At 40.8% G+C, this 57,671-nt stretch carries 52 protein-coding genes, 2 tRNA genes and 2 rRNA genes (2 of these 56 cut by a window edge); 31 read left to right on the top strand and 25 right to left on the bottom strand.

Annotated features, from left to right (window positions below; translation table 11 throughout):
• From HWV01_RS20615 to HWV01_RS20605, 3 genes are all read left to right on the top strand, one after another.
• Window positions 1–375 (top strand): 23S ribosomal RNA (locus HWV01_RS20615) (it extends 2,519 nt beyond the left edge of the window).
• A gap of 138 nt (window positions 376–513) precedes the next feature.
• Window positions 514–629, top strand: a 5S ribosomal RNA gene (gene rrf / locus HWV01_RS20610).
• Window positions 630–689: 60 nt separating this feature from the next.
• Window positions 690–766: transfer RNA gene (locus tag HWV01_RS20605), tRNA-Asp, on the top strand.
• A gap of 473 nt (window positions 767–1,239) precedes the next feature.
• Here the strand turns inward: HWV01_RS20605 and HWV01_RS20600 are convergent.
• A complete protein-coding gene (locus HWV01_RS20600; RefSeq protein WP_211673281.1) occupies window positions 1,240–2,361 on the bottom strand; it encodes a PKD domain-containing protein in 1,122 nt (373 codons plus the stop codon).
• 511 nt (window positions 2,362–2,872) lie between these two features.
• Here HWV01_RS20600 and glnK point away from each other — a divergent pair.
• The 4 genes from glnK to HWV01_RS20580 all read left to right on the top strand — a co-directional run bounded on the left by glnK (window position 2,873) and on the right by HWV01_RS20580 (window position 6,603).
• The gene (glnK, locus tag HWV01_RS20595) at window positions 2,873–3,211 is read left to right on the top strand and encodes a P-II family nitrogen regulator (RefSeq protein ID WP_211673280.1); all 339 of its coding nucleotides are present in this window, start codon (window positions 2,873–2,875) and stop codon (window positions 3,209–3,211) included.
• Between the two features lie 12 nt (window positions 3,212–3,223).
• The gene (locus HWV01_RS20590) at window positions 3,224–4,456 is read left to right on the top strand and encodes an ammonium transporter (protein WP_211673279.1); all 1,233 of its coding nucleotides are present in this window, start codon (window positions 3,224–3,226) and stop codon (window positions 4,454–4,456) included.
• Window positions 4,457–4,634: 178 nt separating this feature from the next.
• Entirely contained in the window at window positions 4,635–5,234 is a 600-nt protein-coding gene (locus tag HWV01_RS20585) for an aminodeoxychorismate/anthranilate synthase component II (RefSeq protein ID WP_211673278.1), read from the top strand.
• A gap of 163 nt (window positions 5,235–5,397) precedes the next feature.
• Complete coding sequence (locus HWV01_RS20580) at window positions 5,398–6,603, top strand: aspartate aminotransferase family protein (protein ID WP_211675930.1); 1,206 nt, start codon at window positions 5,398–5,400, stop codon at window positions 6,601–6,603.
• 361 nt (window positions 6,604–6,964) lie between these two features.
• Here HWV01_RS20580 and crp read toward each other — a convergent pair whose 3' ends face one another.
• Window positions 6,965–7,606: a cAMP-activated global transcriptional regulator CRP gene (gene crp, locus HWV01_RS20570; protein WP_006032405.1), complete on the bottom strand. Its 642-nt coding sequence runs from the start codon at window positions 7,604–7,606 to the stop codon at window positions 6,965–6,967.
• 284 nt (window positions 7,607–7,890) lie between these two features.
• Between crp and HWV01_RS20565 the strand changes: the two genes are divergently transcribed.
• The 4 genes from HWV01_RS20565 to panF all read left to right on the top strand — a co-directional run bounded on the left by HWV01_RS20565 (window position 7,891) and on the right by panF (window position 10,917).
• A complete protein-coding gene (locus tag HWV01_RS20565) occupies window positions 7,891–8,295 on the top strand; it encodes an OsmC family protein (RefSeq protein WP_067041997.1) in 405 nt (134 codons plus the stop codon).
• Window positions 8,296–8,540: 245 nt separating this feature from the next.
• The gene (locus HWV01_RS20560; protein ID WP_211673277.1) at window positions 8,541–9,125 is read left to right on the top strand and encodes a cache domain-containing protein; all 585 of its coding nucleotides are present in this window, start codon (window positions 8,541–8,543) and stop codon (window positions 9,123–9,125) included.
• A gap of 168 nt (window positions 9,126–9,293) precedes the next feature.
• On the top strand, window positions 9,294–9,488 hold the full coding sequence (locus HWV01_RS20555) for a DUF997 family protein (RefSeq protein ID WP_211673276.1): 195 nt from the start codon (window positions 9,294–9,296) through the stop codon (window positions 9,486–9,488).
• On the top strand, window positions 9,481–10,917 hold the full coding sequence (gene panF / locus HWV01_RS20550) for a sodium/pantothenate symporter (protein ID WP_211673275.1): 1,437 nt from the start codon (window positions 9,481–9,483) through the stop codon (window positions 10,915–10,917). The genes HWV01_RS20555 and panF overlap by 8 nt, the downstream gene beginning before the upstream one ends.
• An 85-nt stretch (window positions 10,918–11,002) precedes the next feature.
• On the opposite strand, the gene HWV01_RS20545 is transcribed toward panF, so the two are convergent.
• Window positions 11,003–11,959: a pseudouridine synthase gene (locus HWV01_RS20545; RefSeq protein WP_211673274.1), complete on the bottom strand. Its 957-nt coding sequence runs from the start codon at window positions 11,957–11,959 to the stop codon at window positions 11,003–11,005.
• Window positions 11,960–12,448: 489 nt separating this feature from the next.
• Between HWV01_RS20545 and HWV01_RS20540 the strand changes: the two genes are divergently transcribed.
• Window positions 12,449–13,663: a glycerophosphodiester phosphodiesterase family protein gene (locus tag HWV01_RS20540; RefSeq protein ID WP_211673273.1), complete on the top strand. Its 1,215-nt coding sequence runs from the start codon at window positions 12,449–12,451 to the stop codon at window positions 13,661–13,663.
• A 212-nt stretch (window positions 13,664–13,875) separates the two neighbouring features.
• Here HWV01_RS20540 and HWV01_RS20535 read toward each other — a convergent pair whose 3' ends face one another.
• Window positions 13,876–14,448 (bottom strand): pyridoxamine 5'-phosphate oxidase family protein, encoded by a 573-nt coding sequence (locus HWV01_RS20535; RefSeq protein WP_211673272.1) that lies wholly within the window; start codon window positions 14,446–14,448, stop codon window positions 13,876–13,878.
• Between the two features lie 53 nt (window positions 14,449–14,501).
• Window positions 14,502–14,942 carry a hypothetical protein gene (locus tag HWV01_RS20530; RefSeq protein ID WP_249185392.1) on the bottom strand — a complete coding sequence of 147 codons (441 nt, stop codon included), beginning with the start codon at window positions 14,940–14,942 and terminating at the stop codon, window positions 14,502–14,504.
• A 269-nt stretch (window positions 14,943–15,211) separates the two neighbouring features.
• On the opposite strand from HWV01_RS20530, the gene HWV01_RS20525 reads away from it, so the two are divergent.
• Window positions 15,212–15,835: a heme-binding beta-barrel domain-containing protein gene (locus HWV01_RS20525; RefSeq protein ID WP_211673270.1), complete on the top strand. Its 624-nt coding sequence runs from the start codon at window positions 15,212–15,214 to the stop codon at window positions 15,833–15,835.
• A gap of 136 nt (window positions 15,836–15,971) precedes the next feature.
• Here HWV01_RS20525 and HWV01_RS20520 read toward each other — a convergent pair.
• The 4 genes from HWV01_RS20520 to rpsU all read right to left on the bottom strand — a co-directional run bounded on the left by HWV01_RS20520 (window position 15,972) and on the right by rpsU (window position 20,462).
• A tRNA-Ile gene (locus HWV01_RS20520) sits at window positions 15,972–16,048 on the bottom strand.
• A gap of 114 nt (window positions 16,049–16,162) precedes the next feature.
• Window positions 16,163–17,989, bottom strand: coding sequence for an RNA polymerase sigma factor RpoD (gene rpoD, locus HWV01_RS20515; protein WP_211673269.1), 1,827 nt, complete (start codon window positions 17,987–17,989; stop codon window positions 16,163–16,165).
• Between the two features lie 249 nt (window positions 17,990–18,238).
• Complete coding sequence (gene dnaG / locus HWV01_RS20510) at window positions 18,239–19,978, bottom strand: DNA primase (RefSeq protein WP_211673268.1); 1,740 nt, start codon at window positions 19,976–19,978, stop codon at window positions 18,239–18,241.
• 268 nt (window positions 19,979–20,246) lie between these two features.
• Window positions 20,247–20,462 carry a 30S ribosomal protein S21 gene (rpsU, locus tag HWV01_RS20505; RefSeq protein ID WP_006032380.1) on the bottom strand — a complete coding sequence of 72 codons (216 nt, stop codon included), beginning with the start codon at window positions 20,460–20,462 and terminating at the stop codon, window positions 20,247–20,249.
• A gap of 194 nt (window positions 20,463–20,656) precedes the next feature.
• Between rpsU and tsaD the strand changes: the two genes are divergently transcribed.
• The 5 genes from tsaD (at window position 20,657) to HWV01_RS20480 (ending at window position 25,657) form a co-directional block, all read left to right on the top strand.
• The gene (gene tsaD / locus HWV01_RS20500; protein WP_211673267.1) at window positions 20,657–21,700 is read left to right on the top strand and encodes a tRNA (adenosine(37)-N6)-threonylcarbamoyltransferase complex transferase subunit TsaD; all 1,044 of its coding nucleotides are present in this window, start codon (window positions 20,657–20,659) and stop codon (window positions 21,698–21,700) included.
• A gap of 192 nt (window positions 21,701–21,892) precedes the next feature.
• Window positions 21,893–22,384, top strand: a complete 492-nt coding sequence (locus HWV01_RS20495; RefSeq protein WP_211673266.1) for an LPP20 family lipoprotein — start codon at window positions 21,893–21,895, stop codon at window positions 22,382–22,384.
• Window positions 22,385–22,438: 54 nt separating this feature from the next.
• Window positions 22,439–23,041 (top strand): penicillin-binding protein activator LpoB, encoded by a 603-nt coding sequence (locus HWV01_RS20490; RefSeq protein WP_211673265.1) that lies wholly within the window; start codon window positions 22,439–22,441, stop codon window positions 23,039–23,041.
• Between the two features lie 9 nt (window positions 23,042–23,050).
• The gene (locus HWV01_RS20485) at window positions 23,051–24,583 is read left to right on the top strand and encodes a hypothetical protein (RefSeq protein ID WP_211673264.1); all 1,533 of its coding nucleotides are present in this window, start codon (window positions 23,051–23,053) and stop codon (window positions 24,581–24,583) included.
• Between the two features lie 75 nt (window positions 24,584–24,658).
• Complete coding sequence (locus HWV01_RS20480; protein WP_211673263.1) at window positions 24,659–25,657, top strand: LPP20 family lipoprotein; 999 nt, start codon at window positions 24,659–24,661, stop codon at window positions 25,655–25,657.
• A 100-nt stretch (window positions 25,658–25,757) separates the two neighbouring features.
• Here HWV01_RS20480 and fis read toward each other — a convergent pair whose 3' ends face one another.
• The 3 genes from fis to prmA form a co-directional block, all read right to left on the bottom strand.
• Window positions 25,758–26,057, bottom strand: coding sequence for a DNA-binding transcriptional regulator Fis (gene fis, locus HWV01_RS20475; RefSeq protein ID WP_045108812.1), 300 nt, complete (start codon window positions 26,055–26,057; stop codon window positions 25,758–25,760).
• Between the two features lie 15 nt (window positions 26,058–26,072).
• A complete protein-coding gene (dusB, locus tag HWV01_RS20470) occupies window positions 26,073–27,038 on the bottom strand; it encodes a tRNA dihydrouridine synthase DusB (protein ID WP_211673262.1) in 966 nt (321 codons plus the stop codon).
• A 326-nt stretch (window positions 27,039–27,364) separates the two neighbouring features.
• Window positions 27,365–28,246, bottom strand: coding sequence for a 50S ribosomal protein L11 methyltransferase (gene prmA, locus HWV01_RS20465; protein ID WP_211673261.1), 882 nt, complete (start codon window positions 28,244–28,246; stop codon window positions 27,365–27,367).
• A gap of 399 nt (window positions 28,247–28,645) precedes the next feature.
• Here prmA and HWV01_RS20460 point away from each other — a divergent pair, with 399 nt between their 5' ends.
• From HWV01_RS20460 to HWV01_RS20440, 5 genes are all read left to right on the top strand, one after another.
• Window positions 28,646–30,013 (top strand): TolC family protein, encoded by a 1,368-nt coding sequence (locus tag HWV01_RS20460; RefSeq protein WP_211673260.1) that lies wholly within the window; start codon window positions 28,646–28,648, stop codon window positions 30,011–30,013.
• Window positions 30,014–31,012, top strand: coding sequence for an HlyD family secretion protein (locus tag HWV01_RS20455; RefSeq protein WP_211673259.1), 999 nt, complete (start codon window positions 30,014–30,016; stop codon window positions 31,010–31,012).
• 9 nt (window positions 31,013–31,021) lie between these two features.
• A complete protein-coding gene (locus HWV01_RS20450; protein ID WP_249185391.1) occupies window positions 31,022–32,230 on the top strand; it encodes an ABC transporter permease in 1,209 nt (402 codons plus the stop codon).
• Complete coding sequence (locus tag HWV01_RS20445) at window positions 32,223–33,389, top strand: ABC transporter permease (RefSeq protein WP_249185390.1); 1,167 nt, start codon at window positions 32,223–32,225, stop codon at window positions 33,387–33,389. The genes HWV01_RS20450 and HWV01_RS20445 overlap by 8 nt, the downstream gene beginning before the upstream one ends.
• Window positions 33,390–33,481: 92 nt before the next feature.
• Complete coding sequence (locus HWV01_RS20440; RefSeq protein WP_211673257.1) at window positions 33,482–33,991, top strand: aminoacyl-tRNA deacylase; 510 nt, start codon at window positions 33,482–33,484, stop codon at window positions 33,989–33,991.
• 106 nt (window positions 33,992–34,097) lie between these two features.
• On the opposite strand, the gene HWV01_RS20435 is transcribed toward HWV01_RS20440, so the two are convergent.
• The 5 genes from HWV01_RS20435 to HWV01_RS20415 all read right to left on the bottom strand — a co-directional run bounded on the left by HWV01_RS20435 (window position 34,098) and on the right by HWV01_RS20415 (window position 40,010).
• Window positions 34,098–34,931, bottom strand: a complete 834-nt coding sequence (locus HWV01_RS20435) for a mechanosensitive ion channel family protein (RefSeq protein ID WP_211673256.1) — start codon at window positions 34,929–34,931, stop codon at window positions 34,098–34,100.
• Window positions 34,932–35,126: 195 nt separating this feature from the next.
• Window positions 35,127–35,831 carry a phosphonate utilization transcriptional regulator PhnR gene (phnR, locus tag HWV01_RS20430; protein ID WP_211673255.1) on the bottom strand — a complete coding sequence of 235 codons (705 nt, stop codon included), beginning with the start codon at window positions 35,829–35,831 and terminating at the stop codon, window positions 35,127–35,129.
• 103 nt (window positions 35,832–35,934) lie between these two features.
• On the bottom strand, window positions 35,935–37,656 hold the full coding sequence (locus HWV01_RS20425) for a putative 2-aminoethylphosphonate ABC transporter permease subunit (RefSeq protein WP_211673254.1): 1,722 nt from the start codon (window positions 37,654–37,656) through the stop codon (window positions 35,935–35,937).
• Window position 37,657: 1 nt separating this feature from the next.
• Window positions 37,658–38,764 carry a putative 2-aminoethylphosphonate ABC transporter ATP-binding protein gene (locus HWV01_RS20420; protein ID WP_211673253.1) on the bottom strand — a complete coding sequence of 369 codons (1,107 nt, stop codon included), beginning with the start codon at window positions 38,762–38,764 and terminating at the stop codon, window positions 37,658–37,660.
• Between the two features lie 238 nt (window positions 38,765–39,002).
• A complete protein-coding gene (locus HWV01_RS20415; protein ID WP_211673252.1) occupies window positions 39,003–40,010 on the bottom strand; it encodes a putative 2-aminoethylphosphonate ABC transporter substrate-binding protein in 1,008 nt (335 codons plus the stop codon).
• A 277-nt stretch (window positions 40,011–40,287) separates the two neighbouring features.
• On the opposite strand from HWV01_RS20415, the gene phnW reads away from it, so the two are divergent.
• The 3 genes from phnW (at window position 40,288) to HWV01_RS20400 (ending at window position 43,969) form a co-directional block, all read left to right on the top strand.
• The gene (gene phnW, locus HWV01_RS20410) at window positions 40,288–41,394 is read left to right on the top strand and encodes a 2-aminoethylphosphonate--pyruvate transaminase (protein WP_211673251.1); all 1,107 of its coding nucleotides are present in this window, start codon (window positions 40,288–40,290) and stop codon (window positions 41,392–41,394) included.
• Between the two features lie 150 nt (window positions 41,395–41,544).
• A complete protein-coding gene (phnX, locus tag HWV01_RS20405) occupies window positions 41,545–42,387 on the top strand; it encodes a phosphonoacetaldehyde hydrolase (protein ID WP_211673250.1) in 843 nt (280 codons plus the stop codon).
• Between the two features lie 127 nt (window positions 42,388–42,514).
• Window positions 42,515–43,969: an FAD-dependent oxidoreductase gene (locus HWV01_RS20400; RefSeq protein ID WP_211673249.1), complete on the top strand. Its 1,455-nt coding sequence runs from the start codon at window positions 42,515–42,517 to the stop codon at window positions 43,967–43,969.
• Between the two features lie 103 nt (window positions 43,970–44,072).
• Here the strand turns inward: HWV01_RS20400 and HWV01_RS20395 are convergent, their stop codons facing one another.
• The 5 genes from HWV01_RS20395 to acs all read right to left on the bottom strand — a co-directional run bounded on the left by HWV01_RS20395 (window position 44,073) and on the right by acs (window position 50,911).
• A complete protein-coding gene (locus HWV01_RS20395) occupies window positions 44,073–45,728 on the bottom strand; it encodes an immunoglobulin-like domain-containing protein (protein WP_211673248.1) in 1,656 nt (551 codons plus the stop codon).
• 477 nt (window positions 45,729–46,205) lie between these two features.
• A complete protein-coding gene (accC, locus tag HWV01_RS20390; RefSeq protein WP_211673247.1) occupies window positions 46,206–47,564 on the bottom strand; it encodes an acetyl-CoA carboxylase biotin carboxylase subunit in 1,359 nt (452 codons plus the stop codon).
• Window positions 47,565–47,578: 14 nt separating this feature from the next.
• Window positions 47,579–48,034, bottom strand: a complete 456-nt coding sequence (accB, locus tag HWV01_RS20385; protein WP_211673246.1) for an acetyl-CoA carboxylase biotin carboxyl carrier protein — start codon at window positions 48,032–48,034, stop codon at window positions 47,579–47,581.
• Between the two features lie 13 nt (window positions 48,035–48,047).
• Window positions 48,048–48,506: a type II 3-dehydroquinate dehydratase gene (gene aroQ / locus HWV01_RS20380; RefSeq protein ID WP_211673245.1), complete on the bottom strand. Its 459-nt coding sequence runs from the start codon at window positions 48,504–48,506 to the stop codon at window positions 48,048–48,050.
• Between the two features lie 458 nt (window positions 48,507–48,964).
• Window positions 48,965–50,911, bottom strand: coding sequence for an acetate--CoA ligase (acs, locus tag HWV01_RS20375; RefSeq protein WP_211673244.1), 1,947 nt, complete (start codon window positions 50,909–50,911; stop codon window positions 48,965–48,967).
• A gap of 297 nt (window positions 50,912–51,208) precedes the next feature.
• On the opposite strand from acs, the gene HWV01_RS20370 reads away from it, so the two are divergent.
• Complete coding sequence (locus HWV01_RS20370) at window positions 51,209–52,351, top strand: 3-phenylpropionate MFS transporter (protein ID WP_211673243.1); 1,143 nt, start codon at window positions 51,209–51,211, stop codon at window positions 52,349–52,351.
• Window positions 52,352–52,468: 117 nt separating this feature from the next.
• On the opposite strand, the gene HWV01_RS20365 is transcribed toward HWV01_RS20370, so the two are convergent.
• Together HWV01_RS20365 and HWV01_RS20360 are read right to left on the bottom strand one after the other, a co-directional pair.
• On the bottom strand, window positions 52,469–53,260 hold the full coding sequence (locus tag HWV01_RS20365; protein WP_211673242.1) for an HAD-IIB family hydrolase: 792 nt from the start codon (window positions 53,258–53,260) through the stop codon (window positions 52,469–52,471).
• A 105-nt stretch (window positions 53,261–53,365) separates the two neighbouring features.
• On the bottom strand, window positions 53,366–53,815 hold the full coding sequence (locus HWV01_RS20360; protein WP_211673241.1) for a protein-disulfide reductase DsbD domain-containing protein: 450 nt from the start codon (window positions 53,813–53,815) through the stop codon (window positions 53,366–53,368).
• Between the two features lie 211 nt (window positions 53,816–54,026).
• Between HWV01_RS20360 and HWV01_RS20355 the strand changes: the two genes are divergently transcribed.
• Window positions 54,027–54,560 carry an FxsA family protein gene (locus tag HWV01_RS20355; RefSeq protein WP_211673240.1) on the top strand — a complete coding sequence of 178 codons (534 nt, stop codon included), beginning with the start codon at window positions 54,027–54,029 and terminating at the stop codon, window positions 54,558–54,560.
• 206 nt (window positions 54,561–54,766) lie between these two features.
• A complete protein-coding gene (gene cobA / locus HWV01_RS20350; RefSeq protein WP_211673239.1) occupies window positions 54,767–55,570 on the top strand; it encodes a uroporphyrinogen-III C-methyltransferase in 804 nt (267 codons plus the stop codon).
• 56 nt (window positions 55,571–55,626) lie between these two features.
• Here cobA and HWV01_RS20345 read toward each other — a convergent pair whose 3' ends face one another.
• Window positions 55,627–56,241 carry a TetR/AcrR family transcriptional regulator gene (locus HWV01_RS20345; protein ID WP_211673238.1) on the bottom strand — a complete coding sequence of 205 codons (615 nt, stop codon included), beginning with the start codon at window positions 56,239–56,241 and terminating at the stop codon, window positions 55,627–55,629.
• A gap of 190 nt (window positions 56,242–56,431) precedes the next feature.
• On the opposite strand from HWV01_RS20345, the gene HWV01_RS20340 reads away from it, so the two are divergent.
• Both HWV01_RS20340 and HWV01_RS20335 read left to right on the top strand, forming a co-directional pair.
• Entirely contained in the window at window positions 56,432–57,628 is a 1,197-nt protein-coding gene (locus HWV01_RS20340; RefSeq protein WP_211673237.1) for an efflux RND transporter periplasmic adaptor subunit, read from the top strand.
• Window positions 57,625–57,671, top strand: the 5' portion of a protein-coding gene (locus tag HWV01_RS20335; protein WP_211673236.1) for an efflux RND transporter permease subunit. 3,046 nt of this gene lie beyond the right edge of the window; the window shows 47 of its 3,093 coding nt (coding positions 1–47); its start codon is at window positions 57,625–57,627; its stop codon lies off the right edge, out of view. Before HWV01_RS20340 ends, HWV01_RS20335 begins: the two co-directional genes overlap by 4 nt.

Here is a 57,671-nt window from a genome sequence, read left to right as displayed (position 1 = left end):
AAGTTGGTCCCAAGGGTATGGCTGTTCGCCATTTAAAGTGGTACGCGAGCTGGGTTTAGAACGTCGTGAGACAGTTCGGTCCCTATCTGCCGTGGGCGTTTGAGAATTGAGAGGAGCTGCTCCTAGTACGAGAGGACCGGAGTGGACGAACCACTGGTGTTCGGGTTGTTATGCCAATAGCATTGCCCGGTAGCTAAGTTCGGAACTGATAACCGCTGAAAGCATCTAAGCGGGAAGCAGGCCTCGAGATGAGTTCTCACTGGAGCTTTAAGCTCCCTGAAGGGCCGTTGGAGACTACAACGTTGATAGGCAAGGTGTGTAAGTGCTGTGAGGCATTGAGCTAACTTGTACTAATTACCCGTGAGGCTTAACCATACAAATTAAAGTATGATTAATTGAAATATCGACTTAAGAATAGACAGAACACTTTATGTTTTAAAGACTTCTTTATTTATAGCTTTTCAGATTTAAAAATGAAACGTAAGTTTCTATATAGAAAGCAAACCAAATTTGCTTGGTGACCATAGTGTTGCGGTACCACCTGATCCCATTCCGAACTCAGTAGTGAAACGTAATAACGCCGATGGTAGTGTGGGGCTTCCCCATGTGAGAGTAGGGCATCGCCAAGCGCCAAACAACGTCGAGAGACTATAAATTAAGACTGATGGAAACATTAGCACAGATTGTGCGGAGTGGTAGTTCAGTTGGTTAGAATACCGGCCTGTCACGCCGGGGGTCGCGGGTTCGAGTCCCGTCCACTCCGCCAACAAACAACGAAAGCCTGAATCGAAAGATTCAGGCTTTTTTTGTGCCTGAAATTCAGTGATAAGTATCGAGCAGATTGTGCGGAGCGCTCGTTCGTATGAGTCGTATTCAGTTGATTAGACTCTTTATAAAAAGATAAGCGGCCTATCACGCCGGAGTGCGGGTTGTGGTTTATAGAAAACCGTCCGCTTTCTCTTTGCCAACAAACAACGAAAGCCTGAATCGAAAACTTTTTGTTAGAAATAGAGGCTTTTTTTGTGCCTGAAATTCAGGATACAAAAAATACAGATTGTTCGGAGTTGTCGTTCAGTTGGTTAGACTGTTTACCTAAAAAAGGCGGCCTGTCACGCTGCCGAAGGCTTCGCGGGTTCGAGTCCCGGCACTCCGCCAACAACAACGAAAGCCTGAATCGAAAGATTCAGGCTTTCGGATAAACACTAACCATTTAATTTTAGGTTGGGACTGCTCGCTAACTTAGCACTCATTATTACCTTGCTGTCTTACCTGCCAAGTTAACGTTGGTTTTATACGGGGAAATGATAAATCATCGATGTATTGTTGAATTCTCGCACCACACCAAGCTTCTGCCGCTGCACGACTTGTAATTGGTGAAGTACTAAAGCACTGACGTTCATCTGTTTTTTTATACAACCAGCTAGAGGATGTTAATACATCACAAGTTACGTAAGAGCCTTCTTCGTAAACATTAATTGTTTCTGTTTTTGTATTTGTTACACCTTCTTTACTCGCGACAGTTAAAACCACGTTGTAAGGGCCTTCTGATGGGTAAGTTGCGGAGGCCGTAATCCCCGTTGCTGATTCTCCATTACCAAAATCCCAGTTATAAGACGAGATATCGCTGCTTTGGTTGGAACTTTCGCTCGCATCGAAGCTTACAACTAACTTATCCTTTGTATAGTTTAACTTTGCAGTTGGAGTTGTTATTTCATCAACAACGTAAACAGTCGTTGCTGTTGTTGCTTGGGTGTTATCTTCGGCTGTGACTTTTAAATGAACAATATGTTGCCCTGTTTTGCTAAAACTATGGGTGACTTGAGGTCCTGACAACTCTTGACCTTCAATCACCCAATCAATTTGAGATAAAGAGCCTTCACTATAGCTAGAGGAATCGCTATTAAACGTATATACCGTTGTTGCTCTATCCGTAATGCCTATTATTGCGCGTGGGGATAGGGGCTGTGTAGCTATATCTTCTGCACTGATTGTTAAATTTTTTGAAAACTGAGCTAAAGCTTCTCCAGTATGATTCTCTACTGTTAACTTTACTTTGTAGGTGGCAGCTTCTTTAAACTCATATTGAGGTGCTTGTTCTGGATATAATGAGGTTACTTGTCCTTCACCTTCTAAGCTTACTGACCAGTTAAAAGTCATGTCGTCAGTGGATTGCTCAACATCATTTACGGTATAAACGGAACTGAAATTATAAATGGGTGAGTTTATATCACTAGGTGTAGCTGAAAAACTCACGGATGATATCGTTTTTAATTTGTCATCCTTATCGTCATTATCAAATACATCCTCAGAACCGCAAGCTGTAAGCGTTGATAATAGTGCTACCAGTAGTAATTTCTTCATCGTATTTCTTCCATGAGTTTAGATTTTGAGTAACAGATCCATCTTGGCTACTCGGGTTGGAAGCACATTATCATTATAACGGATTATAAGAAGTACCAATTTGATTGTGGTACAAAACGTTGTGTCACCTTTTGTCTGGTGCTCTTATTGAAATGATTTAATTTATTTTAAATGAATTATATCAAATTTAATTATTTAGACTTAAATGAGCCTAATTAGTAGTAATGATTAACAATTAAAATTAATTAATTTATTACGTAATTTTAAGGTATAAGAAGTTATTAAAAGTGGGATTACGATCTCACATTTTATAGTTGTTAACATTTGAACAACAATTGCACTGAATTGGGGTTAACAACTTCGCTGCTGCACCAAGTTAGTGCTTTATAGATGCGTAAATGTGGGGGCATTATATTAAGCTGTTGAATTTACTTTGTTTTAATTGTTGGCACGGACGTTGAATTAAGTTTAATCATATAGATACTCAATATACTCAGGCAAGGAGCTCTTTATGAAGCTAATAAGCGCAATCATTAAACCATTTAAACTCGATGATGTTCGTGAAGCAGTAGCAGATATCGGTGTTGAAGGATTAACAGTAACTGAAGTGAAAGGCTTTGGTCGTCAAAAAGGTCATACCGAATTGTATCGTGGTGCAGAATATCAAGTTGATTTTTTACCTAAAGTTAAGTTAGAAATCGCAACACAGAGTGAAAATGTTGATCGCGTAATTGAAGCTATTAATAGTGCTGCTTATACGGGAAAAATTGGTGATGGTAAGATTTTTGTTTACGATTTAACACAAGTTGTGCGTATCCGTACGGGCGAAATGGACTCAGAAGCAATTTAAAGGAAATAAATTATGCAAGAGCTAACAACTACAGTTACTGAGCTGCGTTTTGCACTCGATACTTTTTACTTTTTAATGTCAGGTGTACTTGTGATGTGGATGGCGGCAGGTTTTGCTATGCTCGAAGCTGGCCTCGTTAGATCTAAGAATACAACTGAAATTCTGACAAAGAACATCGTGCTTTATTCTATCGCATGTATCATGTTTTTATTAGTCGGTTATAACATCATGTATGTTGGTAATACTGAAGGCGGCATTATCCCATCATTTGGTTCTTTAATTGGCTCACAATCTGAGGGCGCTGATCACTCATTAGAATCAGACTTCTTCTTCCAAGTTGTATTTGTTGCAACAGCAATGTCGATTGTATCAGGTGCGGTTGCTGAACGTATGAAACTATGGGCTTTCCTCGCCTTCACTGTTGTTTTAACTGGTGTTATTTACCCGATGGAAGGTTACTGGACTTGGGGTGGTGGTTTCTTAGCTGAAGCTGGTTTCTCTGATTTTGCGGGTTCAGGTATTGTACACATGGCTGGTGCGACGGCTGCATTTGCTGCCGTACTTCTACTGGGCGCTCGTAAGGGTAAATATGGTAAGAACGGTGAAGTGTATCCAATCCCAGGTTCAAATATGCCACTAGCAACATTAGGTGCATTTATCTTATGGATGGGTTGGTTTGGTTTTAACGGTGGCTCACAACTACTACTTTCAGATGCTGAAAATGCAACGGCTGTTGGTCAAATCTTTCTGAACACGAACGCGGCGGCGGCTGCCGGTGCTGTAGCTGCATTGCTTATTACTAAAATAATGTGGGGTAAAGCTGATTTAACAATGATTCTTAATGGTGCATTAGCTGGTTTGGTTACTATCACGGCAGACCCTCTGAGTCCTGCACCCGCATTTGCTACATTATTGGGTGCTTTAGGTGGTGCGTTAGTCGTATTTAGTATCGTAGCATTAGATAAAGCGAAGATTGATGATCCAGTTGGTGCTATCTCAGTGCATGGTGTTTGTGGTCTATTTGGTTTAATGGTTGTTCCATTTAGCAATTCAGATGCAACATTTAGTGCTCAAATATACGGCGCAGCGATTATCTTTGCTTGGGTATTCGCAGCAAGTATCTTAGTGTGGGCTGTACTGAAAGCGACAATGGGTATTCGTGTTACTGAAGAAGAAGAAGTTACAGGTATGGATATGGCTGACTGTGGTATCGATGCTTACCCTGAGTTTGTATCAGTTAAATAAATTGAGTTCATAGCAGGTTATAAATAACAAAAGCTCAGCAACTGCTGAGCTTTTTCTTTGTTTCTTTAAACATAAAGATGACTCAGTCGTGTCGATTTATTCGAAGGCACATTATTAGAATCCAATTTCTACCTATGATATTATTCACTTAGTTTCCTCATTAGAATTTTAATTCCGCATGTTACTTATTATCGATAACTACGATAGTTTTACGTTTAATTTATTTCAATACTTCTCAGAGCTTGGGCAAGAAGTTGTCGTTAAGCGTAATGACGAAATTTCACTGGAGCAAATATCTATCCTGTCTCCTGATTATTTGGTTATTTCTCCAGGACCGTGTACACCCAACGATGCTGGTATTTCATTATCTGTTATCGAACAGTTTGCAGGGAAAATACCAATTTTAGGCGTTTGCCTTGGTCATCAATCTATTGCCCAAGTATTTGGCGCAAATGTAATTAAAGCTAAAAAAGTGATGCATGGTAAAACATCGAAAATACAGCATAAAGGTAAAGGCGTTTTTGCGGGGTTAAATAACCCTTTAACAGTTACGCGTTATCATTCTTTGATTGTTGAGACCTTGACGTTGGGTGACGAATTTGAGATCACTGCATGGACTGAAGATGATAAAGGTGAATTTGATGAGATTATGGCATTTAAGCATAAATACTTCGCTTTAGAAGGTGTGCAGTTTCATCCAGAAAGCATTTTAACCGAGCAAGGCAAAGAGTTGTTAAATAATTTCCTTCTCAAAAATCAACTTATTTCAAGAGATTAACCTTAGCTAAAGAATTAATAAATTTTCTGCCGTGTTATTACATATTAAACTTGACGTGTGACTAATTATTTATAACTATTGAATATGTATGCATTTATTGATGCCGCTAAAGGATTTAGACATAGACGTTCACTGAGAGGAAAGGGATATGAGCAATAATGTAATGAATGTTACTCGGGTAGATTTTGATAATGTAATGGTTCCTAACTATGCCCCGGCAGCTATGATCCCAGTTCGAGGTCAAGGGTCACGTGTTTGGGATCAAAATGATAATGAATACATTGATTTTGCTGCTGGCATTGCCGTTAGCTGTTTAGGCCATTGCAATCCCCTTTTAGTTAAAACGCTACAAGCACAAAGCCAGAAATTATGGCATGTGAGTAATTTACTCACTAATGAGCCAGCATTAAGGCTAGCCAACAAACTGACAAATGCGACGTTTGCGGATAAAGTATTCTTTGCTAACTCCGGTGCGGAAGCAAATGAAGCAGCGTTAAAGTTAGCGCGCCGTTATGCACACGATAAATTTGGTGAAGGCAAAGATCAGATCATCGCCTTTAATCAGGGATTCCACGGCAGAACTTTTTTTACTGTCACTGTGGGGGGGCAATCGACTTACTCGGACGGATTTGGTCCTAAGCCTGGAGCTATAGAGCATGTTAACTTCAATGATCTTAATGCATTCGAAGCATTAATCAGCGACAAAACCTGTGCTGTAATAGTGGAACCTTTACAAGGTGAAGGGGGCATACATGCGTCTAATCAACAGTTTTTGATTGGTGTGCGTGCGCTTTGTGATAAATATAATGCGCTGCTGATATTTGATGAAGTACAAACAGGTGTTGGTCGTACAGGGCATTTTTATGCTTATCAACATACCGATATCAAACCTGATATTTTAACATCAGCAAAAGGCCTCGGTGCCGGTTTCCCTATTGCGGCAATGTTAACAACAGCGACTATTGCTGATAGTTTTACTGTGGGTACGCATGGCAGTACTTATGGGGGTAATCCGCTTGCTTGTAGTGTTGCCGAGGTTGTTGTTGATACGGTTAATGATGAGGTTTTTTTAGCGCAAGTTAAAGCAAAGTCTACGATTTTCCAAGACGCATTAACCGAGATAAATAATCAATATGCTATTTTTTCTGACATTCGTGGTGAAGGCTTGTTATTGGGTGCCGAATTAACTGAGCAATATCAAGGTCAGGCAATTGCGATTATGAGGCAAGCGGCTCAAGAAGGGTTATTACTATTGGTCGCTGGTGCGAATGTTTTACGTTTTACACCCGCTCTGAATATTCCAGAAGAAGATATTCATGCAGGTATGAAAAAGCTTCGTCTTGCTATTGAAAAATGGCTATCCGCTTAACATATACTAATATGTGAGTCAGGTAGTACCTATAGCACCCCTTGCAGCGTTTAATACTGACTTACCATTATGGGTGTTGGTTATGATCATGATGTCCGTAGCGTTGTCTATGGCGGCACTGGCTATTTATTTTGAAGAAGGAGTGCGTAATGGTTCCTTGGTGTCGATTGCGAAGTGAGTTGATAGTTTTATGCTGAATTACAAGATGAAGGTGAGTCGTGTAGTGATACGTCAGTGTTAATTAAGCGATTGAATAAACTACAAGGTAATTCAAAATAAACCATACATAATTTAAAATGACGCCTGATTTATTATATAACGAATCAGGCGTTGCTTTTATTATTTTAGTAAACGGGTTGGATTAGCGTGTGCCAAATACAACAATCGTTTTACCATGAGCTGAGATCAACTCTTGCTCTTCAAGCATCTTCAAAATACGGCCAACGGTTTCACGTGAACAACCAACGATTTGACCAATTTCTTGACGAGTAATTTTAATTTGCATGCCGTCTGGGTGCGTCATTGCGTCAGGCTGTTTTGCTAAGCTTAATAGCGTTTGTGCAATACGGCCAGTTACGTCTAGGAATGCTAGATCACCAACTTTTTGACTTGTTATCTGTAGACGTTCAGCCATTTGACCTGATAAACGCATTAGGATTTCAGGGTTGACTTGGATTAATTGACGGAATTTCTTGTATGAAATTTCTGCTACTTCACATGGTGATTTAGCACGGATCCATGCACTACGTATAGGTTCTTCAGTATCTTCAAATAGGCCTAGTTCACCCATGAAGTCACCTTGATTTAGATAAGAAAGGATCATTTCTTTGCCTTCTTCATCTTTAATTAGAACTGCCACAGAACCTTTAACGATAAAATACAAAGTTTCAGCTTTTTCTCCAGCATGGATCAGTGTACTTTTTGAAGGGTACTTGTGAATATGGCAGTGAGATAAAAACCATTCTAAAGTAGGGTCAGATTGTGGCTTGCCGATAACAACCATGGGTATTCCTCTGTAAGTTATTATAATCGCAAATTATGTCCGTGTTGCGATATTTTAATTTTATTATTATTACTGACTTGATAGCATAAGAGACAATAACACTAATAAGCAAGAACTGAGTTGATTTCTGTTCAATATCAACGTGAATATATCATTTTTTGAATATTGACTTGCTGTTTATTTGTGACTTTTAACTATATTTGGGATATGAGACAGTATTTGATTACTAATGTGGTGTTAAATATTGTCTAATGCCTTCTAATTAGACATTAACGAGGTGTTTTATGAAAGCAAATGTGAAGTGGATCGACAAAATGCAACTGATGGGTACGTCAGAAACGGGTCACGGTATCCTTATGGATGGTGATCGTAATGGTATCGCAGCAAGCCCGATGGAAGTTGTACTCATGGGAATGGGGGCGTGTAGCTCTATTGATGTCGTCGATATTTTGAAAACAGGCCGTCAAAATATCCTTGGTTGTGAAGTTAATTTAACCAGCGAACGAGCTGCAGAACCGCCACGTGTATTTACTAAAATTAATGCACATTTTGTGGTTTCGGGTAATGACCTAAATGAAAAAAAAGTAAAACGCGCTGTTGAATTGTCGATGGAGAAATATTGCTCAGTCGCCAAAATGCTAGAGAAAGCAGCGGAAGTGACCTCAAGCTATGAGATTGTAGCTAAATAAATTGTCTTGATCGCCAATTATTAATGGTAGGTATACTGCATGCTTATTGTTAATTTGTCTCCCCAGGTTATTGCATCCTTGTAATATAGCTATGATGAAAATATGCACAATAGGGTTATTGATAATATAATGTGTTTCATATTTAACATTAATTGTCATTTTCCTTATTGTTTACAGTCGTTTATGTTTTTTATGTGTTAGCATTATGATAGATTATTTTGTTGTGTTAAGTTGTAGAGGCTGTAATGTGCCGTCGTAATTCTGTTATCTGTAAAATTACCTTATGTGTTGTATTTAGTTTTATCGCGTTGATTTGTATCGCATTGGGTTATTTATCAATATTACGTGAAGAAATGCTGACAGAAAGAAAGTCGCGTCTTGTTAATATTATTAATAAAACGGAAATTATCTTTCAACGTTACGATTTGTATTACCAGTCTGGCGTGTTGTCACTTGAACAGGCACAAAAGCAAGCTTTAAAGCACCTGTCTCTACTCGATAGGAATTATATTTTTGTCTTCGATGATAATTACACCTTGCTTGCTTCTTTAGGTGGTTTGGATAACTCAACCCATAATGTTAAAATGCTTCAAGACGCTAATGGTAATTACACCTATCAAGTCATCTATGAAAAAGCAAAAAGATCAATGGCTGGTACTTTCGTAAGCTATTGTTTTCCATTGCTTATTGGCGGTAAGTCCGTGCGTAAAATTTCTTATAGTAAGCGTTTTGATACCTGGGGCTGGACCTATGGTGCTGGTGTTTATATTGATAATATTGATTCGATTATTAGTCATACGCTTATTTCGTTCGATGAACACGTTGTATAACAAATATGTCATTCTTTATTCGTTAATATAACTATGTTTGGGTGTAAGCTATCCCCCCGATATAATTAAGCGTAAAATACTCGAACTATTGAATAATTCATACGACTAGAATTATTTATCGATAATGGTTATCTATACTCTCCGCGGGTATTTATTTTAGGCTAAGCTATGCACTCTATTTCAAAAAAAACGCTGCTGCTGACATTGGGCTACTTTGCTCTATGGTGTGCAGGACCGTTATTATTACAAACGCAAGGTGACTGGTGGGGACTTCCCGTTTGGTTCTGGTTTTCTTGCCTGTTTGCACCCTTATTACTTATTTTCATCCTTATTTTAATGATTAAATCGACTTATCATGACTAATCTTATCCCTATTCTTATCTATCTTGTTGCCAGTTTGCTCATTACCCGTTGGTGGAGTGCTCGTCAATCAAAACAATCCAGGGACTTATACCAAGATAAAGCCAAACGCTTTTTTATTGGTGGACGTTTTCTTAATGGCCCGTTACTCGCACTGACATTAGTGGCGACCTACACCAGCGCCAGTTCATTTATTGGTGGACCTGGTGCAGCCTATAAAATAGGATTGGGCTGGGTATGGCTTGCGCTGATCCAAGTACCAGTCGCTATGCTTACATTGGGTGTATTAGGGCCTAAGTTATTGGCGCAACGTAAAGCCGAGCACGCGACGTTAATCGAGTGGCTTGATGCGCGATATCAGAATAGTTGGCTAACTAAATTAGCATTAGTGAGTCTGGTTATGGGTTTCATTGCCATGATATCGGTACAGTTTATTGGTGGTGCACGTTTATTCTCTGGGGTTAGTGGTATTAGCTATGAACTAGGGCTCGGGCTATTTGTTATCACTGTACTGGCTTATACACTTACCGGCGGCTTTCGTGCGGTGGTGATTACCGACGCATTTCAAGGTATTTTGATGATCATTGGTGTATTAGTCATCTTCTTGACGTTGTTGTCACAGGGTGGGTTAACAGCACTTATGGCGGATGTTAGCGCGCAATCTCCGACGTTATTAAGTCCACAAGGTAATGATGGTCAGCTTGGGTGGCCAATGATGTTGTCATTTTGGATGCTGATTTGTTTTGGTACGCTAGGTTTACCGCATACTGTCGTGCGATTATTAGCGGTCAAAGATACCAATGCATTAAAACGTGGGATGATTTGGGGAACAATTATTAGCTTTCTAATGACTTTGATTCCGCATTTGAGTGGTGTGTTAGGCCGTGCTTTATATCCTGCTCTAACGATACCTGACGAGATCATGCCTAGATTAATTACCGGCTTGTTTACCCCGTTCTGGGCTGGCGTATTGTTGGCTGCGCCTATTGCAGCAGTGATGTCATCGGTGGATTCGATGCTATTGCAATCAGCGGTTAGCTTGGTACGCGATGGCGCTGTGCGTTGCTATCCAACGATGACAGCAAGTAAGCAAGTATGGCTAACTCGTCTTGCCATGTTGCTGATTACCTTGATTGCAACTTATTGTGCGATTGAACCACCGAAAATGATTGTTTGGCTTAATCTTGCTGCTTTTGGGGCATTGCAGGCTGTGTTTTTATGGCCTGTGTTGGCAGGACTTTATTGGCCAAAAGTTTCGGGGCATGCCGCTTTATCTGCAATGCTGACAGGTCTTGTGAGTTATTTGTTATTACTGTGGTTTAAACCTGCGATGTTTGGTATTCATCCTATTGTACCTGCATTGTTAATTTCGATGTTTGGGATGTTAGTTGTTCATCGTGTTCAGCAAGCCCATACAAGTCAAAATGCATAATTGAATACGCTTTATTAGGGCAGACCTTTACTCCTCGAAGGTCTGCTTAAAGCTATTGCAAGATACAAACGCTACATATGGCTGTTTAAACGGGAGTAATAACATCGATTCTGTTATCCACTATCGCTTCAATATCAAGCCCATCTGTTATTATATCATGTTTAATGCCTGTTACTGGATCGGTAAATTTAAGCTGTTGGGCTAATAGCTGTAATGGCTGATTAAAATTATCATCACATCGGTCTAATAATGTTGGATACAAGCGGTCGTTTACCAATGGCATGCCTAAACTATGCATGTGTAAGCGTAATTGGTGTGTCTTACCGGTAATTGGGGACAGTCTAAATAAACCAAACTCACCTTTAACGTCAATCAGTTCTATCTGAGAGTGACTGTTAGCTTCGCCATCGCTGATCTGCATCGTGAAGCTTGGCTCACTTTTGACAATTCTATTCTTTACTGTCCAATTACGTGGAAGCGTGAGGCTACCTTCATTGTGTTGTCGTTGTAAGTCCGGTGTTAACCGAGCAATGGCTTGGTAATGTTTGGTGATATTGCCATGTTTAAATAAGTCATGGTATAGATGGCGCTGCTCAGGGTGTTTAGATAGCAGCATTAAGCCAGCGGTCGCACGGTCAAGGCGATGCGCAGTTACTAGTGTTTCGATACCGGTTTTTATTCTTAGGCGATTCACTAAGCATTCATTAACAAATTGCCCGCTGGGACTGACCGCTAAAAAGTGTGGCTTGTAGGCAACAATAATGTGGTCATCTTCGTAAATAATTTTTTCTGCAAAAGGGATCTTTTTTTCTACCGCTACTTCACGGTAATAATAGACCCGCTCTCGTGGTACAAATGCACAATCTAGGGTAATTAAGCGACCATCACGCCAATGCACTTTGCCATCGATGATCCGTTGTTGCCATATCGTCGCGTCAATCTGTTTGAAATGATTGATAAGAAAGCTGAATACGGTAGGCTTATCGGTCACGCTTTCTGGTAATACAATATGCGAAGCGTGGGTGGCACGAACGTGAGACATAAGATTAATAAACTCGGTTAAAACGGGAATAGGGTTAAGTGGGGGAGTGTACCTGAATTTATGATCTCATTCTTGTTTACAACTACCTAATGACATACATAAACGCTTAAATAAGTATTATAAATATCGCTGTATTATCAGTTAGGACTTATTGAAAAACTCTACAACGGCTTCAGTTTTAATGAACGAGACCTCAATTTTCCTCGAAAAACCCTATATCGAAAATGAAGACTTCAAAACATAGTAAAGAACAGAGACACAAATGACCCATGAATAAGACTTCATCGTAAAGTGAAAGTGTAACAAGCTGTTATATAAGAAAATTAATAATTGTAATGATGAGTGCAATTACATATTAGGTGATTTAGTATCACCAGTACTGATAATTATTTGATGCTTATTCACATTACTTATAACAGTAGATAAGCGAACACAGAAATAATAATTAATCAGCCAAATGGATAATTGCTTATTAAAAGGAAATACAAAATGAAGCAAATACTAAAGGGCTCAATCGTGCTCATACTCGGGTTAACTTCAATCACAGCTTGGGCTCATGAGTCGGCTAATTTAGGTCCTCGTCCAGCATATTTAGTCAATAATATGGATGATAGCGCCCTCAAAACTAAATTACAGCAATGTAGTGAAGGGCCATTTCAACGAAGTAGCTTTTCTATTGGCCACCGTGGCGCTGCCATGCAGTTCCCTGAACATACCAAAGAATCTTACCTTGCAGCCATTGAAATGGGTGCCGGTGTGGTTGAGTGTGATGTGACGTTCACTAAAGACAAACAACTTGTTTGTCGACATTCACAAAACGATCTACACACAACAACCAATGTATTATCAAAACCAGAACTTGCTAAGAAGTGTACTGTACCGTTTATACCTGCGAACCCAGCAACAGGCGAAGATGCCAAAGCAGAATGTAGAACGTCTGATTTCACTCTGGCTGAATTTAAGACGCTTAAAGGTAAAATGGATGGTTCAAATCCGAAAGCAACGACTGTCGAAGAGTACATGAATGGTACTCCAGGCTGGCGTACTGACCTTTATACGCAAAATGGTACATTAATGACCCATGCAGAAAGTGCTGTATTATTTAAAGCGCATGGTGTGAAAGTAACACCAGAACTTAAGTCGACTGCCGTAGCTATGCCATTTAATGGCTTTACTCAGGAGATGTATGCACAGAAATTAGTTGATGAACTAAAAGCAGCAGGTATTTCAGCATCGGATACCTATTTACAGTCATTTGATTTGAATGATTTAAAGTACTGGATTAAAAATAATCCAAGCTTTGGTAAACAAGCCGTATATCTTGATGAGCGTGTTTATGAACAAAAAGATTTTGTAGCATCGAAAGCCAGCATGAAAGCACTCAAAGATGCTGGTGTAAATATTATCGCTCCACCTTTGTATGCACTTGTCGATTTAGATAAGAAGAAAAACCTTGTACCTTCAAATTACGCCAAACTGGCGAAACAAGCTGATCTTGACATTATAGCATGGACACTAGAACGTTCAGGACCACTGGAACAAGGCGGAGGCTGGTATTATCAAAGTGTCAGCGAAGGTATTAATAATGATGGCGACATGATGAATATGCTTGATGTATTAGCACAAGATGTCGGTGTAATTGGTGTTTTCAGTGATTGGCCAGCAACAGTGACCTATTATGCAAACTGCATGAATTTAAAATAGCGAAGCAGTATTAATATTGTTAATAAGGACACGGTTTTAACATTATTAATCCACTGTAGACAATAAAAAGGGCTTTCGAGCTCTTTTATTTTGTCTGCGTTAAAAGTGAGAGATATATGACCAATATACCTCTTTAATACATGGGAAGTTATAATCAATATTTGAAATAAGCTTATTTCGGTATCACCGATATTCGCATTCAGGTTCTTGCTTTAAATGTTAGCATTGATATCAATCCCTGTTCGTTCAACGATTTCAGTTTCAAAACCATCAATACTTTGTTGATTTTGTTTAACCCAGTATTTTTCAATACCTTCTTTACCTTGACGAGTCGACCAGTTAGCTAAGTCATCGCGATCTTCATTATAATTGAAGTAAGGTACAGATTTGCCACAAGATGATTGAACCATTTCTATATCTAAAATGAATATTTGTCGGGCTGCCACGCTTTGTGGGAATAGCGCGCAGTATTTATCCCATTCAGGATCTTTTTGATGGATTACTTTTGCATTGCCATAAGCGCGAAGGATCAAAGGTGCCCCTTCAAAAGCGCAAAACATGACAGTCATTCGTGGGTTAATGAGCACGTGAGAAGCTGACTCATTACCGCTACCCGTCAAATTAAGCCAAGCAATGGTGTTTATATCGATAACACGAAGGGAATCCCCACCTTTAGGTGAAAGATTCACATTACCAGTATCTGCTGCTGTGCCGACAAAATAAAGGCGCTGCTCGCCAATAAATTTAATATGCTGTTCTGTTAACGCCGAAAATTGCTTCCCCATGTCATATTCCCTCGTGACTTGTATTTATGTTGAATAATGTATGTTGTTTATTGTCATGATTTATCTATATATATTTTTAGCATGCCTAAGCCGTAACAACTACCAATCACGACACAGATTAATGACGATATAACCATAAATGTGATATCAGTTGCCAGTTCAACCATGTAGTCTGAGCTAGCAAATAAAACGACAGGAATACCGATAAGACCTCTGGCCAAAAAAGCAAAGGCAATCAAGAATAAAGCCGTTTTTAAAAATGGCATTTTCTTGATAATGCCTACACCAGAAATAGCGTAGATAGATGAGATAGCTAAGAGCAGGGCAATGATACTGGTGATTATGGTTGGATAAATAGAACCTTGTTCACTCATTACTGCCATTTCTTCACCCGCACCAAAAAAACGGTACCAGTCTGCACCGCCAAAGATAATGGCGATATGTAGAAATGATGCGATTAATGTAAATATTCCCGCTAATTTTAATGACCTCATTATGCAACTCCTTTGCATATAATTTAATTCTTAACGTACGACGTTAGCAGCACTTTGTTTATGCAGCAATAAGACTGTAAAAGTTATGCTTAGTTAAGCCGTTCAACTTAACCTCTATTTAAACATAGGTTTAGCTGATTTGATGAACTTTAGTTTATATTCACTCATTGAAAAAAACGATTAAACATATAGTTTTAATCAATTACCCCAAAAGTATTAATGAGGATAATCTTATTGGCAATAATCCACAATAAAAATAAGGTTAAATCATGAATAAAAAAGTAGCACTATTAGCTTTAATCTCTTTATCTTCGGTAAGTTTTATACAAAATGCGAGGGCAGCTGATTTAGACTTAGGACCATTAACTAATTTAATAGGTACATGGGAAAGTACAAAATTCGGAGGTGTAGATGTTGCACCAGGGCAGGCCGGTAGTAATGTTGGTAAGGGAGGTCCTGCTGTTGAACCATATTATGAAACTATTACATTTGAACCTGCAGCAGATGCAACAAATGCAAGTGAACAATATCTAACAGCTCTATATTACAAACAAGAAGTTTTTAGAAAAAGAGATAATGGTAAATTTCATGATCAAAGAGGTTATCTGATTTACGATAAAAAAAATCAAATGGTATATAACTCTTTTTGTATTCCAAGAGCGGTATGCGTAGTGGCCGAAGGTAAAGCAGGGCAGGTCATTAACTTTGAGAGTTCAACGAGGGGTGTTGCTGAAAGTAAATTTATGACAGAAAAAGATACAACAACTAAATTTAAAATGTCTTTAGATATGTCAGAAAAAGACATATTGAAATATTCTCAAATTACGATCTTGAATGTATATGGAGGGGATTTTACACACACCGATTCAGGTACTTTCAAAAGAAAGAGTTAACAAACTCCTAACTAAGAGCGCAGGGTCTGTCATATTAGTCAGACCTAGCCTAGCAGTCAGAACCTGAGGCAGACCGGAATCACTTTCTTACAGGCATAAAAAAACACCTGATGTTTCCATCAAGTGTTCTAAAATTTGGTGGGCCCTCCCAGACTTGAACTGGGGACCTGCCGATTATGAGTCGGATGCTCTAACCAACTGAGCTAAGGGCCCTGATCTCTCGAACGTTCTTTATGACGTCTTAAGATGCAGAAAGTATATAAGTATACTTTCTGCATGTCTAGGCTATATTCAATAACTTAGACAAGAAAAGAACTAACTGCTCAATTATTCGTCTAAGAAGCTGCGTAGCTGTTCACTACGGCTAGGATGACGTAATTTACGTAATGCCTTTGCTTCAATTTGACGAATACGCTCACGCGTTACATCGAACTGTTTACCCACTTCTTCAAGTGTGTGGTCTGTATTCATATCGATACCAAAACGCATACGCAGTACTTTAGCTTCACGGGCTGTTAGGCCTGCTAAAACGTCGTCTGTCGCGCCTTTAAGGCTATCTTTTGTAGCAGCGTCAACTGGTAAAGAAAGCGTTGTATCTTCAATGAAATCACCTAAGTGAGAATCTTCATCATCACCAATAGGAGTTTCCATTGAGATTGGCTCTTTAGCAATCTTCAATACTTTACGAATACGATCTTCTGGCATCATCATGCGCTCGGCCAATTCTTCTGGCGTTGCTTCACGGCCCATCTCTTGCAGCATTTGACGTGAAATACGATTCAGTTTATTGATTGTTTCAATCATATGCACTGGAATACGGATTGTACGCGCTTGGTCAGCAATAGAACGTGTGATTGCCTGACGGATCCACCATGTAGCGTAAGTCGAGAATTTGTAACCACGACGGTATTCAAACTTATCTACAGCTTTCATCAGACCGATGTTACCTTCCTGAATTAAATCGAGGAACTGTAGACCACGGTTGGTGTATTTTTTTGCAATCGAAATTACTAGACGTAAGTTCGCTTCAACCATTTCTTTTTTCGCACGGCGAGCTTTCGCTTCACCAATACTCATACGACGGTTGATATTTTTGATCTGTGAAATAGTCAGACCAGTGGTACTTTCTACTAATTTTAATTTGTTGACACAGCGGCGTACGTCAAAGTCGATACGTTGTAATGCTTGCGCATAAGGTGCCGCTGATTGTTGTGCTTTTTCAAACCAAGTAATGTCAGTTTCGTGGCCAGCGAATGCTTCAACGAATGCTGCTTTTGGCATTTTGCATTGTTCAACACACATCTTGATGACAAGACGTTCTTGAACACGTACGTGATCCATCATGTCACGCATGCTATTTACAATGCGATCAAACTGTTTTGGGATCAGACGGAAAGTACGGAATACTTCACTTAGCATTTCAACGTGTAGGCGTGTTTTCGGGTGTTCTAACCCGTCTTCTTTAATGCCTTTCAGTAATGCTGCATGATATTTGCGTAACTCGGCAAATTTCTCAGCTGCTTCTTCAGGATCCGGGCCTTTATTGCCTTCTTCCTCATCTTCGTCATCATCATCATCAGAGTCAGTTTCTTTGGTTGGAACTTCAGAACCGATATGTGTTGCTGTTGGTGCTACATCGTCTGCATTTGGATCGATGAAACCAGTGATGATGTCACTTAAACGTGTTTCTTCAGCAAGGAACTTGTCATATTCAGCTAATAACGAGTTAATTGCTTCAGGGTATTCTGCAACGGCAGTTTGTACCGCATAGATACCTTCTTCAATTCGTTTGGCAATTTTGATCTCGCCTTCACGAGTCAATAATTCAACGGTACCCATCTCACGCATGTACATACGTACAGGATCGGTAGTTCGGCCAATTTCAGATTCTACAGAAGCAAGCGCTGCAGCTGCAGCTTCTGCGGCATCATCATCTGGCGCCGTTGTATTTTCGGCCATCAACAAATCATCTGCATCAGGTGCTGTTTCTAGCACTTGAATACCCATGTCATTGATCATTTGAATAATATCTTCAACCTGATCTGAGTCCACAATATCTTGTGGTAAGTGATCATTTACTTCTGCATATGTTAGGTAACCTTGTTCTTTACCTTTAGCTACAAGAAGTTTTAATTGTGATTGAGGGGATTCCATAGAATACTTCCACTCCGGTGACGTGGTTCAAAGATACAGACGCAAAAGCACTGCGCAAACAAAGCAGTATAGTGCTAAACGGTGCTTTTTTCTACTTGTTGGTATAATTATGTGGTCAAAATGCGCGTAATTTTAACTTTTATCACGTTATATTAGGCGAAAGCTTTTAACTCAGTGTAATAAATCGATTTAATTCGACTCTTTTTTGTTAGTACATTAAATGGGGTTTAATGGATCATATTTCAAGCGTTATGATGATTTTAATTCATCGAGAATACTTTTATATTCTAAACGCTCAGCCTTAGTCAATCCACCTTGCGCTAATTTCAATTGTAGTTCACTGAAACGTTGTTCGATGACTTGTGTTGAAAGAACAAATAAAGTATCGAAAAACTCTGCTTCGACCGCTTCATCTGCGCCATGATCCCAAACAGCTAGTTTTATCAGTGCTTTCTGCTCTGGTGTATCGTGCCAATATTCTAATAACTGTGCTGTATTGATCTGATCGCTACTGTTTGTTTGTGCTAATAATTTTAATAAAATATTAACGCCGGGTAATTTTAATTGCTTTAAATCATCGAATACCGGCAGGTTAAAACCAATGTGAGGATTTTGTAATAATAAACCAATCGCGCGGCGTATTGGTGTTATTTGGAGCGATTTTTTGGCCGGCTTACTCGTCGCTACAGTCGTAAATAGTTTATTTAACTTGGCTTCATCCCAAGCTAAGAAACGTGCTAATTTTTTTAATACGATACCACGGTAGAAACCGTCAGGCATTTTTTCAATCAGCGGCTTAGCTTGGCTGGCTAATTTACTACGCCCTACATCGGTATGGGTATCGATATCTTGGCTTAAGCGACTGAATAAAAAATCCGGTAAGGTCTGTGCATCTTTAAACAGTTGCTCAAGTGCATCTTTACCTTGGTTACGAACCAATGAATCAGGGTCTTCACCATCGGGTAAAAATACAAATTTGAGATCTTTACCATCACGTAATTGCGGTAAGGCATTTTCGAGCGCACGCCATGCAGCGGCACGACCTGCTTTATCGCCATCGTAACAACAGATCACTTCATTGGTATTGCGGAACAAGGTCTGCATGTGATCGCCAGATGTCGATGTGCCCAGTGACGCGACTGCATAATCAATCCCAAACTGGGCTAATGCCACCACGTCCATATACCCTTCAACCACGACAATTTTGGGTATCTCTTTATAGGCTTGGCGTACTTCGTATAGCCCATAAAGCTCTTTACCTTTATGGAAGATCGGCGTTTCGGGTGAATTCAGGTATTTTGGTTTTTCATCACCTAGTACTCGACCACCATAACCAATGACACGTCCACGTTTATCCCGGATCGGGAACATGACGCGTTCACGAAAACGATCGTAACGACGTGATTGACCTTCGTTCTCAATTAATACACCAGTGGTGAGCAACTGTTCTTCGGTGTGTTTGTCACGGCCAAAGCGTTTTAATACGTTGTCCCAACCTGGGGCTGCATACCCAATGGCATATTTAGTAATGACTTCTGCAGACAGTCCGCGCTGCTTTAAATAGTCATTAACCACACGTTTATTCGGGTGTTCTTTTAACTGGTACTGATAGAAGCGCGTGACACTTTCGAGTAGTTGGTAATAATCTTTACGCTCAGGTGCTGTCGGGCCGTTATTATTGCCACCTTCTTCTCTGGGTACTGTAACACCGTAAAAGCCCGCTAAATCTTCAATGGCGTCGACAAACTCAAGGTTGTCGTATTCCATTAAAAAACCAATGGCGTTACCGTGCGCACCACAACCAAAGCAATGGTAGAACTGTTTATCTTGGCTGACAGTAAAAGAAGGGCTTTTCTCATTATGGAACGGGCAGCAAGCATGGTAGTTTTTACCTGCTTTTTTAAGCTTTACGCGTTTTTCGACGATATCTACGATATCAGCTCGACCTATCAAGCCATCGATAAAGTCGCGAGGTATTCTACCGGCCATATGTACCTAACTAATGAGTGTGAAGATTATTGGGAATCGCAATTACAGTAACAATTACAGTAAATACGTGACTTATTTTGAACAAATCAGTTATGTACTGGCATCGTTATAAGACTAGGGTAATAAATTTTATGAGTCTTGAAAAGCAAACAAGCCGTGACTCTAGGAGTTCACGGCTTGTTAATAGGCGTTATCTTCAGCAGACTAAGTCAGAAACTTACTCAGTGGGATAAGCCTAAAATGCATACAGTAGTTATACTAATAGAGATTAGTATAGACGTACGCGACGTGCATTTTCACGAGACAGTTTCTTAGCTAGACGCTTAGATGCTGCTGCTTTAGCACGTTTACGAACTGTAGTAGGTTTTTCGTAATGCTCACGACGACGTACTTCAGACAAGATACCTGCTTTTTCGCAAGAGCGTTTGAAACGACGTAGTGCAACGTCAAACGGTTCGTTTTCACGTACTTTAATTACTGGCATGTTTTCTTCCAACCTTTGGGCTTGATGATTCCAAGTTATCTGGAACCTAAAAATATTTTTATAGAAATTCTATAAAAATGGTGCCGAATTGTACTCTAGAACGCGATTAAATGTAAAGCGTAATAATTTGGCGCTGGAGAAATAAGTATAGCGCAGGTACTATTGTGCAGTCATGTATAAGGTGAATGAATAAAATGCGCGTAATAGGAATAGAAACATCATGTGATGAGACCGGCATTGCAATTTATTGTGATGAACAAGGGCTAATGGCTCATCAACTTTATAGCCAAGTAAAACTGCATGCCGATTATGGCGGTGTGGTACCGGAATTAGCGTCACGTGATCATGTGCGTAAAATTATTCCACTGATTAAAGCCGCATTAGCAGAAGCGGGCTGTACTAAAGATGATATTGACGGTATTGCCTATACAACGGGTCCTGGACTGGTTGGTGCATTAATGGTGGGGGCGACGGTTGGTCGTAGTATCGCTTATGCGTGGGATATTCCGGCATTAGGTATTAACCATATGGAAGGTCATATGTTAGCGCCAATGCTTGAAGAGAAAACCCCAGATTTTCCTTTCTTAGCGATGCTAGTGTCGGGTGGTCATACTCAAATCGTGCGTGTTGATGGTATTGGTCAATATGAATTACTGGGTGAATCTGTTGATGACGCTGCCGGTGAAGCATTTGATAAAACCGCGAAACTGCTGGGCTTAGATTACCCTGGTGGCCCAAGATTATCAGCATTAGCAGATAACGGTGTCGCTGGACGTTATAAGTTTCCACGCCCAATGACTGATCGTCCCGGCTTAGACTTTAGTTTCTCAGGGCTAAAAACATTCGCGGCGAATACGATTGCTAAAGAAAAGAAGTTAGCAGAAGAAGCGGGTGCAGATGCGGTTGATGAACAAACCCGTGCTGATATTGCGTTTGCATTCCAAGAAGCGGTTGTAGATACCATTTCGATTAAGTTAAGAAGAGCAATTAAAGAAACCGGTATTAAGCGTCTGGTTGTTGCTGGTGGTGTAAGTGCAAATAAATACTTACGCATCAAATTAGCAGAAATGATGAATAAGCAAAACGGCGAAGTATTTTACCCGCGTATTGAGTTCTGTACTGATAATGGCGCGATGATCGCGTATGCCGGTTTACAGCGTTTACGTCACGGTGGCGATGACAGTTTAGAGATCACTGCACGCCCACGTTGGCCATTAGATCAAATGGATGCGATATAAGTCATAACTATTTGATAATTTAGTTGTCATAGCTACCGATATCGGTAAATTTGAACAAAATAAACCAGACTATCGGTAGATTGCCTGGTTTTTTTATGCTTGTGTAAAGGCTACGTAAGTGTATTTGGCTAAATATTATTTTAAATTATAATACTATATATTATCTAAACACTTTTTAGGGATAAGTTAATCATGAAAATAGCAACATTGAAAGTTACGGTCGCAGCCGGAATAATGGCTTTATTATCAGCATGTTCTAGTCAAACCAGCATTGACAGCGACTTAGGCGTTAGTGGTGCACCTGATTGGGTTAATATTGGTACACAAGCAGTTGAAAATGATTCAGGCCGTCTATTACACGGTGTAGGGATGTCAAATGGCATTGCTGACGAATCTTTACAAAAATCTGTTGCAGATAGTCGTGCACGTGCCGAAATAGCGCGTATCCTAGCGACATCTGTTGATGCGATGCAGGCTGATTATACAGCCGCTGCCAATGGTGAAGTAAGCGCTAATGTTGAGCGCGAAATTAAAGCGAAAACGAAATTAGCACTGAATGGCGTGAAAATTATTGGCCGTTGGAAGAACCCAGACAATGGCGATATTTATGCTTTTGCAGAATTAGACCTGTCTGATCTTGAAGCGGCAATTAAGCGTGCAGCAGCATTAGAATCAAAGCAGTAACCGTATTTAGTAAGTTATTAATAGTCGTTCGTCAAATTGGAAAGGAAAATAGCAATGAATAAGTTATTCAAATTAGTATTAGGCTCGATCTTAGTATCGTCATTATTAGCCGGCTGTAGTACCTCTGTAGAGCGTATTGATGCGGGTCAAACGGTAGATTTAAGTGGTGCTTGGAATGATACTGACTCACAAATGGTAGCGCAGGAAATGATCAGCGATGCGCTAGCGCGTCCTTGGTATAGCAACTTCGCGGCAAAAACAGGTAAAGCACCTGCTGTGATCGTGGGTTCTGTGCGTAATTTAAGCCATGAACACATTAATACCAAAACATTTGTTAATGAAATGGAACGTGAATTAATTAACAGTGGTCGTGTTGAGTTTGTTGCATCAAGTGACGAACGTAGCGAGATCCGTGAAGAGCGTATTGACCAAGATTTAAATTCTTCTGAATCAACACGTAAAGCTGCAGGCCAAGAGAAAGGTGCAGACTTTATCCTTAAAGGTCAGATCAACACAATTCTTGATACTGCATCTAGCGAGCAAGTACGTTATTACCAAGTTGATTTAAGCCTAATCAGCCTAGCGGATAACCGCAAAGTATGGGTTGGTCAGAAGAAACTGAAGAAACTCGTGTCTAACGGTAAACTACGTTATTAATAGGTCGTAATGAAAGCTGTATTAACATTTTTACGTTCGCGGCGTTATCTCGCGATTATCGTATTTAGCTTGTTGCAAGGCTGCTCGTTGCAGCAGCATCAACTCAATGATTTGGCACAAACGCTAGATAATGGTAATGCCAGTCAGGTATTGGCCGACGTTGCGCAACGGGAATACCCCGAGCGTGACTTAGCCCAATATAAACTGACATTAGGCTTATTGCGGGCTGTAAATGGTGATTTTGCGGGTGGTATTCGTGAACTACAAGCCGCTAAAACTGAAATTAATCAGTTACAAGCGTTAAGTGTTAGCGAAAATATAGGCGCTGTAACGGTTAATGAAACGTTACGGAGCTATACCAGTACTGCCAGTGAACGAATGTTATTACAGCAGTTATTGATCTTGTCTTACTTGATGGAAGATGACCTTGATGGCGCCCGTGTTGAAGTATTGCAAATGCAAGAGTTGGCAAAAGGGCTGTCGGATAATGGATTATCAGGGCTAGTATCAAGTAGTTATTATTTGGGCGGTTTGGTGTATGAACTTGGCGGTGAAACCGATAATGCCATGATCAGTTATCGTCAAGCTTACCAAGTAATGCAAACCAGTAAGATCAAGATACCGACTGTATTGCAAGACAGTTTACTGCTTGCGTCAAAGCAATTAGGCCTCAGATCTGAACATGCTACATATGTGAAAGAATTTGGGCATGACGTAAAGTCGCCTGATCGCAATAAAAGCCAGTTGATTTTAGTGTATTGGGGCGGTGTTGTATCAGCGAAGCAACAACGTTATTTAAGTGTTTATGTACCAAGTTTAGGCTATAACATTTCCTTGGCATTACCTTATTATGACAATGATTATGTTAAACCTGTACCTTGGCGCTTTAGCGTACTTGGTAAAACGGCCGAAACTGAAATATTTGATGATGTAAACTTATTAGCACGTGCCGATCTTGATGCTGAGTCTGCTGATATATATGCAGCAGCATTAGCGCGGGTTATTATTAAACAAACTGCATTACACGAAGTGAAGAAAAATGACGAGGGTGGATTAGCGACCTTGTTATTGAATGTTACTAGCATGGTCAGTGAAATGGCTGATGTACGTAGCTGGAATATGCTACCGGCGAGTATTCAAGTGCAACGTTTGGCATTAGATCCAGGCGCTTATTATTTACAGCAACCAAGCCAGACTAGAGGCTTATCTGTTACTGATATCGCGCCCGTTATACCTGTATTAGCAGCATCAGTTGACCCAGCATTAGTTAATGCAACAGCAAGTATTAGCGATAAGGCTGCCAATAGTGCAGCTGAATCTGACAACGGATTTAGTTTACCACAGTCAAATACAACACTTGCTAATGATAAAGATAACCTTGTTAGTATGGATGACCCGAGTTCAGAGACGGTAGCAATGACGAATATTACCGATGTTCCGGTTGTTGTTAGTGCGAAGCCTTTGTTATTGAAGCCGGGTAAAACCGTTTTACTATTCTATTCAAGTGCCGCTAAAAAGGCATACTACACCTTATCACCTTAGTTATTCATGAATTGCTGGCCCTGTATTCAATGTGGGCTAGCGTTCAAGTAACGGCTTGTTACAGGATTCGAACATATGATAAATAAATTCTTTTCTACCAGTTTAATTTCTGCTGCTGCAATCTTGATGAGCGCGTGTAGTAGTACCCCTGAACGTCCAGCTTGGTTAGACGGTGCTGATGTTAACTATCCTGAAAACGTTTATTTAAGCGCATCTGGTCAAGCGAAATCGGCTAGTGTGGCAGATAATCGTGCATTAGCTAATTTAGCAAAAATTTTTGAAGTATCGATTGCTGATGAAAGTATTGATTTTAGCGAAGCAAGTATCAGTCAAAGTAATGCCAGTGGCAGTACTATTCGTCAGGTCGATAACAAGCAAACCTTATCTCGTTTTGTAAACACGCAAGCGCAACAAGTACTGCAAGGCACCCGTATTGTCGAACGCTGGCAGGATCCGGTTAGCGGCCAGCAGTCTAGTCTCGCAGTAATGAAGAAAGCACCTGCGGCGGCATTATTTATGCAGTCAATACGCGCTGCAGATGAACAAACAAGTGCAGCAGTGAAGTATGCTGAGCAGCAAGCGCCGAACCCTCTTATTGCCCTTAGTTCATTAGAAAGTGCCCGTCAGCGCCAAATCACACGCTTAAATGACAATAATAATCTACGAGTTGTGACAGGGAATGACATTAACGTTGAATATTCGGTCGAAACCTTAACTAAAATGATTAAAAGCCGTTTAGCTGCATTATCATTTTCAACATTGGCAACAGATGAGCAAGCGTTATTGTCTTTGCAGGGAGGGGCGTCAGAGGTTGGCGTACAGCTAAAAGATGATAGCCAGTACAAACTAGTATTAACATTGGATAAAGGCGCTGTAGAACAACGTCAGGCATGGTATTGGTTACGTGGAAACATTGTATTGAATGTGATGGATGGCAGCCGCAGTATTAGTAATAAACGTTGGCCATTTAAGATCTCTGCACAAAGTGAGCAATTATTAGAGCAACGATTAGCGACTAAGTTGAGTACTGAATTACCCGGATATGTATATCAAGTATTAACGCCGGAAATATAATTTATTCATTATATTGGTACATCTTATTTTGTGTATAAAAAAAGCCAGTCCTGATTTATCAAGGCTGGCTTTTTATTACATTACGTTATGACAATGACGCTTAGTTCATACCGTAACGTTTTAGTTTCTTCCGAAGAGTACCACGGTTGATGCCCATCATCACAGCTGCACGGGTTTGGTTACCGCGAGTATACTGCATAATGATATCTAGCATTGGCGCTTCAACTTCTGCTAATACCAAGTCATAAAGGTTTTCTACGTCTTGGCCATTTAATTGTGCAAGGTAATTTCGTAGTGCTTGTTGGACAGAATCACGTAATGGTTTCTGTACAATTTGCTCAGCTTGTTGCACGGTTGCAGTAGTTGTTAGGGCACTAGGAGCCAGATTTTGTTCAAACATATATTGCTCTTCTCGTTAGCTTAAATCATCAAAATATTTCATTAATGCAAGGTGTTGTTCAGCAGAACTCTCCAATGCATTAAAGCTTTTACGAAACTCAACACCATTAGTCTGGTGTTGTATGTACCAACCGACGTGTTTGCGTGCAAATCGAACGCCCTTAAACTCACCGTAAAACTGGTGTAGGTTTTCGACATGTTGCAAAATGACTCGGCGAACTTCGTCTGCAGTTGGTACGGGTAATTTTTCACCTGTTTTAAGATAGTGATTTATTTCCCGAAAAATCCAAGGATTACCTTGAGCGGGACGTCCGATCATAAGACCGTCTGCTCCTGTGTACTCAAGTACCTGCTTTGCTTTTTCTGGGCTATCAATATCACCATTCGCGATCACAGGAATGCTAATGCTAGCTTTAATCGCTTTTATAGTGTCGTATTCTGCATTGCCCTTATACAGGCAGGCTCGAGTACGACCATGAACCGCAAGGGCTTGAATTCCAGCTTGCTCTGCGATTTCTGCTATCTGTATACCATTGCGATTTTCTGGATCCCAACCGGTACGTATCTTTAGTGTTACTGGTACATCAACCGCGTTCGTTACCGCGTCTAAGATTAGCTTCACTTGCTCCGGATGTTGCATTAATGCAGACCCAGCCATTTTTTTATTCACTTTTTTCGCAGGACAACCCATGTTGATATCAATGATCTGCGCACCATTTTTTACATTATGCTGCGCGGCTGCTGCCATCAACGCCGGATCTGCACCTGCGATTTGCACTGAACGGATCCCGGTTTCGCCAGCATGATCCATACGCTGTTGCGATTTTTCTGAAGACCAAACTCGAGGGTTACTCGATAGCATCTCTGACACGGCCATACCAACACCCAATTCACGACAAAGTTGACGGAAGGGGCGGTCAGTAACACCAGCCATTGGAGCCAAGAATAGTTGGTTATCCAGAAGATAAGGACCTATTTTCATCTGTTGCGGCTCATTTGCTCTAAGGCGGCGTATGTTACGCAGTTTTCACCCGAGTTAAAAGGTTAATAATTAGACTATTGAATATTTTTTTAGTTAAAATCATTAAATAGTAAAAAAAACACCTCAAAATCAAATTATAACAACAGATAATCGAGCTAAATTACTTATTATTCAATTTTCACTTAGATTAAATGTGAAATTAAGATAGCTTGCATTTTAGCCTGATTAATTACTGTTAGCACGTTTTTTACGTACTTACTGTTCGTTTTATCTACACAAGCCTCGTTTTTGAATTTGCTTATGTAGAATAAACAGTATGGCTAATATTATTTAATTTGGCCGTTTAAGCGTGCCCACTCATCAGAGAATGTTGGTTCATCCATGATACAGTGCTGACGATAAATTTCGTTCAATTCTGCTGCTTGGTGATCCAAAATACCAGATAAGGCCAGTTTACCACCTGGTTTTAAGAAACTGACTATAAGCCCTGATAGCTCACGTAGTGGTGCTGCAAGGATATTCGCAACCACGATATCAGCTTTGATACCTTCAGGTTGATCTGCGGGTAAATACAATTCAATCTGGTCTGCAACGCCATTACGTTCAGCGTTATCACGACTTGCTAAGATAGCTTGTGGGTCGATATCTACCCCGATCACACGTTTTGCACCTAGTTTAAGTGCTGCGATTGCTAAGATACCAGAGCCACAACCGAAATCGACAACGGTTTTACCAGCTAAATCTTGGCCATCTAACCATGTTAGGCATAAGGCGGTAGTCGGGTGGGTACCAGTACCAAATGCTAAACCTGGGTCAAGCATGACGTTAACGGCATTTTCATCTGGTACTGGGCGCCAGCTTGGGCAGATCCATAGACGCTCACCAAACTGCATTGGATGAAAGTTTTCCATCCATTCGCGTTCCCAATCTTTATCTTCTAATAATTCTAATTTATAGCGGAAATCTGGACCTAATACCTTGGTTTTTGCTAAGAAAGCGAGGATTGGCTGCATGTCTTTATCTGCATCAAACAAACCTGTTACATCAGTATCACCCCAAAGCAGTGTTTCACCCGGCAGTGGTTCAAAGATTGGTGTATCTTGTGAGTCCATAAATGTAACAGCACTTGCTCCTGCGCCAGATAGCATGTTGCTTATCTTCTCAGCTGTTTCTTCGTTAGCATTAATTTTTAATTGGATCCAAGGCATCGATTTTCTCTCAGTTATTTCGTGGGCATAATTGTACGCACCTAAGCCATAAGACACCATCGGAATATGATAATTAAATGCAATTTTACGTTTTTTATGGACCTAACTATGGCGCATTAACATCCGCAGCTGTGCGCTTATGAGCTAAGGGTTATTAAAATTAGTCTAACACTGACATAGTTATCAACAAATTTATACGTTATCATTCGTTTTTGGTTATTCATTGTCATCTTCCGTATTCTATTTTTAGAGTATAAGCTCTACTTTTAGTTGTTATTGTATAAACGTGACCGTGTGTACAGTTATTGAAAATATTACCCATCGTTGTTTAATTGTTTGATATTAATTTAATTAATATCAACTGGCTATGCCACAACGGCGTGATTTTAGGAATAAAGTATGAAAAAAGTATTTTATGGCGTTATTTCTGCCATTGCATTAAGTTGTAATGTACAAGCAGCTGCTATCGATTTTTCTGAAGCTTGGTATCAAGTAGTACAGAAAAATGATGCATTGCAAGCAAAAAAAGAAGAAGTGAAGCACTCTGAAGCATTACAGAGTGCAGCGAAGTCGCTCTATTTGCCGAATGTTGATATTACTGGGTCATATACTCATTTAGATAAACCGATAGAAATCGATACATCTGGGGCGAAAGGAAAAGTGGGTGCTATTTCCCCTATAATAGCTGGAATGCTCCCTAATAGTGTCCCGTTATCCAATCAAAATGTAGCTCACTCTTCATTGAATGCAGTATTGCCGATTTATACTGGCGGTCGAATTACCGCGGCACAAGATATTCGTGAAGCACAAGTGAGTGAAGCGGAAAGTAATTATGATTTAGCGACGCGTGCGACATTTACGCAATTGGTGCAGTATTATTTTGGGGTGGTGTTATCCGAGCAAGTGTATCAAGTTCGTCTCGATGCGGTGGATGCTTTAGCCGATCACCTTAATCACGCGATCAAATTAGAACAGCAAGGTCAAATAGCCAAAGTTGAACGACTTATGGCGCAAGTCTCGTTAGACAAAGCGCAAATTGAAGCGCAAAAATCGCTACGTGATTATGAAATTGCCAAACTTGCGTTAACCAAGATGTTAAAACAGCAAGATTCGGTATTACCAACCACGCCGTTATTTGTGAATAATAGTATTACTTCTGTTACGCCGTACTTAAGCAAAACATTAACAGACCATCCAGGTATTGCGATCTTAAATGCCAAACGAGAACAAGCCAAAGGCATGGTTGAAATGGCTTTCGCTAAGCATTTACCAGAAGTGATGCTGTACGGTAATTATAATTTATATTCTGATGATTCTGTTATGGGCCAATCGGTACCTGAATGGATGGTAGGTGTTGGTGTTCGTATTCCTATTATTGAGCGTTCAGGTACTTCGCAAGAAGTTGTTGCAGCAAAAAGTTCGGTACGTCGGGTGAACTTATTACAAATGCAAATGCAGCAAGATTTATCCATTCTAGTGGAGAAAACCTATGCCGAAATGAGCCAAGCGTTAGAAGAATATAATTCTTTGGCATCGAGCCAAGCGTTATCAGAAGAAACTGTGGTACTGCGTCAAAAGGCATTTAGCCAAGGTCTATCAACATCACTGGAAATGGCCGATGCACAGTTATATGCAACGAGTATTCGTGTTCAGCGTCTGTCTGCAAGCTATAACTATGTTAAATCACTTGCACAATTACTATCTGTTAGCGGCGATATCGATCGCTTTATGGACTATCTACAAATCAATGGTATCGAGGTTAAATAAATGAGTAACGTTAAAACAGGCATCATTGCGGTAGTCGCACTAGCTGTTATTGGCTGGCTGGTATTTGAATTCAATAGTGCTTACGAGCCGAAAAGCATATTGTTACAAGGTCAAATTGAAGCCGAGCAATATAATATATCGTCTAAGATCCCGGGGCGTATTGCCTCGGTAGACGTAAAAAAAGGCGAATTGGTTAGGCAAGGGCAATTAATCTTCTCACTGGCGAGTCCTGAATTAGAGGCTAAGTTGGCGCAAGCAAAAGCCGGTCGTTCAGCGGCAAGTGCGATGCGTAAGCAAGCTGAATCAGGTGCCCGTGAACAGCAAATTATTGCGGCTAACGATCAGTGGAAAAAAGCTCAAGCGGCAGCGGAGTTGATGGAAAAAACCTATCAGCGAGTTGATAATCTTTATAAAGACGGAGTATTGCCTGAGCAAAAACGTGATGAAGTCTACACCAAGTGGCAAGCAGCTAAATACACTCAAAATGCCGCGTATCAAGGTTATCAAATGGCTAAAGAAGGGGCGCGTAAAGAAACCAAACAAGCGGCTATCGAGCAAGAACGCATGGCGGAAGGTGTGGTTGCTGAAGTCGAGTCTTATACTAAAGATACCAAGCAATACGCACAGCGTGATGGTGAAGTGGTACAGATATTATTAAAAGAGGGTGAGCTTGCACCGACTGGTTTTCCTGTGGTGAGTATTGTTGATATTAACGATAGCTGGGCGGTATTTAATATTCGTGAGGATTTATTACCACGGTTGAAAAAAGGCACGTTATTAACGGCGCGTATTCCAGCGTTAGGTGAGGCAACATACCAATATCAAATATCTCATATTGCAGTGATGGGTGATTATGCGACTTGGCGATCGACAGACAGTGCGAAAGGATTCGATTTACGTACTTTTGAAATTGAAGCAAGACCTGTTAAGCCGATTGCAGATCTACGTGTCGGTATGAGTGTATTAGTTGAGCTGGCTCCGTCAGCGACTGCGCAGTAAGTTGGTTTGATGATGAGTTTATTTATTACTCAGGTCAAAGCGGTTTGGCAGCGGGAAATTCAGCTGATATTGGCATCGAAATGGCAACTATCACTGGTGACTTGGTTACCAATTGCTTGCATGTTGTTGGTGTATGCTATTTTTTCACAGGGTATTCCACGTGATCTTGCTGTCGCGGTTGTTGATCAAGACCACAGCCGATTGTCACGCAGTTTGGTGCGTTATATTGATGGCAGTCCTTCGCTTGCGGTGACGGCTCAATTGACAAGTCTTGCCGAAGGTAAAGCATTAATGCAGCGTGGTGAGGTGTATGCTGTCGTGCATATTCCGCGTGAGTTTGAAAAGCAAATTTATCTCGCGATGACCCCAGAAGTCAGTACTTTCTACAATGCGCAGTACGTGTTAATTGGTAAGTTGGTATCGTCAAATATGGCGAAGACCTTTGCCACGTTTACAGCACAAATTGATGCGGTTAAAACATTGGCGAGTGGGGGGAATCTAGCTGTGATTAAAGGGGCTGTCGCGCCGATATCAACGCAAGTTAACCCGCTTTACAATACGTCAACTAACTATGTACCTTTCTTGGTCACAGCCGCGGTTCCTGCGCTATGGCAAATCTTTATTTTGGTGTCGGTGCTGTTGGCATTTGGGTTGGAATATAAAAACAATACCCAAAATAACTGGTTTCAGCGTGCGGATGGTGCCGTCGTTAGTGCTGTTATTGGCAAGTTATTACCCTATACCTTACTTTCTGTTGTCCATGGTTTATTATTTTTAAGTTTCTTTTACGGTTATTTAAGTTTACCCATGCACGGTAATTGGGGTTATTTATTGTTAATTCTGGTCGCTGGGGTATTAGCTGGACAAGCGATAGCATTATTTATCTTTACATTAACGATGAATTTAACTCAAGCAATTAGCATGGGCGCGGCTTATTCTGCTCCTGCGTTTGCATTTATGGGAGTGACATTTCCAGCAGAAAGTATGCCGCAGCTAGCACAAATATGGCGTTCGTTATTACCGATTACGCATTATATGCAGTTGCAAATAGGGCAGGTTAATTACGGGCAAGGCTTTATGACCTTGTTACCGCAACTCACGTCATTAGGCTTCTTTGTATTGACGTTAGTCGTGGCAATATTTCGTATTAAGCGCCATCGTGATCTCGCCGTTTTGAATAATAAAAACAAGCCAGCAATGGGACATGAAGATGAATAAATTCTTGGCACTTGTTGTACTCGAAATAAAAAGTATTTTTGCCGACCGTAGTATTTTGTTGACGATATTTGGTGGCATTATTATGTACTCGATCTTGTATCCGCTACCGTATTCTCAGCAGGTATCAAGAAATGCTGAAATAGTGGTTATTGATTATGATCGCAGTTCGATGAGTCGCGAATTAATACGCATGGTTAATGCGAGTCCTGATACCCGTATTACTGGTCAAGTTGATTCTGTCAGGGATGCTGAAGCGTTAATTGAGCAAGGAGGTATTAAAGGGTTCTTAATTATTCCTGAACATTTCCGCCGTGATTTATTGATGAAAAAAGCGGTCACCTTATCACTAGGTGGTGATGCTACTTACTTTATGACGTATTCGACCATCGCATCGGGGATCCTGAAGGCGGGCGGAACATTATCAGCGCAGATTAAAGTGGCGAGATTAACGGTTGATAAAGAAAATATCTTGTTAGCTAAGCAACAATGGCAGCCCGCTTCGTTAAACCTGCAACCTGTGTTTAATCAGGTTAATGGTTATTTGGATTATGTGGTGCCAGCGGTGTTTATTCTGATCTTGCAGCAAACGTTATTAATTGGCAGTGGTATCTTATCTGGCAGTCAAAACGAACGTTCAAGGGCGAAAGAGCAAGGTTATTGGTTAACCGCATCACCGACATTGTTGTTACTGGCGCGTAGCTGCGTGTTCCTCAGTTTGTATCTGGTATTTAGTTTGTATTACTTTGGTTTTGCATTGGATATTTATGGTGTCAACCGCCTAGCAGCAGCATGGGATATCCTTAAGCTATTGGTCCCTTTCTTGTTGGCCGTAGTGTGTCTTGGGGTGGCCTTAGGGCAATTGTATAACCAAGCTGAAACCGCGACACAGGTTATTTTATTTAGCTCAATGCCGGTATTGTTCAGTAGTGGTTTTATTTGGCCTGTGAGTGAAATTCCAACTTGGCTGGTTGCAGTATCACAATTATTCCCAAGTACCGCCGCTATTCAAGGTTTGTTGCAATTAAATCAAATGGGCGCCGATTTTGAGATGGTAAGACATTTTCAAACTCAGTTGTTAATTCAAGGGGTTGTCTATGCACTATTAGCCATTATTTTACTGCGTTACAAACAGCGTAAATATAGAATAAGTGCAGTCTAATATCATTCCTTAAATAATGCGTGATTAACTCGCGTTGTGGCGATTTAGCTTCCATACTTTGCTTGTTGAAAGAGTATTTTATGGAGGCTGAAATGAGTATGGCAACCAAAGTTGGCCAGTTCTTGGCTAGTCACAATATCGATTTTAGTTTAGTTAAGCATCGTCACACAGCAAGTTCATTTAATTCTGCACTATCTGCACACGTTCCCAGTTCACAAGTCACTAAAGCGGTCATTTTACGCGACATTGGCGGCGATTATCTCATGGCGGTAGTACCTGCAAACAAGCATGTATTAATTGGTGAGATTAATCGGCAAACAGGAAAGCAGTATTACTTATTGGCAGAGCATGAATTAGCGACGCTATTTCAAGATTGTGAACCTGGAGCTATCCCCTCACTCGGGCAGATTTATGGTATGGATATGCTGGTGGATGATATGTTGTTTGAACAGGAACAATTGTTTATTGAATCGGGTGATCACATGAATCTGATCAATTTAGATAAACGCCAGTTTGGCAAAGCGGTGGGCAGCTTACCGCATAGCCATATTAGCGGGTATAGCTTTAAAGAAGGACCGTTATTTGAACGTCGTGATCTTTGAGTGATCAAGACTGCTAAAAAGATTAATAGCAATAAAATGGGAGCCATATTTGGCTCCCATTTTTGTTTATAGTAAATAGTCTATAAAAATTATCTATCGCTAAATATTAGCTTGCTGGTGGTGTTGGATTACCTTGTATATGCAAGTCTAATTGTGGATAAGGGATCGCAATACCAGCAGCGTCAAGTGCAAGTTTAAGCTCTTCTTGCATGCTAAAATAAGCACCCCAGTAATCGCTAGTCTTAACCCAAGGGCGTACCGCGAAGTTCACTGATGAGTCTGCTAACTCTAGGATACCTACTGTGTAATCTGGATCTTGTAGGGTAAATTCGTTGTTTTTGATAACATTAATTAAAAGCGCTTTCGTTTGCTTAATATCTGCGTCATACGATACGCCAACCACAAGGTCTAAACGACGTTGACCTAATGCAGAATAGTTAGTAATTGTACCATCCATGATTGCGGCATTCGGTGCGATCACAACTTTGTTATCTGGTGTGATTAAACGTGTAGAGAAGATAGTAATTTCATCAACTGTGCCTGCTACACCCGCAGCTTCAATGTAATCACCGATGCGACAAGGACGGAAGATGACGATAAGTACCCCCGCGGCAAAGTTGGAAAGTGAACCTTGCAAAGCAAGACCTACCGCTAAACCCGCGGCACCGACAATCGCTACCAGAGAGGCTGTTTGAACCCCAAACTGGCTAAGGGTGGCGATGATGGTAAATATAAATACCAGCGTCCATGCCATGTTACTTATAAAAGAAGCTACTGTTTTATCTATATTTCGTTTAAGCAGTAATTTTGAGGTCATTTTTTTCATTACGCCAGCAAGGTATTTACCGACGATAAAAATGACTAACGCTAATAATATTTTTGTGCCGTAAATAGCGGCAATCTCAGGGGCTTGCTCTAGTAGTTTTTCAAGATATTCCATGGATAAAGTTCCTATCATTTAGAGTGTTAAATATGCGTGTACTTACATAGGGCATTCAATGACTATATTAGTCGAGCTTGATTGATATGTTACATTATTTTTAATCATTGACAAAGTACAGCCTATTTCACTCTTTAAAGCGCGATGTTTGATGCTTATATACGATGAATTATTGGAATAGTTTATTACTCATGTTCATTTCTGGCGAGTCGCTTGCGCTTCAATCGTTACCGCATCATGGCGCCAATACTCCAAATCACAATCAAGTAGCTGGCCATGTTGATCATGATTGACTCGTTCTATATACATGGCTGCGCAGCCTGACGTCGCACGTAACGGGGCGGCAGTGTCGGCAACTAATGATGATGAACGGATCCGATAATGGGTGCTTTGATAAAGCGTGTCATAGTGTTGTTGATAAATATCGGTTAATGACGCCGATAGATCGTGGCTGAGTAAGTTTGGTAGTCGTTCAGGTAATACATAGTTCGTCACAAGAACAACCGGACGTTCTTCTAAATAACGGATGCGATGAATACGGATCACGTCAGTCTGTGGTGTTATTTGTAATAATTGAGCGATATGTTTATCGGCTGGTACTATGGTTGCACTGAGTAATTCTGTTTTCGGAATGCGTTGTTGGCTAAGAGCGAGATTGTGAAAATTGGTGGTATTGGTTGGATCATAACGTAATGGTTCTGGGGAAATAAACCAGCCGCGACGGTCTTCACGATATACCTGACCTTCAGATTCCAATAAAGACAATGCTTCGCGTAGCGTCACGCGGGTAGTATTGAATGCCTCTGCAAGCTTGCGTTCTGACGTTAACTTTTGTCCTGAGGTTAATAATCCCGATTCGATTTGCTGTAGGATTTTTTCTTTAATTTTTAGGTATTGCACAAAAGCCTCTGATGCTAGTTCATTTATTTTATGCCGAACAAGTGGTGTCGAGCGATGGGCTACCTAGCGATGTTGTGCCAGGCAGCAATAAATGGTCCTGTTATTAATGTTGTTGACGCCAAGCCTGAGTTCGTTTATTGATAAACGATGCCGCAATTAAATGAATCACTTTAGCGATCGCCGCGGTGATTAAGATCATCACAGCCATCGCTGCCGCAGAACCTGTTTGTCCGGCATCATCCATATTTAATACTGACACTGAGGCTGGAATTGTATCGGTTGCATACAAGAATACAACGGCTGATGTGGTGGTCAATGCATTGATAAACAAATAAGCGGCAATATCCATAATCGCAGGCGTACAAATTGGCAGTGTAATGACAAAGAATGATTTGTACTGTGGCATTTTTATCGATGCTGAAATAGCTTCTATCTCTGCCGGTAATTGTTTTAACGCCGTTAATGCTGTCATATGACCAACCGTGTAATAATGTACCACGGTATTTACCACCAGTAAGATCATGGTTGCATATAGGCCATTTAGTGGGTTGTTTATGTCATTAAAAAAGAAGATATAACCCAAGCCTAATACGATACCTGGTACCGCCATTGGAATAATAGTGATCATTTGTAATAGTTGACGAATTGGGCCAAAACCACGGCCTTTTTCTATCACGTAGGCACCAATAAAAATAATTATAGTACCAATAACAGCAACCCAGCTTGCTAACGTTAATGAGTTAAAGTAAGGGGACCAACCATAGGTGCTCACTTCACTAAAGTTATAATTGTTAAAGCTTAAGGTTAAGTTCCATGGCCAAAATGTGACAAATGATGCATATATTGCCATGCCGATAATGGTGATAATCGCCAAGCCTATCGTACTACAGAATAAGAAACAGATACCGTCTCGTAATTTATCTGGTTTGGGTGTATAAGCGACAGAGCGTGAATCAAATAGGTTTTGTTGTTTACGCTGCACGTGACGATCAATGGCAAAAGCCAGTACTGCAGGTAATAGCAGTAACACACTGGTTACAGCCCCCATGGCAAAATTTTGCTGACCAACGACTTGCTTGAAGATATCCGTTGCCAGCACGTTATAGCTGCCACCAATCACTTTGGGTACACCAAAATCACACACTACTAAGGTAAACACTAAAATGAGTGTGCTAATCACGCCGTATTTTGCTGCGGGTAGCGTCACCATGAAAAATGTTTTGATTGGATGATTTTTTAATACGGTTGCCGCCTCATATAAACGGGCATCGGAAGTGCGTAATGCCGTGGTTAAAATCATTAGCGCATGAGGGAAGGTCCAAAATGTCAGGCCGATGGTTATACCGACAATACCGTAAATGGATGCACCACCGAGTAACTCTTTGGCAATGCCTTGATTACCGAATAAGTAAATTAAACTCAGTGCTGGTAATAATGATGGCGCTAAGATCGGCGCGGAGCCAATAATTTGAAATAAAGTTTTAAATGGCATGCAGCTACGTGTTAATGCATAAGCATAACTAAAGGCTAATACCCCAACGATCGCTGTTGTTACTAATCCCACCGTGACTGTATTTGCAATCGAATTGAGCATAGCACTGGATGCAAAATACGCGGTGAAATTTGCTAAACCAATAAAATGACCATCAATATCTTGGACGCTTTTGGCAAACATGGTGAACATCGGCGCTAAAATGAAAAAGCCCATCAGCACAGTTAAGATAATTAAAATGCTGGCAAGAATGGCGCTATCTCGGCTAAACGCCAGTGTGAGTCTTTGTATATAATTTGGCGTAGTCAGCTTTTTATTGATGCTCGTATCCATATTAAGCCTCTACCGCTTGTGTGTTTACTGTGGTTGATGAGTTGCTTCGTTTACGTGGGAATATATGGGTGTAATTGTCGCTATAACGAATACCGCGGAATTCACCAGTGGTTAAACCGAGCGCTCTTACGTCACGAATCGGTACGTCAACTTTAATCATAGGTGCATTCATATTACCCGTAAGTTGGCACTCTGCTCTTACATAAGTCCCTTGGAATTCCATTGCTTTAACTTGTATGGGCAAATCTTGCGGATCATCACTAAATTGAATGTCTTCAGGACGCACAGCTAAGTCAAACATGTCACCACGGTTTAATGTTTCTTTTGGTTTTGGTAGCAGGGTTTCAGCAATACGAATCTGCTGGTTGCTGATCACTGAACTGGCAATGAAATTCATGTTACCGACAAATTCAGCGACAAAACGTGATGCGGGTTTATCGTAAATTTCTTGTGGGGTACCCACTTGTTCAATTACACCGTGATTCATGACCACGATACGGTCTGCCATCGCTAAGGCTTCTTCTTGGTCATGGGTTACCATGATCGTGGTAATACCGAGTTTACGTTGTAGGGTACGGATTTCTTCACGTAAATGAGAACGTACTTGGGCATCCAGTGCTGAAAGTGGTTCATCTAACAGTAATAACCCTGGTGATAATGCTAATGCTCGAGCCAGTGCAACGCGTTGTTGTTGGCCACCTGATAGTTGGTTCGGGTATTTAGGCGCAGAATCAGCTAAGCCAATAATCCCCAACCAATGGTTAACAATGTCCACCGCTTCGGCCACTGATTTACCTTGGTTGTGTAAACCCACACTGATATTTTCGGCAACCGTTAAGTTGGGAAACAAGGCATAAGATTGAAATACAATGCCGAAATTACGTTTTTCTGGCGGCAAGAAGGTAGTGTTTTTACCGTCTTGTAAAATAGATCCTGATGTTGCTAAATCTAATCCGGCAATCGCACGAAGTAGGGTGGTTTTACCGCAACCCGAAGGTCCTAAAAAGCAGATGAACTCGCCTTGATTGATCTGCAAAGAAATATCGTTTAATGCGGTGAAATTACCGAATTTTTTAACAAGGTTATTGATGTTGAGATACGTGCTCATCTGACTACTCATAAGTTATTTGGACTATACCAGTATGGTAGGTAGCGTTAGTGACAGTTTGATGACAGTTAGATGACGGTTAGAGTGTTTTTAGTAATCTTTACAATTATTTATAGTAATTTAGGATGGGTGTTTAGTATTTTTCATATGGATGATAATGGTCTATAAACAATAAAGCTAGGCATTATAAATAACGCCTAGCTTGTTAGCTTTGATGTTTAATTAGCTTGATTAATCATTATCTTGCTTCAGATTTTGAATCGAATTTTTCTGACCATGTATGCAGTACATCTTTACGATCATTGGCCATTTGACTAAAGTCCATTTCGACCATCGCGTCTTGTACATTTGGGTAGTTTTTCACGGTTTTACTTACATCTTTATGGCCGACTAATGCATAAGACTCATTATATAATTCATTAGCTTGTTTTGAGATTGACCAATCCACAACACGCTTGGCTGCTGCTGATGGTTTCACGAGGCCAACCGCTTCAGATTCCCAACCAATACCACCGGCAGGTAAGATCACGTCAAGTGGCGCGCCTTGGGTTTTTAGTTTTGCGCCACGTAATGCCATCGATACACCGATAGCGACTTCGCCCATGCCTGCTTGTACACAAGGTTTTGAACCTGAATGGGTGTAATGCGCAATATTTTCATTCAGTTTGGTCATGTACTTCCAGCCTTTATCTTCACCCATGGTTTGTAACCATGCCGATACTTGCATATAACCTGTACCCGATGATGCTGGGTTTGGCATCGCAATATGACCTTTGTAGACAGGCTTAAGCAGGTCATCCCATGATGTTGGTTTAGGTAGGTTGTACTGTTTTGCTACGTATTCGTTAAAGCAGATGGCATTAAACCAAGCATCATTACCATACCAAGCTTTGTTTTCTTCTGGGTCAATCATGCTAGTACGCAGGTTTTCGACGCCTTTTGGTGAATAAGGTTTCAGGATACCGGATTTTTTAAGCAGTGCCATTGATGACCCTGCGAGTCCCCAAACCACTTCTGCACGCGGGTTATTTTTTTCGGCAAGTAATTTTGCAGTCATGATGCCTGTTGAATCTCGTACCCATTTTATTTCGATATCTGGGTTAGCTTTTTCAAAGGCGACTTTGTATTTCGCTAACACATCCGTTTCAAATGCGGTGTAAACCACCACTTCTTCTGCGGCAAATACTGGTGCAGTGAATAAGGCGCCTAAGGCCGCGATAGAACCTATAATCCAACGTTGTTTCATTCGTGTAACTCCAAAAATTATTAACGGTTGATTCTGGTCTGCACCAGATTTGTTGAGTTCGATGATAGAGTTGTTTTGTGACAGAAATATGATCAATTTATTTAAATTCAATTAATTAGGGGATTTCATCTGTTTTTATATTTTCGTTTTTGTCCCGGTGTTTTTCTAAAACTCGTGAGTATGAACCTTTTATGAATTTTGCTGTTGGGCTATTTACCAAGCTAGTCATCCACTGCTAGAGTTCTCATCAACTGGTATAGTCCAAATGGAAGCAGAGATGAAAAATGAATATTTATTACTAACACCGGGTCCACTTTCTACTACAGCAAGTGTACGAGAAGCCATGCTAAAAGATTGGTGTACTTGGGATGATGAATATAACAAAGACATTGTTGAAGTTATCCGCGCTAAGTTAGTTCAACTAGCAACCCAGCAAGCGGGTTATACCAGTGTATTGATGCAAGGCAGTGGTACTGCATCGGTAGAAGCGACAATCGGCAGTATTATTCCTGCTGATGGCAAACTGTTGGTAGTTGATAACGGTGCTTATGGTGCCCGTATAGCCCAGATTGCAGATTATTTAAATATTACCTGTGACGTGATTGCACCGGGTGAAACAGCGCAACCCTGTATCGCAGAAGTGGAAGCGAAATTAATCGCCGATGACAGCATTACTCATGTCGCTATAGTGCACTGCGAAACGACAACTGGCATGCTTAATCCTATTGATGATGTAATAAAAATGGCTAAACAACATGGCAAAATCGTTATCTTAGATGCGATGTCGAGCTTTGGTGGTATTCCACTGGATGTGGCTGAATTGGGGGTTGATTTCCTGATCAGTTCAGCCAACAAGTGTATTCAAGGTGTACCGGGTTTTGGTTTTGTGATTGCACGCCAAAGTGAACTGGAAAAATGCAAAGGGCTAGCACGCTCGTTATCATTAGATCTGTATGATCAATGGCATTGTATGGAAACAAATGGTGGCAAGTGGCGCTTTACCTCACCAACCCACACAGTGCGTGCATTTTACCAAGCGTTATTGGAGCTTGAAGAAGAAGGCGGTATTGCGGCGCGCCATCAACGTTACCAAGAAAACCAAACGACCTTAGTCGCAGGAATGGCGAAGCTGGGTTTTGATACGCTACTTGATGCGTCCTTACATTCACCAATTATTACCTCGTTCTACTCTCCAACGCACAGTGATTACCAATTTAAAGAATTTTACAACCGTCTGAAAGAGCAAGGCTTTGTTATCTATCCAGGTAAGGTGTCAAACGCTGACTGTTTCCGTATTGGTAATATTGGTGATGTACATCCAAGTGATATCCAGCGCTTATTAGTGGCGATGGAAACTGCTAAATATTGGGAATTGAGTGCATGAGTGAACTGATTACTAACTTAGAGGTTAATACACCGTTGATAGCTGCCTGCATCGCAGTATTGTCGTGCTTAACTGCATTGTTAGTCGATCAGTTCTCATGAAAAAATGTAACAAAATCATTAACAAAAGCTTACTTTGGAAAATATTATTATGTCTAACATCGTACAAGATCAATCCGTAAAACTGAGTCATGTTCAATCCGTTATTTTTGATTGGGCGGGCACTATTGTTGATTTCGGTTCATTTGCACCAACCACTATTTTTATTGCGGCATTTAAAGCGCAATATGATTTTGATATTAGCCTAGCGGAAGCGCGTGTACCTATGGGACTAGGTAAATGGGATCACATTAAAGCCGTATCTGAATTACCTGATGTTGCTGCGCGTTGGCGAGCACAGTTTGGCACGACGATTAGTACCGCTGATATTGATGCGATTTACGAAACATTTATGCCGCTACAGATAGCGAAAGTTGGTGAACATGCCGATCCCATTCCACATGCGCTCGATGTTGTGAATGGCTTAAAACAGCAAGGCGTTAAAATTGGCTCATGTTCTGGTTACCCTCGTGTTGTTATGGACAAGCTAATTCCGGTTGCTGCAGAAAAAGGCTACGTGCCAGATTGTGTTGTCGCCACTGATGACTTACCAGCAGGCGGTCGTCCAGCACCTTATATGGTACTTAAGAATGTGATTGATATGGCTGTTACCGATGTTGGTACGTGTATTAAAGTAGATGATTCAGTACCGGGAATTGAAGAAGGCCATAACGCAGGAATGTGGACTGTAGGCTTATTATTATCGGGTAACGAGGCTGGTCTGACGTTAACGGAATACCTTGCCGCAGATGAAGCAACACTACACCTGTCACGTGAAAAAGCCCGTGACCGTTTCACGCCATTTAATGCTCATTATCTGATTGATACTATTGCTGACCTGCCGCAAGTGGTTGCTGATATTGATGCTCGTTTAGCCGCTGGCGAACGTCCATAATCGTTTATTTAGCCTTTAACCTGTCGCTTGTAATCATTAAGCATCAGGGGTGTGGTTAAAGTTAATAGCTAGCCATAGGGCTAGCTATTTTTCGTTACATGAAAATAAAAGTACACAGAGTGTGATCATGACTAAGCAGCCTGAATTTCAACCTTTTTGGTTCCAACAAGCGATGGATCTTGAAGATGACTACCGGAATAATGTGCAACCACAAACCCTAACTGCAGATACCGTCGCAGATGTGTGTATTGTTGGTGGTGGTTACACAGGGTTATGGACCGCGATTCAGCTAAAACAGCAACAACCAACACTGGATGTAATGATCATAGAAAAAAGTCTCTGTGGTAGTGGCGCATCGGGTCGTAATGGTGGTTGTATGTTAACGTGGTCGACCAAGTACTTGTCGATGCGACGTTTGTATGGCGAAGCGCAGGCAGTTGAACTCGTGAAAGCGTCAGAGCAAGCCGTGGATGAAATAGAAGCCTTTTGTTTAAAGTATAAAATTGATGCAGAACTGCGTCGTGATGGGACTCTATTTACCGCGACTAATACTGCGCAAACCGGTGGTTTAGAGGCAACGTTAGCCGCGTTAGATAAACATGAATTAAACAGTTGGCAGGAGTGGGAAGCGAAGAAAGTACAGTTACATGCGGGGTCTGAATTGCATCAAGCTGGGTATTTCTCTCCTGTTGCCGCAAGTGTACAACCAGGTAAATTAGCACGTGGTTTAAAGCGCGTAGCAGAACAGCTCGGGGTACGTATTTATGAAAACACCCCAATGTTGGCCATTAATGATAATTCGATTACGTCAACAAACAGCAATAAAAACACAAAGCATAAAATTGTGATTAATACCCCGAAAGGTACTGTTTACGCGACGAAGTCTGTGATGGCATTGAATGCTTGGATGTTAGAGCAATTTCCACAATTTAAAAATAAGATCATAGTCGTATCTTCAGACATGGCAATCACTAAACCAATACCAGAAAAACTGAAAAAAATGGGTTTAGTAGACGGTAAAACGGTGCTGGATTCACGTACCTTTGTGCATTACTACCGTACTACGCCAGATGGCCGATTAATGTTAGGTAAGGGAGGTAATCATTTCTCTTATGGCAATGCAGTCAGACCTTTATTCGATAAAGCGACTCGTTATGGCAAGTTATTACGTGAGTCGTTTGATAAATTATTTCCGACGCTGGTGGATGAAGAGTTTGCCGTGACTTGGACTGGCCCTTCCGATCGTTCTGCAACTGGACTGCCGTTTTTTGGTAAAATTGAAGACGTAGGCAATATTTATTATGGCTTTGGTTATTCAGGTAGTGGCGTTGGCCAGACTTGGATCGGTGGCAAAATATTATCATCTATGTTGCTTGGCCATAATGATAAATGGAGTGATAACGGCTTAACGACAGGGCCGAAAGGCGGGTTTCCCCCTGAGCCTATACGTTGGTTAGGCACAATGATGGTACGTAATGCGATTCGTCGTAAAGAACGTTGTGAAGATAACGAAACGACACCTTTCTGGTTAGATAAACAGTTGGCTAAGTTTGCTAATGCGGCTGGTAAAGCAGATAAGTAATATACTGTTCAGTGAGTAATAAATGTCATGAAAAATCCAGTATTAACGTGTGCTAATACTGGATTTTTTTAAGTTATGTATTTATAAAGCGTTTAGTTACTTACTACTTGCGCCAAACGCCCCATTCCCCTGTTGTTCCTGGTTCTTCACCTTTTGTCCACCAATGCGCAGTCCAAGTTGAACCGTTATGAGAGACTTTGTCTCCGCGAACATAGATAGTATCAGCTTGCCAGTCTCTGTCATTTATCGCATCGCTTACCACGGTAACAGTACGTTTATTCGTTATGGTCTGTTGATTATCTTGGCCGTAGGTTAAGGTGTAAGTTAACTCGTATTTACCTACAACATCGGTATTTACGTCTCCTGCGACAGTGATGTTACTGGTGAGATCGCCTTGGGTTGGATGGTTTGCTGTAACCCCTTGCATTGGATCAAACTGACTCCCAATAACAATCGTGGTATCTGTGATACCTTCAACGCTTGGTAATACTTCGTATACCGTTACCTTACGCACTTGGTTTTCTGTTTTATCATCACTGCTGACGCTGTACGTTAATAGATATTCACCGACTTGATTAGTATTAACATGACCTGATATCTCTATATTACCTGTGATGTCATTACCCTGGTAATCTTTAGCAGTAATTCCTGTTAAAGGATCAAAGCGACCATTAAGTTCGATGCGTGTATCGACAATACCAGCCAAGGTTGGCGTCATATCGACGACTGGCGGTAATTGATTATGAATAAAATTGCCGTAATCTTTAATAAACTTCTGATTATAATTATTGTTCGCTGAGTCTGTACCCATATCCCAGTTTACGGACCAGGTCATGACACCACGCAGTGGCTGTCCTTGTGCTTTTAAACGATCAAACGCACGATATAAATCTTGAGGATCTTTGACATAACCAGTGGCTGCGGCATCATTACTCGAAGGTAGTCCAAACACTAGTTTATCATGTGGGATCTTGTAGAAATTACGCGTGCCGTTAATGAGAGAGTCAGCAATGTAGTAAATAAAATCTTCTTTTAACTCGTCATTGTTTTGTGCTATCCACCCCACGCCTTCAATCCAGAGACCATCACCACCCTGATTATAGAATTGTGGGTTAATAAAGTCATAATAACCATCGAGCTCGGTCAGATAAGGTGTATATGCACCATTTGCAGTTAAGTATGGAAATTCGGGTGCCATGGTGATCATAAAGTTGTCTCCGGTTTTACGGTAATGATCTTTCACCATTTTTAATGCGGTCGGGATAACAAACTGATTATCTTTCGCCGTAATCGCAGCTTGCTCTAAGTCGATATCGAGACCATCAAAACCATAACGATCTGTAAGACGAATAATCTCTGCTGCGAGTGCATCTTCATCACCACGAGTTAACTCGATATGTGCATCTGCACCACCAAGGGCGAGTAGTACACTGCGTCCCTGACTGTTAAGGGTATTGATCTGCTCGATAAATTCAGCTTCACTCATACCTATCGTTGGGTCTAGCTTAAAGGTTGGGATTCGACCTTCTGCGGTATCATAAACTTTCATAAATGAAATGTTGACTACATTGTACTGCGGGTTGACTTCACTGAGGTCAAAACAAGGGGCTTTCCCCCCCTTATAACCACCACCGTCACACCAGTTGTGCCAGTAACCAACGACCACATTGTCGTCCTGTGAAGTGATCGTCCCTGCAATACCTGCTGTTGAAAATAAGCCGGTAAATATTGCCGCCGAAAGTATAGGTTTTAGCTTCATAATATTCCCCAAATTAACGCTGTTGACGCAATGAAATATCCTATCTCATTGTTAAAACTGATATTAAACTACAATAAAATGTATAGTGATTACGGGGTGTTTGTACACAGTACTTTTTTTAATAGTCGAAAAAAGAATGCCTATAGCAATAGTGCATAAAAATTATATGCAGAATTAGGATAAATGACCTATATGAACGGTGTTATTTACACCTTGATGTTAAGTATTTGTTTCTTAGTGGGTTTACTGGAAGATGGTATTGTACGAATATTTTTTTAGTGTTTTTCGTTTATTGTTATAACGTGTTTTAGATATTTAGCGGTAATGTGAAACGGGGAATGTAGATAAATAGGGTGGTTATTATAGAGGTAATACCAGCTGATTTTTGGCTGAATAATAAAAAACCCAAGACGAATAAATCGCTTGGGTTTTTTTATATTTAATGCGGTTAGCTCTTATTTAGAGCAAGTTTAGAATCTATTTCGCGTTTTTCGCTTTTAGATCTAATTTCTTCTCTAGATAATGGATATTAGTTCCACCATTCTGGAAGTTTTCATCATTTAAAATATCTAAATGTAGAGGGATATTAGTTTTAATACCATCAATCACCATCTCGCTTAATGCATTACGCATTCTTGAGATTGCTACGTCACGATTTTCACCGAAAGTGATTAACTTACCGATCATTGAATCGTAGTGCGGTGGCACTTTATAACCCGCATAAACATGCGATTCCCAACGCACACCAAAACCGCCTGCGGCATGGAAACGTTTGATCAGACCTGGACTTGGAATAAATGTCTCAGGGTCTTCTGCGTTAATACGACATTCAAGTGAATGGCCTGTCAAACGTACTTCGTCTTGAGTCACTGATAATGGCATGCCCGCAGCAATACGTAGCTGTGCTTTGATTAAATCAATGCCTGTTACCATTTCTGTTACTGTGTGCTCAACCTGAATACGGGTATTCATTTCGATGAAGTAGAACTCACCATTTTCATACAAGAATTCAAATGTACCAGCGCCACGGTAGTTAATATCAACACATGCTCGGCTACAACGTTCACCAATGTGACGACGTAGATCGGCAGTAATACCTGGTGCTGGCGCTTCTTCAACCACTTTTTGATGACGACGTTGTAATGAACAATCACGTTCGCCAAGGTGGATTGCGCTACCTTGACCATCCGCTAATATTTGAACTTCAACGTGACGTGGATTTTCTAGGAATTTTTCCATGTAAACCATGTCATTACCAAAGAATGAACCCGCTTCGTTACGTGTTAAAGCAATTGAGTCAAGCAAGTCTTCTTCTTTATAAACAACACGCATACCACGGCCACCACCGCCACCGGCAGCTTTAATGATGATAGGGTAACCGATGCGTTTAGCTATTTTCTTGTTACGCTGTGCATCTGTATCAAGTGGACCATCAGAACCTGGAACACAAGGTACACCGGCTTTTTTCATTGCCGCAATCGCAGATACTTTATCGCCCATTAGACGAATAGTTTCAGCTTTCGGGCCGATGAAAATAAAACCTGAATGTTCTACTTGTTCAGCAAAATCAGCATTTTCAGCTAAGAAGCCATAGCCAGGGTGAACAGCAACCGCGCCCGTGATTTCTGCTGCACTTAAAATAGCTGGTACGTTTAGGTAGCTATCTTTTGCTGGCGGCTTACCAATACAAACTGTTTCATCTGCTAATAATACGTGTTTAAGCTCGCGATCTGCCGTTGAGTGAACTGCAACCGTTTTAATGCCTAATTCTTTACAAGCGCGAAGAATACGTAGTGCAATTTCGCCACGATTGGCGATAACAACTTTATCCAACATTGTAAACTCCGTAGTTATTCAATGATGAAAAGAGGTTCATCAAACTCAATAGCTTGACCATCTGTTGCTAGAATAGCTTTTACTACACCGGCTTTATCTGATTCGATTTGATTCATCATTTTCATTGCTTCTAAGATACATAATGTATCGCCAACACTTACTGTTTGGCCGATAGCAACGAATGGTGCAGCACCTGGAGATACAGCGTTATAGAAAGTTCCAACCATTGGAGAACGAACTTGGTAACCAGCTACTTCAGCTGGAGCTGCTTCAACTGGAGCCGCTGCGGGTGCCGCTACCGCTGCAGGAGCCGCTATTGGAGCTGGTGCTGCTGCTGTGTATTGTACTTGTGGTGCAACGCTGCTAAAACGATTGATTCGAACAGATTCTTCGCCTTCAGAAATTTCTAATTCTGCAATGCCAGATTCTTCAACAAGTTCAATCAGTTTTTTAATTTTACGGATATCCATAATAATCTCTTTATTATTTGTTGTGAGTTTGCTTTAGCTGTTTGACAGCAGAAAGCAGTGCAAATTCATAACCATCAGCACCTAATCCACAAATAACGCCTTTGGCGACATCTGACAGATAAGAATGATGACGAAATTCTTCTCTCGCGTGCACATTAGAGAGATGTACTTCGATAAATGGGATTGAAACCCCTAATAATGCATCTCTAATCGCTACACTTGTATGTGTATATGCTGCTGGGTTGATAATGATGAAATCAGTATTTCCCATCGCTGCATGAATATGGTTAATCAGTTCGTGTTCTGCGTTAGATTGTTCGTGGCGCAGATCAATATCAAGCTGAGTTGCAACATCGTATAAATGTTCTACAATGTCGTTAAGTGTTTGATAGCCGTAAGTCTCAGGTTCTCTTTTACCTAAAAGGTTTAGATTCGGTCCGTTGATTAACAATATTCTTAATTTTTTCGACATATTGCTTCCATTGTCTGGTAAAACGACGCTAACATCGCTAAACGCGTTATCTTTGCTAGCTTATCTGAAAACTTCAATCATATATTAATATAAAGTATGATTCTTGCTAATTTTCTACACATTATATGATTTTCGTAGAATATAACAGCATTTGACTGGTCTTATCTGATATTTTATTAAAGTTTACACTCTAAGTTTTATCTCGCTCACATTGCTTATTTAAGGGAGGGGAGGCCGGTTATTGATGCGATTATCTATAATTTTGATCGAGTAACAGTTTGATCAGCTAGAATAATTTGTGCATGACTTATTTAACGGTGTTAATAGGGCATTATGCAGAGGTAATTGAATATGAATACTGAGGTTGTTCGTTGGTATCGGAAATAAAAAATCGATGTAACTAAGGCGAGCGTTACACCGATAAGTTGATTATGATTATGGTCGTTATGCGTTATGCGTTATGCGTTTTGCTTTTCGGTTATTAGAGTGTCAACAACGCTTGGATCTGCTAGCGTGGATGTATCTCCTAACGAATCAGTATCATTGGTTGCTACCTTTCGCAGAATACGACGCATGATCTTTCCTGAACGTGTCTTTGGTAATGCGTCTGTCCAATGTAACGTATCTGGTGTGGCAATAGCACCAATTTCACTACGTACCCATTGTTTTACTTCGGCCATTAATGCGTCATCCGCTTTTTCACCGGCATTCAGTGTGACGTATGCGTAAATACCTTGTCCTTTAATATCGTGTGGCACTCCGACGACAGCGGCTTCTGCAATTTTACTGTGTGCAACTAATGCACTTTCAATTTCAGCGGTGCCCATACGGTGACCAGAGACATTCAGGACATCATCTACACGACCTGTGATCCAGTAATAACCGTCAGCATCACGTTTGGCACCATCACCCGTGCAGTACATGTTCGGGAATGTTGAAAAATAAGCTTCTTCAAAACGACTTTCGTCACCATAAATACCACGCATTTGTCCTGGCCAAGAATCTAAGATGACTAAGTTACCTTCATTTTCGCCTTCTAATAAGTGACCTTCATTGTCGACCAACGCAGGGCTAATGCCAAAGAATGGGCGTGTTGCAGAGCCAGGTTTCAGTGCCGTAGCGCCAGGTAGAGGGGTAATTAAGATCCCGCCAGTTTCTGTTTGCCACCAAGTATCAACAATCGGTGTTGATGAGTTGCCAATCTTGTCGTAATACCATTGCCATGCTTCTGGATTGATCGGTTCACCCACCGAACCCATGAGTCGAAGCGAGGTACGTTTAGTGCCAGTAATGGCATCATCGCCTTTGGCCATCAGTGCCCGAATTGCAGTCGGTGCAGTATAAAGTGTGGTGACTTGGTGTTTATCAACAACCTGACTCATACGGGCAGTATCAGGATAGTTTGGAACACCTTCAAATAATACCGTGGTAGCGGCATTCGCAAGCGGCCCATAAACCAAATAACTGTGACCCGTGATCCAACCTACATCGGCAGTACACCAGAATACGTCATTGTCTTGGTGATCAAAGACGTACTTAAAGGTCATAGTTGCATAAACAAGGTAGCCACCTGTGGTATGCAATACACCTTTGGGTTTACCGGTTGAACCTGAAGTATAAAGGATGAATAAAGGGTCTTCGGCGTTCATTGCTTCTGGTTCGCATTCGCTTGGCTGGTCTTTTACGACATCATGCCACCATAGGTCGCGGCCCTCATGCCAAGTTATATCTGCGTTGGTTCGTGCAAATACGATGACATTTTCAACGCTGGTTACTTGTGGTTTGGCTAAGGCATTATCAACGCAATCTTTGAGGCGGGTGATACGTCCTGCACGTAGACTTTCATCGGCGGTGATCACTAATTTAGCCCCGCAGTTATCAATACGATCGGCCAGTGCTTCAGCAGAGAAACCTGCAAATACAATCGTGTGTACTGCACCAATACGTGTACAAGCAAGCATTGCGATAGCGGCTTCTGGCACCATTGGCATATACAGGCAAACTACGTCACCTTTTTTAATGCCTTGGGATTTTAACGCATTTGAAAACTGACAGACTTTTTCATAGACTTCTTGATAAGTAAGTTTTGCTGAATCTTTGGGATCATCGCCTTCCCAAATGATTGCCGTTTTGTTGGCGTTATCTTTTAAGTGACGATCAAGGCAGTTAGCTGAGACATTGAGTTTACCGTCTTGGAACCATTTAATATCGACACTACCAGGTTGGAAACTGGTGCTTTTGACTTGGCTATAAGGCTTGATCCAATCAACGATTTGCCCTTGTTCACGCCAGAATGCTTCCGGATCGGTAATTGAATGCTTATACATAGCTTGATAAGCACTGTCATTTAATAAACTGTTTTGCGCAAATTCAGCAGGTACCGGATATAGTTTAGTGTCGCTCATTATTCTTCCTTAATGGTATTTAATTCCTTTTTATTTTGGATGTTATATCGCTATGTCACTTGCGGTTATACACATCTCTTGTGAATAAAAATGACACGGCGGTAAACTTCTATCAATACGACTTTAGTATTAGCACTTAGTTTTTGTGATAGTTTGACTTATATAGCTAATATGTGATTTTAAAAATGTTACTTCACGCAACTTTTTAATTTATTTTTCTTAATGATTTATTCATGATAAAAGCGCAAGATAGCTGCACTTATTACAGTGTTATTTACTAATAATTAGAGGGTTAACATGTCATATTCACTGCCATCTACCTTATGGATGGGCTTATATTACCTTGGATTCTTTGGTGTCTATGGTGTTCTGCTGCCTTTTTGGGCTTTGTGGTTAAAAGGCGAAGGTATGTCTACCGAGATGATCGGGACGATGCTTGCTTTTGCCTTGATCGCACGTTCTGCTGGTGCTTTATTGTTAACCCGTAATTTAACGACAACGGTTTCATTATTGCAGGCGATGCGTCGCTTAACGTTAACCAGTATTATTACCTTTGCTGGTTTTTACTTGAGCAATAATATGTATGTGGTTTTTCTGCTGGTGGTGCTCACCAACTTTGTCTTTTCACCGTTAATGGCGTTAGGTGAAGCGATGGCGGCAAAGCTGGTTCGCCATAATAATATGGATTACGGCAAGACCCGCCTATGGGGCTCAATAGGCTTTATGCTTGCGAGTGCTCTGACAGGATTACTTGTTGAATCATTTGATCATAAAGTTATTTTATTAACCATTATTGTCGGCTTAGCAGCATTATTATTATTAACCGTGACCCCCACGCGTAATATGCCGCAAGATACTACGACGAGTACTAAGCGTAGCAGTAGCTTTATTGCTATTTTAAGTCGTCCAAGTTTTTGGCCGTTTTTGTTAATAACTGCATTACTGCAAGGCGCACATGCCGCTTATTATGGTTTTGGTGCTGTGTATTGGCAGGACATTGGTATTAGCGAAACCTACATTGGTTACTTTTGGAGTATGGGTGTTGTCGGTGAGATCTTCTTTTTGGCTATCGGACGTCGATTGTTTGCCAATACCAGTATGGCGATGATGTTTGTGATTGCGACCTTAGGCAGTATTGTTCGTTGGTTAACGTTAAGTTATGCAACGGATGTGAGTATCATTATGTTGTCGCAATTATTACATGGTGTGACCTTTGGTATCGCGCATTTAGCGGCGATGCGTTATATAGCCGAAAATGTGGCTGATGAAGACACCATGACAGTACAAGCTATTTATGCGGCTATTCCGTTTAGTTTGGCTATTGCGCTGCTGACGTTTGTATCGGGTTTATTCTATCCAGAGTTAAAAGAAAATATATTCATCTTGATGGCGATTACAGTGGTGCCGGTATTCGTGTTGGTTCGTAGTAAACATATTTAACGTGAGCTAAGTAAGTCTAGGTACATTTATAGCAATGATGAATTGGACTTTTGAATATGACCATAAACAGATAATGCACTATCTGTTTATGGTTGGCTGTATTTTTGAAGCTGCTAATTAGTTACGTTTAATATCGAGTAATTGTTTGGTAAATTCTGCAAACCCGAAACCGCCAGGTTGGCTCATGACTATTTTGGGATGATGACTGAGCTTGTGCCAATATTTTTCTATGTTCGCGACACCCACTGTCTTCGGTAGTGCTTCAAACATCAATTGATCATTTATTGAATCACCAACGTAACAAGATTGATTTAAAATCGCTTGTGGTGATAAGCCTTTTTCGGCTAAAAATTGTAACGATGTCGCTTTCTTCGAATGTTCGCCATACCAAGCATTAATATGAATAGAGCTGGCAGTTGCATGTGCGCCTAATGCATGGATTTTAGCAACAACTTCAGCAATAATATCGTCATCAACACGCGCTCTATTCTGGCCAATATCAATCGCGACTTCACATAATCGATATGACTGATCGAGCGTTAAATTTAGATCGGGATAATCCGCTAAAATCGCTTTTACTTGCTGTTTTAATATTGCTTGTTGTTGGGCAATATCATCCATAGAACGATTGGCCCGTAGGGTTAAATATCCATTTTCCTTTTCCATAATGAACGCGCCATTTTCACCAAGCACTGCATCAACAGGCCATAGTTGAGCAATATGATCACACCAACCTGCGCAGGCGCCTGTTACGGCCACCACTTTGATACCTGTTTGCTGTAATTCAGCCAGTGAAATTAAGGTTTCTGGTGGTAACTTTCCTTGCCAAGTAAGCGTGTCATCCACATCAGTTAGCACCCATTCCACATGTTTCCAGTCTGGCGTTAATTCGTTTGGTACCGAACTCATTTATGCATCCTTATCATTAGAGTTAATTCGGAAAAACATGACCAAATTTCTATCTTAGTATCCCAGTATTCATTGAGTGATGATTCAAATACGGGATAAAACGGTTTATTGGGTAATAAATGTTTTTGTCATGGGTGGGTAACATAGTCCCGCCACTGCACAACCTTGGTAATGAATTGTTATTTTACTTGCTGGTGCTAACGTTGAAAGGGGCACTGAAAACATCAATTCATATTCAAAAATTTCGACATTACCAAAATATTCATCATGATGATCTTTACCTTCTGGTAGGCCGACTATCGTGTACTCATTACCGTTTATTGTTACGCGGAGCTTATTTTTATATAAATAATAGCCCTCGGTAATTTGCCAGAATACATTTAAGTTGTCGGCTTGTTGCAGTTGAGAAAAAACAAATGCATCTTCGACGGGTAAGAATGCAGGGGCGCTCTGTTGTTTATTTGCAAATGGACTAACATTAATATTTGCATACACAGGTATTACGCTTTGGATCACAAAGCTACTTGCGAGTAATAGGGTTAATTTTGCTTTCATTTTTCCAACTTTATTACGTTTTAGTTGTCTTAATTGTGACGTCAGTTACTTAGCATTATGGACTATCGACTAGACTAGAGCTTGAAAACTGGGTTGATTACCCCTATGTTACTTTATATTCTGATCGTTTTGTGCGGATTTTTAGATAACTTAGTGACAAATATATACTCAGCTAAGTCGTCTACTATAACTATATTTTTGAGAGGTTAATGTGTTAGGTCGTTTATTTTTCTTATTTACTGCGATGACATTAATTGAAGTGTATGTGCTGATGTCGATAGGTTCGTTATTAGGTGCAGAGCTGACGATTGGTATTATCATTTTAACGGCGTTTGCTGGTTCGTATTTGGTGCGGAGCCAAGGCATACAAACGGTGCAAAAATTACAAGCGCGTTTAGCTGCAGGTGAAGCACCTGGACAAGAAATTGTAGAAGGCATTATGCTGCTGGTATGTGGTGTGCTACTTGTAACACCGGGCTTTGTTACTGATGCGTTAGGTTTATTGGTGCTTACACCACAAATTCGTGGTCGTTTAGCTAAAGCGATTATTGCCCAATACAAAGATCGTATTATTCCACAACCGACGTTTACGGGTAATGCGCAAGGTTTCCATTATTCGTCACAATCGTCAACGCACTCGTCGCCATTTCAACAACAGCCAGGTGCTGATAATAAGGCCAAAAATGACGGTGTTATTGAAGGTGATTTTGTTGAAGTAGACAAGGATGACAACAAGCTTAATTAATAAGCGATAGACAAATAAATACCAAAAGGCGTGTTCGAAAGTTCACGCCTTTTTTGATCTTGCTTCGCTTGATATAACTTATACTACTCCGCTATTGGTAAGCCTTGCACAGCTATGGTATTTATTAGTGATGTAAAAGCAGTGACAAATAGCGCTGTGAATAGTTGCTAGCCATGAATGGCTGGCGTAGTAGCTAAGGATATAGAATGACTGGACAAGCAGTATCAACAACAGTGAATGAGCTACAGGCCATAAGTCATACAGGGAAAGTAATTTTAGTCGGTTCGGGTCCAGGCGACCCCGATTTATTAACCGTTAAAGCATTACGTTTATTGCAACAAGCCGAAGTTGTAGTACATGACCGTTTAGTGTCCGATGAAATTATCGCCTTGATTCACCCACAAGCAGAACGTTTTTTTGTTGGTAAAAAGGCGGGACATCATTGTGTACCACAAAGTGGCATTAATCAATTATTGGTGGATCTTGCACTGCAGGGTAAGCAGGTGATCCGTCTTAAAGGCGGCGATCCGTTTATTTTTGGGCGTGGTGGTGAAGAGCTTGAAGCCTTATTACCTTTTAACATACCTTTTGAAGTTGTGCCGGGTATTACCGCTGCTTCTGGATGTGCTGCATACGCAGGGATCCCGTTGACTCATCGTAATTATACCCAAGGTGTACAATTTATTACTGGGCATTTAAAAGATGATGCGAATCAGTTGAATTGGCCGCTATTAGGTAAGGCGACGCATACATTGGTGTTCTACATGGGGTTAACACAGAGTGGTGGTATTGCACATAACCTGATTAAACACGGAATGAGTGCAGACATGCCTGTGGCCATTGTGGAAAGAGGCACCAGTCAACTGCAGCGTACATTGCAAGGATCGTTAAAAGATCTGAGTGATCTTGCCGCGCAAGCTGAAAGTCCTTCGCTGATTATCATTGGTCTGGTTACCCAGTTAGCCGCTAAGCTTGATTGGTTTAGCGCCACACTCGCAACGGCTGAATAACATTGTTTAAACTACAATAAATAGGGTTATATAAAGATCATATAACCCTGATCGTTTTAGCTTAACGTCTGGTATCCACGGATAAATAAACGCACAGAACTTTGTAAGTAGTGCTTAATTTCCTGTTCAGATAATGATTCTTCAATATTAAATTCTAACCGTGTCCATTGCTCACCTTTTATTAATGACAATAATTGGATTGCCGCTTGGCGGCAATCGTTTATATCCAGCTCTCCACGGCGGTGATATTCAGCTAAGCAATTAGCTAGCTTGTCGATAACAAAAAGTGGACCAGCCTCAAAGAATAAACGTGATAAATGTGGATGAGCAAGGCACTCTGCGGCACAAACTCGGTGCACAGCCATTGAGTCAACCGACGTTATCATAGCAAAGAAACGCTGTGCGAATAATGTTAAAACAGATTCAACGGGTCCTAGATTTTCTGGTAGTAGTTCTGCTATTCCTGCCAATTCGCACTTATAGGTGATGGCGGTAATAAATAATTCATCTTTATTACCGAAATGGCTATAGACAGTCTGTTTTGATACTCCTGCTAATTTAGCTATGTGATCCATACTCGTAGCGGCGTAGCCATGTTGGGTAAATTGTATTGTTGCCGCATCAAGTATTTGATTTCGCTTTAATTCACTTTTTGCTCTGGGTTTATTCATCTATCTACACCGCTAATAATTGAGTAGACATTATCGCATTAAATGTTGTGCTAGCGTTAATTAATATTAAAGTGGACTGTACCGTCTAGTATGTATTTGCTATTATCCAGATTGGACTCTGGAGTCCATTTTGTGTGGGCTCTGAAATAAAGCGTTGAGTTGGGTTGAACGTAAATAAAGGATAATGATTATGTCTAAAAAGAATCACCTCTCTGTGTTGTATGTAAAACCAGCACAGTGGTTAAGTATATTGCTAATTATGCTTGCATTGCAAGCTTGTAGTGATGTCGTTGCGAATGAAACGCAGGTTGCGTCGCAGTATTTACAAGCAAGCAGTGGGCACTTAACCAAACAAACGAGTTACCAAGTCGAGAATAAGTTTGTTGGTAAGGTGATTGCTAAGCAAGATGCTAATTTAGGTTTCGAGTTCGCAGGCATTATCAAGACGCTACATGTGATTGAAGGTCAGCAGGTTGTTAAAGGTCAATTGCTGGCAGAGCTAGACATACAGTTACTATTAATTGAACGTACTAAGCTCGAAGCACAATTGCAGCAAGCGCAAGCGCAATTTGATTTGATTGAAGCAAATCTAAAGCGGTTAAGTTCGCTAATTTCACGCGGATTTACTTCTGAGCAAAATATCGATGAGCTGTCGTCGCAAAAGCGAGTTATTGCCGCGAAGATCCGCAGTACGTTATCTGCATTGGATGCAAGCCAGTATCATATTGATAAGTCTAAACTGTTAGCGCCATTTGATGGTATTGTTAGCAGCCGCCAAATTGCCGAAGGCGAAGTGGTTGCTGCTGGTACTACGGCATTTAGATTATTACAAACAGGTGCGTCCGAGGTCACGGTTGGTGTACCAGCAAGTTTTATTCCTCAGCTGCAAGGCAAGGATCATCAAGTCGAAATTGCTGGTGTTAATTACGCTGTTCGTTTACTTAGCATGGGTAACGAAGTGGATAAGGTGACCCGAACGATAAGTTTACGCTTCACATTGGTTGATAACAGTCCTGTTTATAATGGCCAATTAGCTTATTTGTCTTTGTCGCAGGAGTACCAAGAACCGGGTTACTGGATCCCATTAAGTGCCATTACTGATGGCGTGCGCGGTATGTGGAATATTTATACCTTAGAGCACGATAGACTACAGAAGGATCTTGAGGATCATTCGACAGATGAAGTTTTTCAGTTAAAAAGCACTACAGTCACGATATTACATGCCACTGAAACAGCTGCATACGTACAAGGTGATCTGCAGAGTAATCAGGCGTATGTGAATACCGGTATTCATCGTTTCGTGCCGGGGCAAAAAGTAAGGGTTAATCATCAGCAAGCGTTTGTAAATAAAGCGTCATATTCTGCAACTACGGAGAATGAAATATGATTAAGGCGTTTACTGAAAATAATCGTCTGATAGCACTGCTGAT

It is taken from the genome of Moritella sp. 5 (assembly GCF_018219455.1).
Lineage (GTDB): Bacteria > Pseudomonadota > Gammaproteobacteria > Enterobacterales > Moritellaceae > Moritella.
Note: the sequence above shows the minus strand (reverse complement) of the source record. Positions and strands in the feature narration are given on the sequence as shown.

Bases quoted from the DNA above. Each gene is read 5' to 3' on its own strand.
- HWV01_RS20600 (WP_211673281.1), bottom strand. From the start codon at position 2,361: ATGAAGAAATTACTACTGGTAGCACTATTATCAACGCTTACAGCTTGC.
- glnK (WP_211673280.1), top strand. From the start codon at position 2,873: ATGAAGCTAATAAGCGCAATCATTAAACCATTTAAACTCGATGATGTT.
- HWV01_RS20590 (WP_211673279.1), top strand. From the start codon at position 3,224: ATGCAAGAGCTAACAACTACAGTTACTGAGCTGCGTTTTGCACTCGAT.
- HWV01_RS20585 (WP_211673278.1), top strand. From the start codon at position 4,635: ATGTTACTTATTATCGATAACTACGATAGTTTTACGTTTAATTTATTT.
- HWV01_RS20580 (WP_211675930.1), top strand. From the start codon at position 5,398: ATGAATGTTACTCGGGTAGATTTTGATAATGTAATGGTTCCTAACTAT.
- crp (WP_006032405.1), bottom strand. From the start codon at position 7,606: ATGGTTGTTATCGGCAAGCCACAATCTGACCCTACTTTAGAATGGTTT.
- HWV01_RS20565 (WP_067041997.1), top strand. From the start codon at position 7,891: ATGAAAGCAAATGTGAAGTGGATCGACAAAATGCAACTGATGGGTACG.
- HWV01_RS20560 (WP_211673277.1), top strand. From the start codon at position 8,541: ATGTGCCGTCGTAATTCTGTTATCTGTAAAATTACCTTATGTGTTGTA.
- HWV01_RS20555 (WP_211673276.1), top strand. From the start codon at position 9,294: ATGCACTCTATTTCAAAAAAAACGCTGCTGCTGACATTGGGCTACTTT.
- panF (WP_211673275.1), top strand. From the start codon at position 9,481: ATGACTAATCTTATCCCTATTCTTATCTATCTTGTTGCCAGTTTGCTC.
- HWV01_RS20545 (WP_211673274.1), bottom strand. From the start codon at position 11,959: ATGTCTCACGTTCGTGCCACCCACGCTTCGCATATTGTATTACCAGAA.
- HWV01_RS20540 (WP_211673273.1), top strand. From the start codon at position 12,449: ATGAAGCAAATACTAAAGGGCTCAATCGTGCTCATACTCGGGTTAACT.
- HWV01_RS20535 (WP_211673272.1), bottom strand. From the start codon at position 14,448: ATGGGGAAGCAATTTTCGGCGTTAACAGAACAGCATATTAAATTTATT.
- HWV01_RS20530 (WP_249185392.1), bottom strand. From the start codon at position 14,942: ATGAGGTCATTAAAATTAGCGGGAATATTTACATTAATCGCATCATTT.
- HWV01_RS20525 (WP_211673270.1), top strand. From the start codon at position 15,212: ATGAATAAAAAAGTAGCACTATTAGCTTTAATCTCTTTATCTTCGGTA.
- rpoD (WP_211673269.1), bottom strand. From the start codon at position 17,989: ATGGAATCCCCTCAATCACAATTAAAACTTCTTGTAGCTAAAGGTAAA.
- dnaG (WP_211673268.1), bottom strand. From the start codon at position 19,978: ATGGCCGGTAGAATACCTCGCGACTTTATCGATGGCTTGATAGGTCGA.
- rpsU (WP_006032380.1), bottom strand. From the start codon at position 20,462: ATGCCAGTAATTAAAGTACGTGAAAACGAACCGTTTGACGTTGCACTA.
- tsaD (WP_211673267.1), top strand. From the start codon at position 20,657: ATGCGCGTAATAGGAATAGAAACATCATGTGATGAGACCGGCATTGCA.
- HWV01_RS20495 (WP_211673266.1), top strand. From the start codon at position 21,893: ATGAAAATAGCAACATTGAAAGTTACGGTCGCAGCCGGAATAATGGCT.
- HWV01_RS20490 (WP_211673265.1), top strand. From the start codon at position 22,439: ATGAATAAGTTATTCAAATTAGTATTAGGCTCGATCTTAGTATCGTCA.
- HWV01_RS20485 (WP_211673264.1), top strand. From the start codon at position 23,051: ATGAAAGCTGTATTAACATTTTTACGTTCGCGGCGTTATCTCGCGATT.
- HWV01_RS20480 (WP_211673263.1), top strand. From the start codon at position 24,659: ATGATAAATAAATTCTTTTCTACCAGTTTAATTTCTGCTGCTGCAATC.
- fis (WP_045108812.1), bottom strand. From the start codon at position 26,057: ATGTTTGAACAAAATCTGGCTCCTAGTGCCCTAACAACTACTGCAACC.
- dusB (WP_211673262.1), bottom strand. From the start codon at position 27,038: ATGAAAATAGGTCCTTATCTTCTGGATAACCAACTATTCTTGGCTCCA.
- prmA (WP_211673261.1), bottom strand. From the start codon at position 28,246: ATGCCTTGGATCCAATTAAAAATTAATGCTAACGAAGAAACAGCTGAG.
- HWV01_RS20460 (WP_211673260.1), top strand. From the start codon at position 28,646: ATGAAAAAAGTATTTTATGGCGTTATTTCTGCCATTGCATTAAGTTGT.
- HWV01_RS20455 (WP_211673259.1), top strand. From the start codon at position 30,014: ATGAGTAACGTTAAAACAGGCATCATTGCGGTAGTCGCACTAGCTGTT.
- HWV01_RS20450 (WP_249185391.1), top strand. From the start codon at position 31,022: ATGATGAGTTTATTTATTACTCAGGTCAAAGCGGTTTGGCAGCGGGAA.
- HWV01_RS20445 (WP_249185390.1), top strand. From the start codon at position 32,223: ATGAATAAATTCTTGGCACTTGTTGTACTCGAAATAAAAAGTATTTTT.
- HWV01_RS20440 (WP_211673257.1), top strand. From the start codon at position 33,482: ATGAGTATGGCAACCAAAGTTGGCCAGTTCTTGGCTAGTCACAATATC.
- HWV01_RS20435 (WP_211673256.1), bottom strand. From the start codon at position 34,931: ATGGAATATCTTGAAAAACTACTAGAGCAAGCCCCTGAGATTGCCGCT.
- HWV01_RS20425 (WP_211673254.1), bottom strand. From the start codon at position 37,656: ATGGATACGAGCATCAATAAAAAGCTGACTACGCCAAATTATATACAA.
- HWV01_RS20420 (WP_211673253.1), bottom strand. From the start codon at position 38,764: ATGAGCACGTATCTCAACATCAATAACCTTGTTAAAAAATTCGGTAAT.
- HWV01_RS20415 (WP_211673252.1), bottom strand. From the start codon at position 40,010: ATGAAACAACGTTGGATTATAGGTTCTATCGCGGCCTTAGGCGCCTTA.
- phnW (WP_211673251.1), top strand. From the start codon at position 40,288: ATGAAAAATGAATATTTATTACTAACACCGGGTCCACTTTCTACTACA.
- phnX (WP_211673250.1), top strand. From the start codon at position 41,545: ATGTCTAACATCGTACAAGATCAATCCGTAAAACTGAGTCATGTTCAA.
- HWV01_RS20400 (WP_211673249.1), top strand. From the start codon at position 42,515: ATGACTAAGCAGCCTGAATTTCAACCTTTTTGGTTCCAACAAGCGATG.
- HWV01_RS20395 (WP_211673248.1), bottom strand. From the start codon at position 45,728: ATGAAGCTAAAACCTATACTTTCGGCGGCAATATTTACCGGCTTATTT.
- accC (WP_211673247.1), bottom strand. From the start codon at position 47,564: ATGTTGGATAAAGTTGTTATCGCCAATCGTGGCGAAATTGCACTACGT.
- accB (WP_211673246.1), bottom strand. From the start codon at position 48,034: ATGGATATCCGTAAAATTAAAAAACTGATTGAACTTGTTGAAGAATCT.
- aroQ (WP_211673245.1), bottom strand. From the start codon at position 48,506: ATGTCGAAAAAATTAAGAATATTGTTAATCAACGGACCGAATCTAAAC.
- acs (WP_211673244.1), bottom strand. From the start codon at position 50,911: ATGAGCGACACTAAACTATATCCGGTACCTGCTGAATTTGCGCAAAAC.
- HWV01_RS20370 (WP_211673243.1), top strand. From the start codon at position 51,209: ATGTCATATTCACTGCCATCTACCTTATGGATGGGCTTATATTACCTT.
- HWV01_RS20365 (WP_211673242.1), bottom strand. From the start codon at position 53,260: ATGAGTTCGGTACCAAACGAATTAACGCCAGACTGGAAACATGTGGAA.
- HWV01_RS20360 (WP_211673241.1), bottom strand. From the start codon at position 53,815: ATGAAAGCAAAATTAACCCTATTACTCGCAAGTAGCTTTGTGATCCAA.
- cobA (WP_211673239.1), top strand. From the start codon at position 54,767: ATGACTGGACAAGCAGTATCAACAACAGTGAATGAGCTACAGGCCATA.
- HWV01_RS20345 (WP_211673238.1), bottom strand. From the start codon at position 56,241: ATGAATAAACCCAGAGCAAAAAGTGAATTAAAGCGAAATCAAATACTT.
- HWV01_RS20340 (WP_211673237.1), top strand. From the start codon at position 56,432: ATGTCTAAAAAGAATCACCTCTCTGTGTTGTATGTAAAACCAGCACAG.